54 protein-coding genes and 1 pseudogene (2 of these 55 running past the window's edge) are annotated in these 56524 nt (G+C 69.8%); 39 read left to right on the forward strand and 16 right to left on the reverse strand.

Going from position 1 to position 56524, the window contains the following annotated elements:
• Both AB0J57_RS30175 and AB0J57_RS30180 read left to right on the forward strand, forming a co-directional pair.
• Positions 1-445 carry the 3' end of an MFS transporter gene (locus AB0J57_RS30175; protein ID WP_366131524.1) on the forward strand. 1247 nt of this gene lie to the left of the window's left edge, so 445 of the gene's 1692 nt are visible here — the last part of the coding sequence; its start codon lies off the left edge, out of view; it ends in the stop codon at positions 443-445.
• Between the two features lie 141 nt (positions 446-586).
• A complete protein-coding gene (locus AB0J57_RS30180) occupies positions 587-1789 on the forward strand; it encodes an acyl-CoA dehydrogenase family protein (protein WP_366131525.1) in 1203 nt (400 codons plus the stop codon).
• A gap of 13 nt (positions 1790-1802) precedes the next feature.
• Here AB0J57_RS30180 and AB0J57_RS30185 read toward each other — a convergent pair whose 3' ends face one another.
• On the reverse strand, positions 1803-2237 hold the full coding sequence (locus tag AB0J57_RS30185) for a cell division protein SepF (RefSeq protein WP_366131526.1): 435 nt from the start codon (positions 2235-2237) through the stop codon (positions 1803-1805).
• 289 nt (positions 2238-2526) lie between these two features.
• On the opposite strand from AB0J57_RS30185, the gene AB0J57_RS30190 reads away from it, so the two are divergent.
• The 4 genes from AB0J57_RS30190 to AB0J57_RS30205 all read left to right on the forward strand — a co-directional run bounded on the left by AB0J57_RS30190 (position 2527) and on the right by AB0J57_RS30205 (position 6378).
• A complete protein-coding gene (locus AB0J57_RS30190) occupies positions 2527-3813 on the forward strand; it encodes a DUF5685 family protein (RefSeq protein ID WP_366131527.1) in 1287 nt (428 codons plus the stop codon).
• A gap of 19 nt (positions 3814-3832) precedes the next feature.
• Positions 3833-4621 carry a DUF1684 domain-containing protein gene (locus tag AB0J57_RS30195; RefSeq protein WP_366131528.1) on the forward strand — a complete coding sequence of 263 codons (789 nt, stop codon included), beginning with the start codon at positions 3833-3835 and terminating at the stop codon, positions 4619-4621.
• Positions 4622-4856: 235 nt separating this feature from the next.
• Positions 4857-5759 carry a S1 family peptidase gene (locus tag AB0J57_RS30200; protein WP_366131529.1) on the forward strand — a complete coding sequence of 301 codons (903 nt, stop codon included), beginning with the start codon at positions 4857-4859 and terminating at the stop codon, positions 5757-5759.
• Positions 5760-5886: 127 nt separating this feature from the next.
• Positions 5887-6378: a hypothetical protein gene (locus AB0J57_RS30205; protein WP_366131530.1), complete on the forward strand. Its 492-nt coding sequence runs from the start codon at positions 5887-5889 to the stop codon at positions 6376-6378.
• A gap of 5 nt (positions 6379-6383) precedes the next feature.
• Here the strand turns inward: AB0J57_RS30205 and AB0J57_RS30210 are convergent, their stop codons facing one another.
• Positions 6384-7286 (reverse strand): DUF4231 domain-containing protein, encoded by a 903-nt coding sequence (locus AB0J57_RS30210; protein WP_366131531.1) that lies wholly within the window; start codon positions 7284-7286, stop codon positions 6384-6386.
• Positions 7287-7518: 232 nt separating this feature from the next.
• Between AB0J57_RS30210 and fxsA the strand changes: the two genes are divergently transcribed.
• From fxsA to fxsT, 4 genes are all read left to right on the forward strand, one after another.
• A complete protein-coding gene (fxsA, locus tag AB0J57_RS30215) occupies positions 7519-7683 on the forward strand; it encodes an FxSxx-COOH cyclophane-containing RiPP peptide (RefSeq protein ID WP_366131532.1) in 165 nt (54 codons plus the stop codon).
• A gap of 9 nt (positions 7684-7692) precedes the next feature.
• Positions 7693-9909, forward strand: a complete 2217-nt coding sequence (gene fxsB, locus AB0J57_RS30220; protein ID WP_366131533.1) for a radical SAM/SPASM protein FxsB, inactivated metallohydrolase extension form — start codon at positions 7693-7695, stop codon at positions 9907-9909.
• A 121-nt stretch (positions 9910-10030) separates the two neighbouring features.
• Positions 10031-11365 carry a TIR-like protein FxsC gene (locus AB0J57_RS30225; RefSeq protein ID WP_366131534.1) on the forward strand — a complete coding sequence of 445 codons (1335 nt, stop codon included), beginning with the start codon at positions 10031-10033 and terminating at the stop codon, positions 11363-11365.
• The gene (gene fxsT / locus AB0J57_RS30230) at positions 11349-15281 is read left to right on the forward strand and encodes an FxSxx-COOH system tetratricopeptide repeat protein (protein WP_366131535.1); all 3933 of its coding nucleotides are present in this window, start codon (positions 11349-11351) and stop codon (positions 15279-15281) included. The genes AB0J57_RS30225 and fxsT overlap by 17 nt, the downstream gene beginning before the upstream one ends.
• Positions 15282-15415: 134 nt before the next feature.
• Here fxsT and AB0J57_RS30235 read toward each other — a convergent pair whose 3' ends face one another.
• Positions 15416-16288, reverse strand: coding sequence for an alpha/beta fold hydrolase (locus AB0J57_RS30235; protein WP_366131536.1), 873 nt, complete (start codon positions 16286-16288; stop codon positions 15416-15418).
• Between the two features lie 279 nt (positions 16289-16567).
• Here AB0J57_RS30235 and AB0J57_RS30240 point away from each other — a divergent pair, with 279 nt between their 5' ends.
• Complete coding sequence (locus AB0J57_RS30240; protein ID WP_366131537.1) at positions 16568-17653, forward strand: S1 family peptidase; 1086 nt, start codon at positions 16568-16570, stop codon at positions 17651-17653.
• 92 nt (positions 17654-17745) lie between these two features.
• Here the strand turns inward: AB0J57_RS30240 and AB0J57_RS30245 are convergent, their stop codons facing one another.
• Genes AB0J57_RS30245 through AB0J57_RS30260 form a run of 4 tightly spaced genes read right to left on the reverse strand, consistent with a single transcriptional unit; the run spans position 17746 to position 20642 of the window.
• A complete protein-coding gene (locus AB0J57_RS30245) occupies positions 17746-18777 on the reverse strand; it encodes a methyltransferase (protein WP_366131538.1) in 1032 nt (343 codons plus the stop codon).
• 7 nt (positions 18778-18784) lie between these two features.
• Positions 18785-19477 carry a hypothetical protein gene (locus tag AB0J57_RS30250; RefSeq protein ID WP_366131539.1) on the reverse strand — a complete coding sequence of 231 codons (693 nt, stop codon included), beginning with the start codon at positions 19475-19477 and terminating at the stop codon, positions 18785-18787.
• 12 nt (positions 19478-19489) lie between these two features.
• A complete protein-coding gene (locus tag AB0J57_RS30255; RefSeq protein WP_366131540.1) occupies positions 19490-20149 on the reverse strand; it encodes an iron-containing redox enzyme family protein in 660 nt (219 codons plus the stop codon).
• A gap of 34 nt (positions 20150-20183) precedes the next feature.
• A complete protein-coding gene (locus AB0J57_RS30260; protein ID WP_366131541.1) occupies positions 20184-20642 on the reverse strand; it encodes a PaaI family thioesterase in 459 nt (152 codons plus the stop codon).
• Between the two features lie 402 nt (positions 20643-21044).
• Here AB0J57_RS30260 and AB0J57_RS30265 point away from each other — a divergent pair, with 402 nt between their 5' ends.
• Positions 21045-22151, forward strand: a complete 1107-nt coding sequence (locus AB0J57_RS30265) for a ferritin-like domain-containing protein (protein ID WP_366131667.1) — start codon at positions 21045-21047, stop codon at positions 22149-22151.
• Positions 22152-22161: 10 nt separating this feature from the next.
• Positions 22162-22599, forward strand: coding sequence for a PaaI family thioesterase (locus tag AB0J57_RS30270; RefSeq protein ID WP_366131542.1), 438 nt, complete (start codon positions 22162-22164; stop codon positions 22597-22599).
• On the opposite strand, the gene AB0J57_RS30275 is transcribed toward AB0J57_RS30270, so the two are convergent.
• Positions 22583-23596, reverse strand: a complete 1014-nt coding sequence (locus AB0J57_RS30275; protein ID WP_366131543.1) for a DUF3533 domain-containing protein — start codon at positions 23594-23596, stop codon at positions 22583-22585. The genes AB0J57_RS30270 and AB0J57_RS30275 overlap by 17 nt on opposite strands.
• 153 nt (positions 23597-23749) lie before the next feature.
• Between AB0J57_RS30275 and AB0J57_RS30280 the strand changes: the two genes are divergently transcribed.
• Together AB0J57_RS30280 and AB0J57_RS30285 are read left to right on the forward strand one after the other, a co-directional pair.
• Positions 23750-27256, forward strand: a complete 3507-nt coding sequence (locus tag AB0J57_RS30280) for a DNA polymerase III subunit alpha (RefSeq protein WP_366131544.1) — start codon at positions 23750-23752, stop codon at positions 27254-27256.
• Complete coding sequence (locus AB0J57_RS30285) at positions 27253-28212, forward strand: hypothetical protein (protein ID WP_366131545.1); 960 nt, start codon at positions 27253-27255, stop codon at positions 28210-28212. Before AB0J57_RS30280 ends, AB0J57_RS30285 begins: the two co-directional genes overlap by 4 nt.
• Here AB0J57_RS30285 and AB0J57_RS30290 read toward each other — a convergent pair.
• Complete coding sequence (locus AB0J57_RS30290; protein WP_366131546.1) at positions 28209-29696, reverse strand: FAD-dependent oxidoreductase; 1488 nt, start codon at positions 29694-29696, stop codon at positions 28209-28211. The two genes, AB0J57_RS30285 and AB0J57_RS30290, sit on opposite strands and share 4 nt — an antisense overlap.
• Before the next feature lie 129 nt (positions 29697-29825).
• Here AB0J57_RS30290 and AB0J57_RS30295 point away from each other — a divergent pair, with 129 nt between their 5' ends.
• The 3 genes and pseudogenes from AB0J57_RS30295 to AB0J57_RS30305 all read left to right on the forward strand — a co-directional run bounded on the left by AB0J57_RS30295 (position 29826) and on the right by AB0J57_RS30305 (position 33465).
• A complete protein-coding gene (locus AB0J57_RS30295) occupies positions 29826-31073 on the forward strand; it encodes a cytochrome P450 (RefSeq protein WP_366131547.1) in 1248 nt (415 codons plus the stop codon).
• A gap of 163 nt (positions 31074-31236) precedes the next feature.
• Positions 31237-32112 (forward strand): alpha/beta fold hydrolase, encoded by an 876-nt coding sequence (locus AB0J57_RS30300; RefSeq protein ID WP_366131548.1) that lies wholly within the window; start codon positions 31237-31239, stop codon positions 32110-32112.
• A gap of 39 nt (positions 32113-32151) precedes the next feature.
• Positions 32152-33465, forward strand: a pseudogene (locus AB0J57_RS30305) (transposase).
• A gap of 117 nt (positions 33466-33582) precedes the next feature.
• Here AB0J57_RS30305 and AB0J57_RS30310 read toward each other — a convergent pair.
• Both AB0J57_RS30310 and AB0J57_RS30315 read right to left on the reverse strand, forming a co-directional pair.
• On the reverse strand, positions 33583-34575 hold the full coding sequence (locus tag AB0J57_RS30310; RefSeq protein WP_366131549.1) for a lytic polysaccharide monooxygenase: 993 nt from the start codon (positions 34573-34575) through the stop codon (positions 33583-33585).
• 521 nt (positions 34576-35096) lie between these two features.
• Complete coding sequence (locus AB0J57_RS30315) at positions 35097-36158, reverse strand: HNH endonuclease (protein ID WP_366131550.1); 1062 nt, start codon at positions 36156-36158, stop codon at positions 35097-35099.
• A gap of 176 nt (positions 36159-36334) precedes the next feature.
• Between AB0J57_RS30315 and AB0J57_RS30320 the strand changes: the two genes are divergently transcribed.
• The 3 genes from AB0J57_RS30320 to AB0J57_RS30330 all read left to right on the forward strand — a co-directional run bounded on the left by AB0J57_RS30320 (position 36335) and on the right by AB0J57_RS30330 (position 39035).
• Positions 36335-36928: a hypothetical protein gene (locus AB0J57_RS30320; RefSeq protein WP_366131551.1), complete on the forward strand. Its 594-nt coding sequence runs from the start codon at positions 36335-36337 to the stop codon at positions 36926-36928.
• A 321-nt stretch (positions 36929-37249) separates the two neighbouring features.
• Entirely contained in the window at positions 37250-38128 is an 879-nt protein-coding gene (locus AB0J57_RS30325; protein WP_366131552.1) for a nucleotidyltransferase, read from the forward strand.
• 7 nt (positions 38129-38135) lie between these two features.
• Positions 38136-39035 (forward strand): S-4TM family putative pore-forming effector, encoded by a 900-nt coding sequence (locus AB0J57_RS30330; RefSeq protein WP_366131553.1) that lies wholly within the window; start codon positions 38136-38138, stop codon positions 39033-39035.
• A 72-nt stretch (positions 39036-39107) separates the two neighbouring features.
• Here AB0J57_RS30330 and AB0J57_RS30335 read toward each other — a convergent pair whose 3' ends face one another.
• The gene (locus AB0J57_RS30335) at positions 39108-39689 is read right to left on the reverse strand and encodes a hypothetical protein (RefSeq protein ID WP_366131554.1); all 582 of its coding nucleotides are present in this window, start codon (positions 39687-39689) and stop codon (positions 39108-39110) included.
• Between the two features lie 521 nt (positions 39690-40210).
• Between AB0J57_RS30335 and AB0J57_RS30340 the strand changes: the two genes are divergently transcribed.
• Positions 40211-40672: a GntR family transcriptional regulator gene (locus tag AB0J57_RS30340; protein WP_366131555.1), complete on the forward strand. Its 462-nt coding sequence runs from the start codon at positions 40211-40213 to the stop codon at positions 40670-40672.
• Position 40673: 1 nt separating this feature from the next.
• Positions 40674-41240 (forward strand): HD domain-containing protein, encoded by a 567-nt coding sequence (locus tag AB0J57_RS30345; protein ID WP_366131556.1) that lies wholly within the window; start codon positions 40674-40676, stop codon positions 41238-41240.
• Here AB0J57_RS30345 and AB0J57_RS30350 read toward each other — a convergent pair.
• Together AB0J57_RS30350 and AB0J57_RS30355 are read right to left on the reverse strand one after the other, a co-directional pair.
• Complete coding sequence (locus AB0J57_RS30350; RefSeq protein ID WP_366131557.1) at positions 41228-41701, reverse strand: NUDIX domain-containing protein; 474 nt, start codon at positions 41699-41701, stop codon at positions 41228-41230. The two genes, AB0J57_RS30345 and AB0J57_RS30350, sit on opposite strands and share 13 nt — an antisense overlap.
• A gap of 2 nt (positions 41702-41703) precedes the next feature.
• Positions 41704-42405, reverse strand: coding sequence for an XRE family transcriptional regulator (locus AB0J57_RS30355; RefSeq protein WP_366131558.1), 702 nt, complete (start codon positions 42403-42405; stop codon positions 41704-41706).
• A gap of 710 nt (positions 42406-43115) precedes the next feature.
• Here AB0J57_RS30355 and AB0J57_RS30360 point away from each other — a divergent pair.
• The 4 genes from AB0J57_RS30360 (at position 43116) to AB0J57_RS30375 (ending at position 44897) form a co-directional block, all read left to right on the forward strand.
• Positions 43116-43274 carry a hypothetical protein gene (locus AB0J57_RS30360; protein WP_366131559.1) on the forward strand — a complete coding sequence of 53 codons (159 nt, stop codon included), beginning with the start codon at positions 43116-43118 and terminating at the stop codon, positions 43272-43274.
• Positions 43275-43372: 98 nt separating this feature from the next.
• Positions 43373-43636, forward strand: coding sequence for a DUF6284 family protein (locus AB0J57_RS30365; RefSeq protein ID WP_366131560.1), 264 nt, complete (start codon positions 43373-43375; stop codon positions 43634-43636).
• Positions 43636-43923, forward strand: a complete 288-nt coding sequence (locus AB0J57_RS30370; RefSeq protein WP_366131561.1) for a DUF6303 family protein — start codon at positions 43636-43638, stop codon at positions 43921-43923. The genes AB0J57_RS30365 and AB0J57_RS30370 overlap by 1 nt, the downstream gene beginning before the upstream one ends.
• Entirely contained in the window at positions 43920-44897 is a 978-nt protein-coding gene (locus AB0J57_RS30375) for a DUF2637 domain-containing protein (protein ID WP_366131562.1), read from the forward strand. The genes AB0J57_RS30370 and AB0J57_RS30375 overlap by 4 nt, the downstream gene beginning before the upstream one ends.
• On the opposite strand, the gene AB0J57_RS30380 is transcribed toward AB0J57_RS30375, so the two are convergent.
• Positions 44894-45295: a peptidase inhibitor family I36 protein gene (locus AB0J57_RS30380; protein ID WP_366131563.1), complete on the reverse strand. Its 402-nt coding sequence runs from the start codon at positions 45293-45295 to the stop codon at positions 44894-44896. The two genes, AB0J57_RS30375 and AB0J57_RS30380, sit on opposite strands and share 4 nt — an antisense overlap.
• A 918-nt stretch (positions 45296-46213) precedes the next feature.
• Between AB0J57_RS30380 and AB0J57_RS30385 the strand changes: the two genes are divergently transcribed.
• The 11 genes from AB0J57_RS30385 to AB0J57_RS30435 all read left to right on the forward strand — a co-directional run bounded on the left by AB0J57_RS30385 (position 46214) and on the right by AB0J57_RS30435 (position 55722).
• Positions 46214-47083: a hypothetical protein gene (locus AB0J57_RS30385; RefSeq protein WP_366131564.1), complete on the forward strand. Its 870-nt coding sequence runs from the start codon at positions 46214-46216 to the stop codon at positions 47081-47083.
• A gap of 2 nt (positions 47084-47085) precedes the next feature.
• Positions 47086-49182 (forward strand): hypothetical protein, encoded by a 2097-nt coding sequence (locus AB0J57_RS30390; RefSeq protein WP_366131565.1) that lies wholly within the window; start codon positions 47086-47088, stop codon positions 49180-49182.
• Between the two features lie 248 nt (positions 49183-49430).
• Positions 49431-49733, forward strand: coding sequence for a hypothetical protein (locus AB0J57_RS30395; RefSeq protein ID WP_366131566.1), 303 nt, complete (start codon positions 49431-49433; stop codon positions 49731-49733).
• A 20-nt stretch (positions 49734-49753) separates the two neighbouring features.
• Complete coding sequence (locus tag AB0J57_RS30400; protein ID WP_366131567.1) at positions 49754-50437, forward strand: hypothetical protein; 684 nt, start codon at positions 49754-49756, stop codon at positions 50435-50437.
• Between the two features lie 123 nt (positions 50438-50560).
• Positions 50561-50905, forward strand: a complete 345-nt coding sequence (locus AB0J57_RS30405; protein ID WP_366131668.1) for a single-stranded DNA-binding protein — start codon at positions 50561-50563, stop codon at positions 50903-50905.
• 87 nt (positions 50906-50992) lie between these two features.
• On the forward strand, positions 50993-51904 hold the full coding sequence (locus AB0J57_RS30410; RefSeq protein WP_366131568.1) for a bifunctional DNA primase/polymerase: 912 nt from the start codon (positions 50993-50995) through the stop codon (positions 51902-51904).
• Between the two features lie 343 nt (positions 51905-52247).
• Positions 52248-53498 (forward strand): DUF3631 domain-containing protein, encoded by a 1251-nt coding sequence (locus AB0J57_RS30415; protein ID WP_366131569.1) that lies wholly within the window; start codon positions 52248-52250, stop codon positions 53496-53498.
• A 179-nt stretch (positions 53499-53677) separates the two neighbouring features.
• Positions 53678-53896 (forward strand): helix-turn-helix domain-containing protein, encoded by a 219-nt coding sequence (locus AB0J57_RS30420; protein WP_366131570.1) that lies wholly within the window; start codon positions 53678-53680, stop codon positions 53894-53896.
• 65 nt (positions 53897-53961) lie between these two features.
• The gene (locus tag AB0J57_RS30425) at positions 53962-54306 is read left to right on the forward strand and encodes a hypothetical protein (RefSeq protein ID WP_366131572.1); all 345 of its coding nucleotides are present in this window, start codon (positions 53962-53964) and stop codon (positions 54304-54306) included.
• A gap of 15 nt (positions 54307-54321) precedes the next feature.
• Complete coding sequence (locus AB0J57_RS30430) at positions 54322-55146, forward strand: site-specific integrase (RefSeq protein ID WP_366131573.1); 825 nt, start codon at positions 54322-54324, stop codon at positions 55144-55146.
• Positions 55147-55308: 162 nt separating this feature from the next.
• Entirely contained in the window at positions 55309-55722 is a 414-nt protein-coding gene (locus tag AB0J57_RS30435; protein WP_366131669.1) for a VOC family protein, read from the forward strand.
• Here the strand turns inward: AB0J57_RS30435 and AB0J57_RS30440 are convergent.
• Entirely contained in the window at positions 55707-56372 is a 666-nt protein-coding gene (locus AB0J57_RS30440; RefSeq protein WP_366131574.1) for a response regulator, read from the reverse strand. The two genes, AB0J57_RS30435 and AB0J57_RS30440, sit on opposite strands and share 16 nt — an antisense overlap.
• A 132-nt stretch (positions 56373-56504) precedes the next feature.
• Between AB0J57_RS30440 and AB0J57_RS30445 the strand changes: the two genes are divergently transcribed.
• Positions 56505-56524, forward strand: partial view of a tripartite tricarboxylate transporter substrate binding protein gene (locus AB0J57_RS30445; RefSeq protein ID WP_366131575.1) — the beginning only. It continues 964 nt past the right edge of the window; only the first 20 of its 984 coding nucleotides appear in the window; it begins with the start codon at positions 56505-56507; the stop codon falls past the right edge of the window.

A 56524-nucleotide genomic window follows, 5' to 3' on the forward strand; every position in this document is an offset into this window, starting at 1 on the left:
TGCCGGAATGGGCATCGCCCTGCTCGGCAGCGTCATGAACGCCGCGTACGCGCCCGGCCTCACGCACGTGCCGGGCGTGCCCGCCTCCGCCGGCTCGGCCGCCGCCAACTCGCTGGGCGAGGCGTACCAGGTCGCGGCCGGCCTGGGCGGCCCGGCGGGCGAGGCGCTGCGCACGGCCGCGCGGCACGCGTTCGTGCACGGCCTGCACGTCACGCTGGTCGTCAGTGCGGGGCTGCTGCTGCTCGGCGCGCTCATGGCGGTGCGGCTGCCGCGCGTGATGGACTGCCGGCCGGACCTGGACGCCCGCCTGGGCGCCGCGGACTCCTGGCCGGAGTCGGAGGGCACCGGAACGGGCCCCGGCACGGACGGCGACGCCCCCGTGGTCCATGTGCCCGCGCGGCGCGAGCCGGTGGAGCCGGCAAGGGCGGGGCGTTCGACGCGCTGAGCGCGGGTGCCGCCACGCGGTGGGGCACACTGCGGTGTGGCGCCCGCCGCCGGGTCTGGACGTGCGGCGGAGCCGCGTCGTAACGTCGGCGCCGCAGCGTAACTAACACCGCTAGTTTTAGTGGCCGCCCGGAGGTCCCGCATGTCCGCACCCGAGAAGCAGCCCGCGAAGCTCCCGCCGTTCGACGCCGGTGACCCCCTCGGCATCGACGACCTCCTCGGCCCCGAGGACCTCGCCATCCGCGACACCGTCCGCGCCTGGGCCGCCGACCGGGTCCTGCCCCACATCGCCGACTGGTACGAGAAGGGCGAGCTGCCCGGCATCCGGGAACTGGCCCGCGAACTCGGCTCGATCGGCGCGCTCGGCATGTCCCTGGAGGGCTACGGCTGCGCGGGCGCCACCGCCGTCCAGTACGGGCTGGCCTGCCTGGAGCTGGAGGCCGCCGACTCCGGCATCCGCTCGCTGGTCTCCGTCCAGGGCTCCCTCGCCATGTACGCCATCCACAGGTTCGGCTCCGAGGAGCAGAAGCAGCGCTGGCTGCCGTCCATGGCGGCGGGCGAGACCATCGGCTGCTTCGGCCTGACCGAGCCTGACATCGGCTCCGACCCGGCCGCGATGCGGACGTACGCCAAGAAGGACGGCACCGACTGGGTGCTCAACGGCCGCAAGATGTGGATCACCAACGGCTCGGTGGCCGGGGTCGCCGTCGTATGGGCGCAGACCGACGAGGGCATCCGCGGCTTCGCCGTGCCGACGGACACCGCCGGCTTCTCGGCGCCCGAGATCAAGCACAAGTGGTCGCTGCGCGCCAGCGTCACCAGCGAGCTGGTCATGGACGACGTACGGCTGCCGGCCGACGCCGTGCTGCCGGGCGTCACCGGCCTGAAGGGCCCGCTGAGCTGTCTGAGCCACGCCCGGTACGGAATCGTCTGGGGCGCCATGGGCGCCGCGCGCTCGTCGTTCGAGGCGGCGCTGGAGTACGCGAAGACGCGCGAGCAGTTCGGCAGGCCGATCGGCGGCTTCCAGCTCACCCAGGCCAAGCTCGCCGACATGGCGCTGGAGCTGCACAAGGGCATCCTGCTCGCCCACCACCTCGGGCGGCGGCTCGACGCCGGAAAACTCCGCCCCGAGCAGGTCAGCTTCGGCAAGCTGAACAACGTACGGGAGGCGATCGAGATCTGCCGCACCTCGCGGACGATCCTCGGCGCCAACGGGATCTCGCTCGAATACCCCGTCATGCGGCACGCCACCAACCTGGAGTCGGTGCTCACCTACGAGGGCACCGTCGAGATGCACCAGCTCGTGCTGGGCAAGGCGCTCACCGGCCTCGACGCGTTCCGGTAAGCGGCCTCGCCCGCTAGCTCTGGTTGAAGAAGCCGTCCTGGGTGTGCGGTCCGGGCTCCCCGTTGACGATCTGCGTGTCCGCGGGCGTCAGCAGGAAGACCCGGGTCGCCACGCGCTCGATCGAGCCTCGCAGCCCGAAGGTCAGGCCGGCCGCGAAGTCGACCACGCGCTTGGCGTCGGCGGGCTCCATGGACGTGAGGTTCATGATGACCGGGACCCCGTCCCGGAAGAGCTCGCCGATGCTCCGGGCGTCCCGGAACCCGTCCGGGGACACCGTGGCGATCCGGCGGCCCTCCTCCTGGGCCGCCTCGGAGGCGACGCGCACCCGCGGGTCGGTCACCCAGGCGTCGCTGCTGCGGTCACCCTCGGCGTACTCGTCGTCGTAGTAGCGCTCGTCGTTGTCCTCGACGAGTCCGAGCCATGCACTCGCCTTGCGCACCGATCCCATGGACGCCTCCTTTCACGCGGTCACTTGTGGTTCCGCTATCCCTATGGTCGTCCATCATGCGGATCGCGCGCCAAGTGGACAGTCGCCGCGCGAGCGATTCGTGACGGTACTGGTGCAGAAGATGTGGCGATTCGTCAAGGTTCCACGGGCGTACGGGCCCTGAGAAGGGGCCTGCGTAACTCAAATATGAAATTCGGGCCGTACGGGTGAGCGTGCGGACGTACGGGTGAACGAACCGGCTCGGTACGATGCCCGCCGCGCACTTACGCACCACCCACGGGGGAGCACCATGTTCGGAATCGTCAGGCCCTGCACGCACCGGCTCACGGATGGGCTGAAGACCGAGTGGATGGCCCATCTGTGCGGGCTCTGCCTGGCACTTCGGGCCGACCACGGGCAGTTCGCCAGGGTCGCCACCAACTACGACGGCCTCATCGTCTCGGTCCTGACGGAGGCTCAGACCGAGCGCACCGCCGGGGCGCGGCGCACGGCCGGGCCCTGCCCGCTGCGCGCCATGCGGACGGCACCCGTCGCCCGGGGCGAGGGCGCGCGGCTCGCCGCCGCCGTCTCGCTGGTGCTGGCCTCGGCGAAGGTACGGGACCATGTCGCCGACCGGGACGGGCTGCTGGCCCGCAAGCCGGTGGCCGCCGCCGCGCGCCGGGTCGCCGTCAACTGGGACCGGGCGGGCGCCCGGGTCGGGCGCGACCTGGGCTTCGACACCGCCGTCCTGGTCGACGCGGTGGACCGGCAGACCGGGATCGAGTCGCTGGCCGGGCCCGGCACGCCCCTGCTCACGATCACCGAGCCGACCGAGACGGCCACCGCCGCGGCCTTCGCGCACACCGCCGTCCTGGCCGGCAAGCCGCAGAACGTGGCGCCGCTCGCCGAGGCGGGCCGGCTCTTCGGGCGGCTCGCGCACCTGCTGGACGCCGTGGAGGACCAGGAAACTGACGCCGTGTCGGGCGCCTGGAACCCGCTCACCGTGACCGGTACCCCGCTCGCCGAGGCGCGACGGCTCGCGGACGACGCGCTGCACGGGATACGGCTCGCCCTGCGCGACGCGGAATTCGTGGACGACACGCTGCTGCACATGCTGCTCGCGCACGAGCTGCGCCGGTCGGTGGACCGGGCGTTCGGCACCGCGACGTGCTCGCACCAGGGGTACGGCACACCGCAGCAGCCGTACCAGGGCGGCCAGGGCCCGTACGGCGCGTCGAACCCGTACGGCGGGCAGAACCCGTACGGCGGGCAGCCCGGCGCCCCCGGTGGCGCGTACCCCGGTGGACCGGGCGGGTACGGCGGTGGTCACGGGCATGGCGGTCCCGGCGGTCCCGGTGGCTTCGGTGGCGGGATGCCGCCCGGCCCCGGCGGCCCCGGCGGCGGGTCGTCCCGGCCCAAGCCCCGTGGCTTCTGGGCCGGGTGCGCGGCGTTCACCTGGCTCTTCTGCACCTGCCAGATCTGCTGCGCCAAGGAGTACGAGGGTCCCTGGTCCCGCAAGAAGCGCGAGGGCTGCTGCCGCGACTGCGACTGCAACCCCGGAAGCTGCGACTGCTGCTGCCCCTGTGACGGCTGCTGACGGCCCGTAAGGTTGCCGCATGAGCAGCGAACCCCAAGCGGACTGGCGGCGCTGGCACGACTGGCGCGTCGCCTCCGTATCGGCCCCCTACGGCCCGCTCTCCCTCACCGGCACGTACTGGCTCTCCGACTACCCGGAAGGGCGAATTCCGGCCGTCGCCGGAACCTGGCGGGAAGCCGGCGACCACGTGCTGCTGAGCGCCACCGCGGCCGACGGCATCACCGTCGACGGCACGCCCCTGACCGGCGACGTCCGCCTGACCGCCGACCACACCCCGATCGAGCGGGCACGGGTCGCGGCGGGGGAGCGGCGGCTCGTCGTGCTGCGCCGCGAAGGGCTCTGGGCGGTCCGCGACTTCGACCCGGCCGCCCCGGCGCGGCGCGCGTTCACCGGCATCGAGGCCACCCCGTACGACGAGCGCTGGGTGGTGCCCGGGACCTACCGGCCGTACGCCGCCGAGCGCAGCGTCCGCGTCGAGAACGCCGACGGGCGCGAGCGCGGGCTCGGCCTCTCGGGGGAGGTCGCGTTCACGCTCCAGGGCGCCGAGCACACCCTCAAGGCCGCGGTGGAGGACGACGGCTCGCTGTGGGCCGTCTTCGCCGACGCGACCAGCGGCAAGGACACCTACCGCTTCCGCTTCCTGCGGCCCGCCGCCCCCGGTGCGGACGGGCGGGTGACCGTCGACTTCAACCGGGCGCTGCTGCCGCCGTGCGCCTTCGCCGAGCACTTCATCTGCCCCTTCCCGCCGCCCGGAAACACCCTCCCGGTGCCGGTCCCGGCGGGGGAGCGGAACGTGATGAGCGGCTGACACGTCACAGGGACGGAGCCCGGCGGACGGGCAGGGCCGCCGGGCGCCTTCCCCTGCCCGCCCCCGGCTCGGCCGAAAGACACCCTTGCGTCCACCGGCCGAGCCTGCGAATACTCCCGAAGCAGCGCTTGTCAGGGGCACGGCGTGTCCGAAATCCGGACCCCCGGACCTGACTGCGCCTCACGGGCCCGATCCCCCACGGCGGGCCCCCGATTCCCCTCGGGAGGAACGAGAAGTGAGGAACAAGCGCACCACCCCCCGCAGTGGCATAGCCAGACGATCCCGTCTGCTCGCCGTCGCCACCGGTCTCGCCGCCGCCGCCACCCTCGCGGTCCCCGCCGCGAACGCCGACTCACCGCGGTCCTACAGCGCCGCCGAGCTGTCCGCCGCCGGCTCGGCCGTCCTGGAGGCCGACGTACCGGGCACCGCCTGGCACGTCGACCCGGCGACCAACGCCCTGGTCGTCACCGCCGACTCGACCGTCTCCCAGGCCGAGATCGCCAAGATCAAGCGCCAGGCCGGAGCCAACGCCGGCGCCCTGAGGATCGAGCGCACCCCCGGCAAGTTCACCAAGCTGATCTCCGGCGGTGACGCCATCTACGCCAGCAGTTGGCGCTGCTCGCTCGGCTTCAATGTCCGCGACAGCGCGGGCACCACGTACTTCCTCACCGCCGGTCACTGCACCGACGGCGCGGGCACCTGGTACGCCAACTCCGGCCGGACCACCGTCCTCGGCCCGACCACCGGCTCCAGCTTCCCGAACAACGACTACGGCATCGTGCGCTACTCCAACACCTCCATCGCCAAGCCCGGCACCGTGGGCAACGTCGACATCACCAGCGCCGCCAACGCCACCGTCGGCATGTCCGTCACCCGCCGCGGCTCCACCACCGGCACCCACAGCGGCAGCGTCACCGGCCTGAACGCCACGGTCAACTACGGCGGCGGCGACGTCGTCTACGGCATGATCCGGACGAACGTGTGCGCCGAGCCCGGCGACAGCGGCGGCCCGCTCTACTCCGGCAGCCGCGCCATCGGTCTCACCTCCGGCGGCAGCGGCAACTGCCGTACCGGCGGCACGACCTTCTTCCAGCCGGTCACCGAGGCGCTGAACGCCTACCGCGTGAGCGTGTACTAGCCCTTACGGCGCGACGGGCCCCCGGCCGGATTCCCGGCCGGGGGCTCGACGTCCTGCCCGGGAGCGCCCACATTTGAGAGGATGTGACGGCGCTCGGCCACAGGGCGACGTCGGAGAGCGGGGGCGGATGAAGCGCATCGGAGTGACCGGCCACAGGGACATCCCCGACGAGCTCCACGCCCATGTGCGCGCCGCGATCCACGCCGTGGTCCACGCGGCCACCAGGGGGCACGGGGGCGGGCTGGAGGCGCTGTCCAGCCTGGCCGCCGGGGCGGACCAGCTCTTCGCGGACATCGCCCTCGCGTGCGGGGCCGAGCTGACCGCCGTCATCCCCGCCGGGGACTACGAGGACGGCTTCACCGACCCCGACGAACTGGCCCGTTACCAAGCCTTCCGCAAGCGCGCCACGCGCGAGGTCCGGATGGACTACGCGCACTCCACCGACGAGGCGTACTACGCTGCCGGCACCTACATCGCCGACCACTGCGACCGGCTGCTCGCCGTCTGGGACGGCCGACCGGCCCGCGGCCTCGGCGGCACCGGCGACATCGTCCGCTACGCCCGTGACCTCGGGAAACCGGTGACGGTCATCTGGCGCACGGGCGTCGAACGCGCCTGACGGGTTCACCGACGGTGCTGGACCAGCCAGTCGGTGTGCTGGGGCGAGACGATGCGCTCGGTCTCGTACACGGCCGCCGCCCACCTGTCCTCGCCGATCACCGTCTCCATCGCGGTGTGCATCGCCGCCAGGTCCTCCTCCACCAGCGAGTGCGCCGCTATCAGCGGCTGGTGGCGGCGGATCTCGCTCCAGGCCACGCACGCGGCCGCCGCGGCCGACAGCAGCCCGGCCATCACGGCCGAGTCGCCCACCGAGAAGGTCCGCAACACGCCCAGGAAGAGCGCGAGGCCCGTGAGCACCGAGATGGTGACGGACCACAGCGTGGTGGCCCGGCGCGACACCACGGTCTTCCTGTGGTACCAGTTGCGCTGCTCGATCAGCCGGTCCCTGACGTACGTCTCCTTGCGTATCCGGAAGGGCTTCTCGCGCAGCATCCGCATGGCCGGGGTGATGAGCTCGCTCCGGTCATCGGCCGGCGCCGACGCGCGCGGGTCGACCCAGCCCACTTTCCGCAGCTCGCCGAGCCCCGCCTCCAGCCGGGACAGGAACTCCCCGTCAGGGTCGGGGAAATCGGCGTCGAAGGGCGCGCCGTGGACGGCGTACCGCCAGCACATCGACTTGATGAACTCGGCGGCGGATCGGTTCAGTTGCCAATGCGACTTCGCACGGCGCCTGGAGGCGCGGTACGTGGCCAGGAGTACGCCCGCGTACGCCAACGCGCTGAGCGCGCCCGCCAGTTGGAACGCATCCCCGATGGGCCAGCCGCCGGGTATCGCCGCCAGGCAGGCGCCCGCGACCAGCAGCCAGAGCTGTAAGCGGGTGTCCTGCACCGCGTCGCGCTGGCGGGCGATGGCGATCTCGTCCGCCCGGTGGAACAGCGCAGGCAGATCTGCGTTTCGGAAGACCATGCTCTGCAGTGGGCCCTGAAACCCGGTCATGCGCACCCCCGGTCTGCGGTTTTGTCGTCACTCTTTCGGTGGAATGGCTCGTTCCGGGTCGGTCGGGGAATACTGGCGCAACGCTTTTGTTTCAACCTCTTGCGCTGATTTGCTGTGGGTGGGCATGAGAGTAAAGTCGTGCCGCCGACACTGCAACGGTGCGGTTATCCCCAACCGACCCACTCCCCCTAGGACGGCCGTCGTGAGCTTTCAGACCTCAGTCACCTTCGCTGTCGCGAAGAAGAATCGCGTTCCACTCGCCGAGATCGACGTGCGAGGAGCGGCAGCCGCCAAGAAGCTGAGCCGCGTTCTGCCCTCGGTGACCGACCGTACCGAGCGTGTCTCGACGTTCAACTCGGCGCTCTAAACTGGCGGAATGACTGGACCCCTGGTCCCATTCCGCGAGATCGTCCTGAAGGTCCACAGCAGGTGTGATCTTGCCTGTGACCACTGCTATATCTATGAACACGCTGATCAGAGCTGGCGTACCCGCCCCAAGGCAATCTCTGACCAGGCCATTTCCTGGACAGCTCTGCGACTGGCCGAGCATGCCAAGAAACATGCCCTGCCCTCCGTGTCAGTGATCCTGCACGGAGGGGAGCCTCTGCTGGCAGGACCCGCGCGCCTCAGGCGCGTCTGCGAGGAGCTGACCACCGCCCTCGCCCCGGTCACCGAACTGGACCTCCGTATCCACACCAACGGCCTCCAGCTCAGCCCCCGCTACCTCGATCTCTTCGACGAGTACGGCGTGAAGGTGGGCATCTCCCTCGACGGTGACAAGACGGCCAACGACCGCCACCGCCGCTTCGCCGACGGCCGCAGCAGCCACCCCCTCGTGCTCAAGGCCATCGACCTGCTGCACCAGGAGCGCTACCGCCACCTCGACCTCGGCCTGCTGTGCACCATCGACGTGGCCAACGATCCCGTCGCCGTGTACGACGCGCTCACCGCGCTCGCGCCCCCGCGCATCGACTTCCTGCTGCCGCACGCCACCTGGGAAGAGCCCCCGCCCCGCCCGGACGGCTCGCCCACCGCGTACGCCGAGTGGATCCTCACCGTCTTCGACCGGTGGGACGACCAGGGCAGGCCCGTTCCCGTGCGGCTCTTCGAATCCGTCCTGTCCACCCTGAACGGCGGACCCAGCCTCACCGAGTCCCTGGGCCTGGCGCCCACCGACCTCGTCGTCGTCGAGACCGACGGCACCCTCGAACAGGTCGACTCCCTCAAGAGCGCCTACGAAGGCGCCGCCGCCACCGGGTTCGACGTGTTCCGGCACTCCTTCGACGAGGTCGCCGCCCACCCCGGCGTCCGGGCCCGCCAGCTCGGCCTCGCCGGAGTCAGCGAGACCTGCCGGCAGTGTCCCGTCGTCCGCTCCTGCGGCGGCGGCCTCTACACCCACCGCTACCGGGCCGAGGGCGGCTTCGACAACCCGTCCGTCTACTGCGCCGACCTCGAAGCGCTCGTGCGCGGCATCGAGAACCGCACCGCCGCCGCCACCGCGGCACCCGCCGTGGCCGACCCCGGCGCGCTCGTCGCCGAGCAGCACGAGCTGACCCGCGTCCTCCTCGCCGAACTGCACAGCGAGCTCGACGGGCGCGGCGGCGAGGGGTGGGCCGAGGCATGGGAGCTGGCCGGCGCCGTCGAACAGCGCTCCGACGGGCTCGACGAGGTGCTCGCCCACCCCTACACGCGCGCGTGGCTCCTCGACTGCCTGGACGCGCTGCGCGAAGGGCGCGCCGGGGCGGCCGGCCTCGCGGGGGAGCTCGCGCGGTACGTGGCCGCCGCCGCCGTGCGCGGCCGGGTCGACGTCCCGGTCCGCGTCACCCACCGGGGCGGTGCGCTGCACCTGCCGACGCTCGGGACGGTCGGCCTCGGCGTGGCCGGTCCGGTGGAGCTGCGGGCGACCGGGGACGGCTTCGTGGTGCGCGGAGCCCAGGAACTGCGCGTCGAACGGCTCCAGGAGGAGAGCGGGCACTGGCGGCCGGTACGGCGCGGGGCGCACGGCGTCGCGCTGGACGACCTCGACCCGTACCGGGACGGTTTCGCGGCGCCCGTCACCGGCCGGCTCACGCCCGGCGAGGCGGCCGGGTGGGGCGGGCGGCTGGACCGCGCCTGGGCGCTGCTGCGGGACGCCGTGCCGGACCAGGCAGCCGAGGCCGCCGCGAGCCTGACCACCCTCACGCCGCTCACCGGGACCGAGCCGTGCGTGGGGCGGCGGCATGGGTACGGGGCGCTCGGCCTGCCTCTCCACGAGGAGGCCGGAGCGCTCGCGCGGGCCCTGCTGCGCGGCTTCCGGCGGGCCAAACTGCGGGCGCTGCTGGACGTCACGGACCTCTACGCGCTGGACGGTGCCTGGAGCCACCCGGCGCCCTGGCAGGAGGCGCCGGTGCCGGTCTCCGCGCTGCTGGCCGGGGCGTACGAGCGGGCGGGGCTCGCCGCGTACGAACACGGCCATGCCGAACAAGCCGAAAGGGCGCTCGATCTGCTGGAAAACGCCGCCGAACTCACCGTGAGCGGCAAGCTCCTGGTGGCCGGGGTGCGCAAGGAACTGTGCCGATCAAGGGAACCGGCCGTCATGCTGTCGCATGGATGACCGAAAAGCAGCGTTGAATGACTGAACGTCGTGGGGGTGCAGCAAAGTCTGGTCCGGAATGATTAATCAGCTCGTATCCTTCACATCCCGGATGCGAGTGATCACATAGGACGGGGGTCGTGTGCAGGCGTCACCGCAAGCGCGAGCGGCGGACCATCGGCCGTACTTCTTCTTGAGTTATGCGCATACGCCGAGGTACGGAGCCGGCGGCCCCGATCCCGACATGTGGGTCGAGCGGCTCTTCCGCGATCTGTGCGGCCATGTGATGGCCATGACCGATCTCCCGGCCGGAGCCCCCGCCGGGTTCATGGACCGGGAGATCCGCTCCGGCGAAGGGTGGTCGGAACGGCTGGGAGAAGTCCTGGCCACCTGCCGGGTCTTCGTCCCCCTGTTCTCCCCCCGTTACTTCGCCAGCGAAATGTGCGGCAAGGAGTGGTACGCCTTCGCCACCCGGGCGATCTACCACCACGCCAAGCACAACAGGCCCGCCGACGCCATCGTGCCCGCGCTGTGGGTCCCGGTGCCGCCCGAGCAACTCCCCGGCCCCGCCGAGCGGTTGCAGTTCAACCACCGCGACTTCGGCGACCGCTACGTCACCGACGGGCTCTACGGCCTGATCAAACTCCGGATATTCGCCGAGGAGTACGAACGGGCCGTCTACGAACTGGCCAAACGCATCGTCTCCGTCGCCGACACCGCGGGCATCAGCCCCGGCAGACCCGTCGACTACCGCTCCGCGCCCAGCGCCTTCGGCACCCCCGGCCGCGGCCCCAGACCCCTCCAGGTCACCGTCGCCGCCCCCACCCGCCACGACCTGCCCGAAGGCCGCGACCCCGAGTACTACGGCGACATGCCGCAGGACTGGAACCCGTACCACCCCGACGCCGCCCGGCCGCTCGCCTACGTCACCGAGGACCTGGTCCGCTCGCTCAACTACCAGGCCACCGTCACCTCCTTCGACCACGACGCCGGCCCGCCCGACGCCAAGCAGCCCCCCAGCCGCCCCGAGATCCTGCTCCTGGACCGCTGGGCCCTGAAGGACGACGAACGCCGCGAACGGCTCGCCGCCTTCGACGCCGAACACCGCCCCTGGGTCAGCGTCGTCGTCCCCCGCAACCAACTGGACCACCAGAGCAGGGCGGAGGACGCCGAGCTCAACGAGAGGCTCGAACAGACCATGCCCATCAAAATGGGCCAGGGCCGCGCCGCCAGCCGCGCCGCCGCCAGAGGCGTACCGAGCATGGAGGCGTTCGGCCAGATCCTGCCCCAAGTGGTGGAGGCGGCCGCCCAGCAGTACCTGCGGCACGCCGCCGTCTACCCGCCCGCGGGCGGCCGGCACACCGAGCGGCCACGGCTGCGCGGCCCGATGGCGGGCGAACTGGGCACCACCCACTACATACCCGAGACGCACGAGATCGCGCCCGATGCGGAGGATCTGGATGACAGCCAGTCGTGATGGACGCATCGTCACCTTCTACTCCTACAAGGGTGGTACGGGACGGACGATGGCCCTGGCCAACACGGCCTGGATTCTCGCCGCGAACGGCAAGCGGGTCCTGGCCGTCGACTGGGACCTGGAGGCCCCCGGCCTGCACCGCTTCTTCCACCCCTTCCTCGACCCGTCCACCCTCGGCGCCACCACCGGCGTCATCGACCTGATCACCGAATACGCCTGGGCCGCCACCAGCCCCGTACAGCGCTCCGAGGACTGGCACCGCGACTACGCGCGCATCCAGCCGCACGCCGTCTCCCTCACCCCCGAGGCGCTCGGCTGGGAGTTCCCCGACGGCGGCACCCTCGACTTCGTCTCAGCCGGCAAGCAGAACCGCGAGTACTCCGCCACCGTCTCCACCTTCGACTGGGACAACTTCTACGACCGGCTCGGCGGCGGGCACTTCTTCGACGCGCTGCGCGACGACATGAAGGCCAACTACGACTACGTCCTCATCGACAGCCGCACCGGCCTCAGCGACATCGCCGACATCTGCACCGTCCACCTGCCCGACGCGCTCGTCGACTGCTTCACCCTCAGCGACCAGTCCATGGACGGCGCCGCCGCCGTCGCCCGCCAGATCGACGAACGCTACGGCGGCCGGGGCATCCGCATCTTCCCCGTACCGATGCGGATCGACGAGGGCGAGAAGGAGAAGGCCGACGCGGGCCGGGCGCTGGCCCGGCTGAAGTTCGACGGTTTCCCCAGCGGGCTGACGGGGGAGGAACTCGCCTCCTACTGGGGGGCCGTGGAGATCCCGTACCGGCCCTACTACGCCTACGAGGAGACCCTCGCGACCTTCGGTGACGACGCCGGGATCGCCAACTCGCTGCTGTCCGCCTTCGAGCGGCTCACCGCCGTCGTCACCGACGGCGAGGTCACCGCCATGCCGGCGGTCAACGAGGAGGTACGGCTGCGGATCCGCGACGCCTTCACCCGGCGCCGCCCCGCCCTGCCCGCCGACCTCTTCCTGTCGTACGTCGCCGAGAACCGCATGTGGGCCGACTGGATCGAGTCCGTCCTCACCCGGGCCGGATTCCGCGTCGTCCCGCGCGACGTCTCCGCCGACCCCGCGACCACCGGCAGCGACGTGCTCCACGCCGCCGAGAACGCCGCCCGCACGGTCGTCCTGCTGTCCAGCGCGTACCTCAAGTCGGCCCGCGCGGTCGAGGTGTGGGAGCGGGCCGCCGCCGAGGACCCCGGCGGGGGGCGGCGCCACCTGCTGCCGCTGCGCGTCGGCGACGTCCGGCTCACCACCCCCTACATCGACCGCAACCCCGTCGACCTGTTCCGGCTCGACGAGGTGCACGCCACCGCCGCGCTGCTGCGCGCCCTGGACCGGCCCGTCAAGCTCAACGAAGGCGTGCCGCCCGGGCCCCGCTTCCCCGGCACCGTGCCGAAGATCTGGAACGCGCCGCCCCGCAACCCCGGCTTCACCGGCCGGTCCGTCGTCCTGGAGCGGATGCGCGACCAGCTCGGCGGCGGGATGGCCGTCGTCCTGCCCCAGCCGCAGACGCTGTACGGGCTCGGCGGCGTCGGCAAGACGCAGGTGGCGCTGGAGTACGTGCACCGCTTCATGGCCGACTACGACCTGGTGTGGTGGATGTCCGCCGAGCAGACCGACGACGTGATCGCCGGCCTCGCCGAGCTGGCCGTCCGCCTCGGCGCCCAGGGAGGCGACGACATGGCCGCCGCCTCCCAGGAGGCCATCGACCTGCTGCGGCGCGGCGTGCCGTCCAACCGCTGGCTGCTCGTCTTCGACAACGCCGACGACCCCGACGCGCTCAAGCGGTTCTTCCCCACCGGCGGGCACATCCTGGTCACCTCCAGGAACCAGACCTGGTCGCAGTACGGCGACGCGCTGCCCGTCGACGTGTTCCTGCGCGAGGAGTCCATCGAGCACCTCCAGCGCCGCGCCAAGGGGCTGAGCGCCGAGGACGCCGACAAGGTCGCCGAAGCGGTCGGCGACCTGCCGCTCGCCGTCGAACAGGCCGCGGCCTGGATCGCGGAGACGGCCACCCCCGTCGCCGCCTACCTGGAGCAGCTCCAGGACGCCGCCGCGCGCACCCTGGCCCTCAACCAGCCGGCCGGCTACCCCGAACCGGTCGCCGCCACCTGGAACGTCTCCATCGAACGGCTCAAGGAACGCTCACCGGCCGCCGTGCGGCTGCTCCAGCTCTGCGCGTTCTTCGCCCCCGAGCCCATCCACGCCAACCTGCTGTACAGCAAGGAGATGATCGAGGCGCTCAAGCCGTACGACGCCTCACTCCAGGAGAAGCTGGTGCTGGGCCGGGTGATCCGCGAGATCGGCCGGTTCGCCCTGGCCAAGGTCGACCAGGTGTCGAACTCCATCCAGGTGCACCGGCTCGTGCAGGCCGTCATCCGGGCACAGCTCTCCGAGGAGGAGCAGCGCGACGCCCGCCACGCCGTCCACCGCATCCTGGCCGGCGCCCGGCCGGACGACGACGAGCCGATCGACAACCCCGAGACCTGGCCCCGGTTCGCCACCATCTGGCCGCACCTGGGCACCTCCGAGGCCCGGTACTGCAAGGAGCCCGAGACCCGCCGGCTGCTCATCGACCGGGTCCGCTACCTCTGGAAGCGCGGCGACTGGCAGACCGCCGGCGGCCTCGCCGAGGACCTCCGCGACGCCTGGCGCGAGATGCTCGGCAACGACGACCTCCAGTACCTCTACCTGCGCTTCCACCTTTCCAACATCCTCCGCTCCCAGGGCCGTTACGTCGAGGCGCGGGAACTGGACGAGGTCACCCTGGAGCGGCAGCGCGCCGTCCTCGGCCGCTCCCACCCGCACACGTACATGACCACCTCCAGCCTCGCCATGGACCTCGGCGCGCTCGGCCACTACGGCAGGGCGATGGAACTGGCCACCGAGGCGCACGAGGGTTTCAGCCAGATCTTCCACGACTCCCACCCGCGCACCCTGGCCGCCGCGAACAACCTGGCGCTCAACCTGCGCATGGTCGGGCAGTACGCCCGGGCCCGCGAGATCGACCAGGAGGTCTTCGACCGGCGCACCGAGGTCCTCGGCCCCGAGCACCCCTACACCCTCTCCTCGGCCACCTCCCTCGCCCGCGACCTGCGGGAGGTCGGCCGGTACGAGGACTCCGTGGCGCTGCTGTCACGCACGTACGACAGCTACAAGGAGACCCTCGGCCGGGCCTTCCCCGGCACCCTCGCCGCGGGGAAGAGCCTCGCCGTGTCACTGCGCCGGGCGGGCAGACTGGAGGACGCGCGGCGGCTGACCACGGCCACGCGCAACCGGTACCGCGCCAAGTACACCTACGCGCACCCGGACTCGCTGGCCTGCGACCTGAACCTGGCGGCCGACCTGTTCGCGGCCGGGGAGCCGGTGGCGGCCCGGGACCTGGCGCAGGAGGTCCTCGACCAGTACCGGGAGGTGCCCGGCGAGCGGCACCCGTACACCCTGGCCGCCCTCAACAACCTGGGCATCTACCAGTGGGGCTGCGGGGCCCCGGAGGAGGCGGAGCAGCTCCTCCAGGCCGCCCTGCGGGTCATGCGCGAGGTCCTGGGCGAGCGGCATCCGCACGCCCTGTTCTGCACGGTGAACATCGCCAACGCCAAGGCCGACCTGGGCGAACTGGACGAAGCCCTGGCGATCGAGCAGCGCACCGTGCGCGCGCTGCGCGAGGTCCTGGGCGCCCACCACCCGGAGGTGCTGGGCGTCGCCTCCAACCTGGCGGTCACGCTGGGCGCGCTGGGCCGCAAGGACGAGGCCGACCGGTTGCGGGCGGAGACCGCCGACGAACTGGCCCGGCAGTTGGGCGACGAGCACGCGCTCACCCGCCTGGCCCGGGACGAGCGCCGGGTGCACCGGGACCTGGAGCCCTTGGCCGTGTGACGCGCCCTCTTGATGCGGGCTCAGTTCTCCTCCGGGGGGCCTGCGCCTGTGTCGACGGTCGATCGTGCTCGGGTCGCTCGTTCCTCACGACCCTCCGCGCGTTCTCCCTTTCGACACAGTCGCCCCCCTTCGGCTCACTCGCCCGCGTCGAGCAGCCAGGTGAGGACGCGGGGCAGGGCGTGCAGGGCGTCGAAGTGCGCGGCGGCCGGTTCCAGGACGGCCGTCGCGCCCGGGATGCGCCGGGCGAGCCAGCGTGAATGGCCGACCGGCGAGAAGACGTCCTGCTCGCCGTGCCAGAGCAGCACCTCGCCCGGGATGTCGGCCGGGTCGAACCCCCAGGGGCTGCAGAAGGCCACCGCGTCGTCGATCCAGCCGTACGCGGAGGTCCGCAGCGCCTCCTGGTAGTTGCGCAGCAGCATGGACCGCACGCCCGCGTCCGAGACGACCATCCGGTCCGAGGCGGTCAGCTCCCGGCGCAGGTCGTCCAGGAGCCGGACCGGGTCCTTGCGTATCGCGTCCGCGCGGGGCGTGAGGCGGGCGGCGACACCGTCGGGGTCGAGGGTCGCGTGGGTGTACTCCGTGACGTTCGAGGCGGCCATGCCCTCGAACCAGTCCAGCCCGTCCGCGTCCCTGGGCGCCAGCGTCACCAGCGCCGCCGTACGGGTCACCCGGTGCGGCAGCAGGGCGGCGCAGGCCAGCGCGTGCGGGGCGCCGCCGGAGCGGCCCACCACCGCGAACCGCTCCAGGCCGAGCGCGTCGGCGATGTCCGCCACGTCCGAGGCCACATCGGCGACGCTGCGCCCGGCCAGGCGGTCCGAACCGCCGTAGCCGGGGCGGTCGTACGCGATCAGTTGCATGCCACGCTGGTAGAGCACCATGCCACGGGGGGCCGGCCCCAGTCTGCTGCCGGGCGTGCCGTGCAGCAGGAAGACCGGACGGCCCTGCGGGTCCCCCAGGCGTTCCACCATCAGATGCCGGCCGTCCCTCGCGCGCACCCGACGTCGCAAGCCCCCCGCCTCCTTCACGTGTCCGTCGATGACTACCCATCAGGGTGCCTGTACGGGGTCGCTTTGTCGCCTGCCGCGACGTGGCCGGAATTCGCAAACGTCAACCGGCACGGACGGCGGGAGTGGTGGGTGTGCCGGGGGCGCGAAGTGAAGGTCGCGTGCGCGTCCTGAAGTCGACCTTGTGTGCTACCGGTTGGTATCGGGATAGTGGACTGCCCATCCTCCGTGTCAGGGCACCCCACGTACCCGGACACGGCCCCCCACAGGAGAGGTCGAGTTGTGAAGCACCGACGCATACCCAAAAGGCGTGCGGCGATCGCGGGCGGAGCCGCTGTCGCTCTGCTGGGAGCCGGCATCACCTTCCAGACTGCGAACGCCAGTGAGGAAGCGCCCCGGTTCACCGTGAAGACGCTGTCGGCGCCCGCGGCGGGCACCCTCGCCGCGACGCTCGACAAGACACTCGGCGGCGACGCCGCCGGCGCGTACTACGACGCCACCTCCAGGACCCTGGTGGTCAACGTGGTCGACGAGGCCGCGGCCGAGTCCGTGCGCGAGGCGGGCGGCAAGGCGAGACTGGTCGAGCACACGCTGGCCGAGCTGACCGGCGCCCGGCAGACGCTGAAGAGCCGGGCGACCATACCCGGGACGTCCTGGGCGGTCGACCCGGTGAGCAACAAGGTCGTCGTCACGGCCGACCGTACGGTCAAGGGCGCGGCCCTGGACAAGCTCACCCAGGTCGTGAAGGGGCTCGGCTCCAAGGCGGAACTGAAGCGCTCGGCGGGCGAGTTCAAGCCGCTCATCGCGGGCGGTGACGCCATCCACTCCGGCAACGGACGCTGCTCCCTCGGGTTCAACGTGGTCAAGGACGGCCAGCCGCACTTCATCACGGCCGGCCACTGCGGTGAGTCGGGCAGCGAGTGGTCGGACTCCCAGGGCGGGGCGGCGATCGGCTCCATGGTCGACTCGCAGTTCCCCGGCAACGACTTCGCGCTGGTCAAGTACAACGGCGACACCGCGCACCCGAGCGAGGTCAACCTCTACGACGGAGGCAAGCAGACCATCGCCAAGGCGGCCGAGGCGACCGTCGGGATGAAGGTGACCCGCAGCGGCTCGACCACCCAGGTGCACGAGGGCGAGGTCACTGGCCTGAACGCCACCGTGAACTACGGCAACGGGCAGGTCGTCGAGGGGCTCATCCAGACGAACGTCTGCGCCGAGCCGGGCGACAGCGGCGGCTCGCTCTTCTCGGGCGACGCGGCGGTCGGTCTGACCTCGGGCGGCAGCGGCGACTGCTCCTCGGGCGGTGAGACGTTCTTCCAGCCGGTCACGGAGGCGCTGACCACCTTCGGCGCGCAGATCGGCTGACGCCACTGGCATGACGAGGCCCCGGGCCGCCGCGACCGGCGATCCGGGGCTTTGTCATGAACATTTTTGACCGTCCTCGGGCCGGGGGCGCCTCAGGCCGGGGTCGCCTCCAGGACCCGGTAGCCGAAGGGCAGCGGCCCGGTCGCCCGGGCGGGTACGAATCCGGCGGCCTCGAACAGGGCGTGGAACTCCCGCTCGGTGCGTTCCCTGCCACCGGTGACGGTGAGCATCAGCAGGTCGCGCAGGTACAGGTGGGCCGCGGCCGGCCCCGGGGACGCCCGCTCGGGCAGCACCCGTTCGACGACGAGGAGCCGGCCGTCCGGTGGGGCCGCCGCCCTGATGGTGCGCAGGATGGCGATGGCCTCGTCGTCCTCCCAGTCGTGGAGGATCTCCTTCAGCAGGTACGCGTCCGCGCCCTCGGGCACCGACGTGAAGAAGTCCCCGCTGATCACCCGGCACCTGTCCGCGACGCCGGCCGAGGCGAGCCGGCCGGCCGCGGCGGCGAGCCCGGTCGGCACGTCGAACACCACTCCCTGGAGCTGAGGGTGGGAGGAGAGGACGTGCGCCATGAGAGTCCCGTCGCCACCGCCGACGTCCACCACCGTGTGGAAGCGGGAGAAGTCGGTGGCGGCCAGGACGGCGGGCATGGTGTCGCGGGTGTGCTCGGCCTGGGAGGCGTTGAACACGGCGGCCCGTTCCGGGTTGTCGGCGTAGAAGTCCAGCCAGTTCACGCCGTGCGCCAGCTCCCAGGCCGGCTGCCCGGTGCGGATACTGGGCAGCAGGTGTTCCCAGGCCCGCCAGACCTCCGGCCCGCAACCGAGTCTCACCAGCGCGAGAACCGAGTCGGGGGCGTCGCGCCGCAGGGGCTGACCGAGGCCGGCCAGCTCGAAGCGGTCGTCGTCCGTCTGGGTTACGACGCCCAGACCGGCCAGCGCCAGCAGCAGCCGGCGCAGCGACGCGGGGTGCGTACCGGTCTTCTCCGCCAGCTCGGTGCTGCTGTAGGGCCGCTCGGCCAGCAGGTCGGCGAGGCCCAGTTCGGCCGCGGCGTGCACGGACTTCGCCGCCATCATCTGGAGCACCGGCATCAGGAGGCGGGTGTTCGGGGGCGGTGCCGTTTCGTCCATGGTCCCCTCACCGCCCCGCGCGTTCGCGTGAACGCCGTACGTCCGCGTCGATCGCGTTCATCGTGACCTTGCGGTGGAAATAGTGGTATCCGCGGGCACAGGCGTAGTCGATGTGCTCCCGCCTGTGGGTCATGAAGTAGGTGACGTAGTCGCAGATGTTCTCGTCCCCCAGTATGTGGAGGGGGTCGTGCCGCACCGGGATGGTGCCGAAGTCGACGAACAGGGGCAGGATTTCATGCCGAACCACCCCGGCGACGAAGTCGTAGCCCTTCTCGTGGGCGAGCAGCGCGCAATCCCGCAGGATCACTCCCAGCAGGAGATCTCCCCGGAAGCTCTCCTCGACCGCCACGTTGTTCACTTCGAGGATCTTTTTCCCGGCCGCTCCGGGGATGACCTGGTGGAACACTGAACCGGGGTCCGTGGGCGTGAGCCGGAAGATGGCCGTCGTCTCACCGTCGAAGGTGATCCGGTAACAGTGGGACGACTGGCTCGGAAGGAATTCCTCCCGGAACAGGCCGAGGGGTGTGAGGGCCTTCTTCAGGAAGTCCCGGTAGTCCTCCTCCTCCCATGTCTCGGTGATCTCGGAGATCTGGTACTTGTGTAACTCCCGGAGCACGTCGGGATCGTGCGGGGCGGCCGTGTACGTGATGAATGATTCGCGTTCCTGGTTCTCCAGTACCGGGCTCGGGTTCGGTGGCACGTCATCTCCCTGTCAGGCGCTCGCCAGCACGTCCCGGAACATCTGGCCGTAGTAGTGGATGGTCATCCGCCTGCCCTGGATGACCTCGTCGAGGTCGGAGTCCTTGACCAGGAGTTCGTTGACCGCCCTCTTCACGTCCTCGATGTGCCGGGCGTCGAATCCGGCGTGGCTCTTGATGAAGGAGATCTGGTTCTTCTCCAGGCCGTACTCGCTCCTGAGGAGGTCGGCCATCGACTTGCCGAGGTCCGCGCCGAGCCCCTCGGTGAGGCTCGCCACGCCGAGGATGCCGAGCGGGCTGCCGTAGGTCGCCATGTAGTAGTTCTGGGCGACCAGCCCCCACGAGCCGGGCTTGGGCGGCACCGCGAGGACCTCCTCCGCGTTCTCGCCGAGGTTCTGGAGGTCCTTGATGCAGAACAGGTCGTGGTTGTTCTCCTCCTGGACCTGCTCGAAGAACCAGTCGCGCAGCCCGCGGTAGTCGTCACCGAGCCTGGCGCCGGCGAGGGACAGCATGCGGGAGGTGTGCCGGACCATGTGGTACGTCTCGCGCAGGTAGCTGATGTAGTGCTCGCGCTTCATCCGCCCGCCGGCGACCACCTCGATCAGCGGGTTCCGTTCGATCTCGCTCGTGAACTCGTCTTCCGTGGCAGCCAGCAGCTTTTCGAAGTTGCTCATGTTCCGCTTCCTTCCGGAGATCGGTTCGGGACAGTCAGCTGCGCTTGGGCCTGGGCTTGAGGTGCTCCGGCCACGGCAGCAGGCGGTAGGCGGCCACCGACCGGGCCAGCGTCGCCCCCTCCGCGTCCGTGAGCTTGCCCTCCAGGAAGGCCGACTTGCCGCCCATGGAGGTGATCCGGCCCTCGCCGAACACCTCTCCGACGAAGACCGGCCTGATGAAATCGGTGGTCATGGAGATGGTGGACGGCAGGAATTCCGCTTCGGTGAGACCGACCACCGCGGAACCCATGCATTCATCCAGCATGGCGGTGATGAATCCGCCGTGAACGGTTCCGCCGGGATTGGTGAACTCCTTGGCGGCGGTGAATGAAAGATGGATGGAATTCGCCGCCCGGTCCAGCCCGAGCAGCTTCCAGGAGATCATTTCCGCGACCGGCGGAAGATCGCCCAGGCGATCGTAAACGGTTTCCTGCTCGAGGTGTGTTTCGGACACGTCGAGGCTTCCCTTCTTGCCTGTGGGGAGGGACCGGGAGCCGAACCGTACGCACGGCATGATCAGACATGCCGGATTTCGGGACATCAAGCGCCACCGATTCTTGGCAGTGGCCTGACGCCTTGTCAAGGCGCATAGTCCGGAGAATATCGATCATGGGTGGACCGCATGGTTTCGGCCAACTCCGCCCGGTCCGCTCGTAATCCCCTCACGGCCTTGACCCATGGTGACGGGGAGTCTAATTTACCCGACGGTAGATCCGACAGTAGGTCCATGGGCACGAAGCCGAGCACGCATTTTGTTTTTTCGCTCTCTCGCTCTCGCTCTCGGAAGGTCTGGACACCAGTGAGCTTCTTCGACTTCTACGTCCCGGGCGCCCCCAAGGAGATCTGGAACGTTCCCATGGCGGGGGCCACCCGCTTCAATTGGGACTACGGCGACGGCCGCGACCGGCTGCTGAGCCTGTATCAGAAGGGCAAGGACAAGCAGTGGGACGCCCAGAAACGCATCGACTGGGACCTGGAGGTCGACCCGGACAACGCGGCGGGCCTGCCCGATGAGTTCAACCCGCTGCTCGGGTCGCGGATCTGGGACCGGATGACCGAACGGGAGCGCGTCGAGTTCACCCGGCACCAGGGATCGTGGCTGTTCAGTCAGTTCCTCCACGGGGAACAGGGCGCCCTGAACGTGTCGGCCCGTATCGTCGAGTCCGCGCCCGACCTGGACTCCAAGTTCTACGCCGCCACGCAGACCATGGACGAGGCGCGTCACGTGGAGCTGTACACCCGGTTCCTGCGCGAGAAGGTCGGGATGTACTACCCGATCAACCAGGACCTGGCCAAGCTGCTGGCCGAGTCACTGGAGGACTCCCGCTGGGACCTCCCCTACCTGGGCATGCAGGTCCTCATCGAGGGCCTGGCCCTCGCCGCCTTCGGCCTCTTCCGGGACGTGTCCACCAACCCCCTGGTCAAGCAACTGCTCGCCTATGTGATGCAGGACGAGGCCCGTCACGTGGCCTTCGGGCGCCTGGCGCTGAAGGACTACTACGCCCAGCTCACCACGGCCGAGCGGGCCGAGCGCGAGGAGTTCGTCGTGGAGGGCTGCTACCTGCTGCGCGACCGCTTCAAGGGCCGGGAGGTGTACGAGCAGCTCGGCCTGCCGGTCGACGAGTGCATGGAGCACGTCGACAACTCCGAGATGTACCGCCTCTACCAGTCACTGCTGTTCAGCCGGGTCGTGCCCTGCGTCAAGGACGTCGGCCTGTGGGGCGAGCGGGTCCAGGCCGCGTACACCGACATGGGCATCCTCGACAACGCCAAGGGTGACCTGGAAGCGCTCATGCGGCAGGACGAGGACATCGCCGAGGCCGTGGACCGGGAGCGCTACGAAGCCGAACTCGGCGCGCGGCGGCGGGAAGTCGACGAGGCGATATCCCTCGGCGCGGAAGCCGGTGGCGGTTCCGGCGCCTCCGGTGCCGACCGCACGCCGGACCGGCCCGGGAACCCGTAGGGTCGGTCTCATGACCATGGAAGAGCAGCGCGAAGGGTTCTTTTGGGACGTGCAGGCCGGGCGGATCCCGCCGCCGGCCGCGGCCACCACGCTGGGCTGGGAGCTCGTCGCGGTCGACCCCGGGGCGGCGACGATCGAGGTCGCCTTCCACGCGGGGGAGCAGTTCCTGAACCCCGCCGGCACCGTGCAGGGCGGCTTCCTGGCCGCCATGCTCGACGACACCCTGGGCCCCGCCCTGGTCGCGACGCTGCCGCCCGGGCAGTTCGCCCCGACGCTGGACCTCCACGTCCAGTTCCTCCGGCCCGCCCGGCCGGGGCGGCTCGTGGGGCGGGGCCGAGTGGTGCAGCGCGGCAAGGAGGTGTGCTTCCTGGCGGGGGAGCTCGTCGACCCCGAGGGCAGGACGGTCGCCGTGGCGACCGCGACCGCGTGCATCAAGACGGTGTCGTGAGCTGACCCCGCTTCCGTACCGCGGACATCACCAGGGTGAGTACGGTGCCGACGACCGCCCAGATGGCGAGGACCTGCATCGCGCCGGAGAGCGCGTCGCCCCTGAAGTACGCGATCGAGCGCGCCGCCCAGGTGCCCGCGCCCGGCGGCAGGGCCGGGCCGATCGCCCGCCAGAAGTCCGGCAGCATCGGGGCCGGGAAGGCGCCGCCCGCGCTCGGGTTGCCCGCGATCACGATCAGCAGGACCGCCAGGCCGATGCCGACGATCCCGGTCAGCGCCTGGAGCGCGAGCGTGACCGCGCCGACCGAGAAGACCACCAGGGCGCCCAGTCCCCACAACGCGGCCACGCTGCCGGGCAGGGCGCCCAGGACCGGGCCGACGATGACCGCGCCGCCGAGGCCGCCGAGGAGCGCGGAGAGCGCCAGGACGACGAGCCGGATGATCGCGCGCTGCGGGTTGGCGGGGCGGGAGCCCGCGCTGATCGCCAGGATCGAGGCGAGCAGGTAGCCGCCCACGCACCAGCCCACCACCAGGTAGAACGCGGACAGGCCGTCGAAGTCCTGAGGTGAGGCGGGGGCCACGTCCACCGTCCGTACCGTGCGCTGCTGCGGCCGTTCGACCTCCGTGATGATCCTGTTCAGGGCGTTGGCGAGCACGGTGCCGCCGCCGGAGGCGACCAGCAGGGTGTCGGTGGTGCCCCTGGGGTCGATGATCAGGGCGCCGTCGATCTCCCGTTCCATGATCTGTCGCCGGGCCTCCTCCCGGTCGCCGAGCACGCGGGGGTCGAGCGGGTCACCGGGCAGTCGCGCCAGCCGGTCGGCGGCCTGGGCGCCCGCCGGTCCCGGCGCCACCACGCCGAAGGGCACGTCCTTGGGTTTCGGGTTGTGCAGCGCGCCCACATAGGAGGCGATGAACAGCAACTGGAGGGCGAGCACGCCGATGACCAGCAGCGCGGCCCGGGGCGTGACGGCGTTCTTGACTTCGGCGGCGAGCTTCATGCCCCCACGCTCCGGGGCGGGCCGCGTTCCCGCAGGTGGGACGGGCCGAATGGCGGACCCGGTAGGTGGTCGCACGCGTGGTCGTACAGACGTTCGAACTTGGTCTATGGTGGTAGTGGGGGAGGTGAGACCGGATTGATCCAGGAGGTGCGGGTGCCAGGGTTCACGCATCTGCACACCGTTTCGGGCTTCTCCCTGCGGTACGGGGCCTCCCACCCGGAGCGGCTGGCGGCGCGCGCCGCCGAGCTCGGCATGGACGCCGTCGCCCTGACCGACCGCGACACCGTCGCGGGCGCGGTCCGGTTCGCCGCGGCCTGCGCCAAGGAAGGCGTACGGCCGCTGTTCGGGGTCGACCTCGCGATCGACAAGCCGGTACGGGGAGAGGACTCCCGTACCGAGCGGCGCCGCACCCCCGTGCGCGGCGGCGCCTTCGTGGACGAGTCCGCGCCCCGCGCGCTCTTCCTCGCCCGCTCCCGGGAGGGCTGGGCCGACCTGTGCCGGCTGATCACCGCAGCGCACGCGGAGGAGGATGGCGCGCACGCCGCCGGTGCCGGCGCCGGACACGGTGCCGGGCGTGCCGCCGCGCGCGGCCCCCGGAACGGCGGCAGCCCGCTGCTTCCCTGGGCGGAGAACCACGGCGACGGCGTGACCGTCCTCCTCGGGCCCGACTCCGAGATCGGCCGCGCCCTCGCCGCCGGCCGCCCCGACCGCGCCGCCCGGCTGCTCGCCCCCTGGCGCGAGGTGTACGGCGACGCCCTGCGCCTGGAGGTCGTCCACCACGGCCGCACCGGCACCGGGCCCGGCTCCCTCCGGCACGCCGCCCGCACCCTCGGCCTCGCCGCCGAGCAGGGCGTGCGCGCCGTGCTCACCAACGCCGTGCGGTACGCCGAACCCGGCCTCGGCCCGGTCGCCGACGTCCTCGACGCGGCCCGCCGCCTGGTGCCCATCGACCCCCGCAAGGGGCTCGACAGCGGTGAGCGCTGGCTCAAGGACCCGGCCGCGATGGCGGCCACCGCCGAGCGGGTCGCCGAGGCCGCCGGGTTCCGCCGCGACACCGCGCACCGGCTCCTGGCCATGACCGAGGAGACCGCCGCCGCGTGCCTGGTCGACCCCGAGGACGACCTGGGCATCGGCACCGTCCACTTCCCCGAGGCGCACCTGGTCGGCGCCGGCCGGCGCACCGCCGAGCGGGTGCTGCGCTCGCGCTGCGCCGCCGGGATGGTGCTGCGCGGCCACGACCGGAAGCGGGCGTACTGGTCCCGGCTGGAGGACGAGCTGCGCACCATCGAGCGGCTCGGCTTCGCCTCGTACTTCCTCACCGTCGCCCAGGTCGTCGACGACACCCGCGAGATGGGCATCCGGGTCGCCGCCCGTGGCTCCGGCGCCGGGTCCCTGGTCAACCACCTCCTCGGCATCGCCCACGCCGACCCGGTCGAACAGGGCCTGCTGATGGAGCGCTTCCTGTCGGTGCGGCGGCCCGTGCTGCCCGACATCGACATCGACGTGGAGTCCGCCCGCCGCCTGGAGGTCTACCGCGCCATCCTGGGCCGCTTCGGCCCCGAGCGCGTGGCCGCCGTCGCCATGCCGGAGACGTACCGGGTGCGCCACGCCGTACGGGACGTGGGCGCCGCCCTGTCCATGGACCCGGCCGACATCGACCGGATCGCCAAGTCCTTCCCGCACATCCGCGCCCGGGACGCCCGCGCCGCCCTCGACGAACTGCCCGAGCTGCGCGAACTCGCGGGCGAGCGGGAGCGGTACGGGAAGCTGTGGGAGCTGGTCGAGGCGCTGGACGCGCTGCCGCGCGGCGTCGCCATGCACCCGTGCGGGGTGCTGCTCTCGGACGCCTCGCTGCTACGCCGTACGCCGGTGGTGCCGACCAGCGGTGAGAGCTTCCCCATGTCCCAGTTCGACAAGGACGACGTGGAGGAGCTCGGGCTGCTCAAGCTCGACGTGCTCGGCGTGCGGATGCAGTCGGCGATGGCGCACGCGGTCGCCGAGATCGAGCGGGCGAGCGGCGAGGTGGTCGACATCGACGACCCCGGTCAGGTGCGGCCCGGCGACCCGGCCACGTACGGCCTCATCCGCTCCACCGAGACGCTCGGCTGCTTCCAGATCGAGTCGCCGGGCCAGCGCGACCTGGTCGGGCGGCTCCAGCCGGCCACCTTCCACGACCTGGTGGTCGACATCTCGCTCTTCCGTCCGGGGCCGGTCGCGGCCGACATGGTGCGGCCGTTCATCGAGGCCCGGCACGGCCGGGCACCGGTGCGCTACCCGCACCCCCACCTGGAGGAGGCGCTGAGGGAGACGTACGGGGTCGTCGTCTTCCACGAGCAGATCATCAAGATCCTCGACATCATGACCGGCTGCGGCCGCGAGGAGGCCGACGCCGTACGGCGCGGGCTGTCCGACCCGGAGTCACAGGGCCGCATCAAGGTCTGGTTCGAGCGGCATGCGAAGGCCAAGGGGTACGCGGACGACGTGGTCGCGCGCACGTGGGAGATCGTCGAGGCCTTCGGGTCGTACGGCTTCTGCAAGGCGCACGCGGTGGCCTTCGCCGTGCCGACGTACCAGTCGGCGTGGCTGAAGGCGCATTACCCGGCCGCCTTCTACGCCGGGTTGCTCACGCACGATCCCGGTATGTACCCCAAGCGGCTGCTGCTGGCGGACGCGCGGCGGCGCGGGGTGCCCGTGCTGCCGGTGGACGTGAACCGGTCGGCGGTCGCACACCGGATCGAACTGGTGTCCGGTTCGCTGGGGAAGTGGGGCCTGCGACTGGCGCTGTCCGACGTCCACGGCATGAGCGAGGCGGAGGCGGCGCGGATCGAGGCCGGGCAGCCGTACGCCTCCCTGCTGGACTTCTGGGAGCGGGCCCGGCCCAGCCGGCCCGTCGCCGAACGCCTCGCCCAGGTGGGGGCGTTGGACGAGTTCGGCGGCAACCGGCGCGACCTGCTGCTGCACCTCGCCGAACTCCACCGCCTCCAGCGGGGATCCGGCTCCTACGGCGACCAGCTCCCGCTCGCGGGCGGCCGCAAGTCCGCGCCCATCGGCCTGCCGGACCTCGACGACGCCGAACGGCTCAGCGCCGAGCTGGGCGTGCTGTCCATGGACGCCTCACGCAACCTGATGAGCGATCACCACGCCTTCCTCGCCGAGCTCGGCGTGGTCTCCGCGCAAGCGTTGCGGGCGGCCCCGCACGGGCGGACGGTGCTGGTCGCGGGCGCCAAGGCGGCCACCCAGACCCCGCCGATCCGGTCCGGCAAACGCGTCATCTTCACCACCCTCGACGACGGCACGGGCCTGGTCGACCTGGCCTTCTTCGACGACAGCCACGAGGCGTGCGCGCACACCGTCTTCCACTCCTGGCTGCTGCTGGTACGCGGCGTGGTGCAGCGGCGCGGGCCGCGCAGCCTCAGCATCGTCGGCTCGGCCGCCTGGAACCTCGCCGAACTGGTGGAACTGCGGAACGAAGGCGGCCTGGACGCGGTCGCGGCACGGCTGGCCGAACCCATGGCCGCTTCGTCCTCCGACAGCGGGCGGCGGATCACGATGCCCACCGGATACGAGATGAACCCCTGGGCGGACCTGCGCCCGGCGGGCGACGGGACGACGGGGGTTCCGAAGAAGCTGTGGCACCAGAGCCAGGGGAGCGCGGGATGATTCTCCACGTACGATTCCGGCTGGAGCCGACGCGTGAGGCCATGCTGCCCCAACTGGTCGCCATGCTCGGCGAGTTCACGCCCGTCGTCGAGGCCGCCCCGCCCGACGCCGCGCTCGCCGACGTGCGGGGCGCCGTACGGTACTTCGGGCGCGGCCCCGCCGAGCTGGCCGCCGTGATCCGGGTCCGGGCGCTCGCCCTGCACGGCGTGGACTGCGTCATCGGGGCCGGACCCAACCCGATGCTGGCCCGCATGGCGGCATGGGACGCGGCACCCGGCACGACCCTGGTGGTCGACGACCCGGAGGCGTTCCTGCGCGACAAGCCGGTCGCCGCGCTCCACGGAGTGGGCCCGGCCACCGCCCGGACGCTCTGCTCCTACGGGCTCGACTCCATCGGGCGCGCCGCCGCCGCGCCGCTCGCCGTCCTCCAGCGGATCGTGGGCGCACGGGCGGGGCGCGAGCTGTGGGAGCGGGCGCAGGGCATCGACCGTACGGCGGTCGTCCCCAACGCCGCGTCCCGGTCGGTCGCCGCCGAACGGGCCTTCGACCGCGACGAGCTGGACCAGGACCGGCACCGGCGCGCCCTGCTGTCGCTCGCCGGGGAGCTGGGCGCGCGGATGCGGGCCGAGGAGCAGGTGTGCCGCGCGCTGACGCTGACCGTGCGGTACGCCGACCGGTCGGCGACCACCCGGACCCGCACCCTGCGCGAGCCGACCGCCCACACGGCGGACCTGGCCGGCACCGCGTACGCGATGCACGAGGCGCTCGGCCTCCAGCGCGCCCGCGTGCGGGGCATCGGGCTGCGCGCCGAGGGCCTGATGCCCGCCGGGAAGGCCGCGCACCAGCTCTCCCTCGACCCGGCCGACGACAAGGCGCGGCGGATCGAGGAAGTGGCGGACAAGGCGCGCGCGAGGTTCGGCCCGGGAGCGATCGTGCCGGGGTCGCTGGCCGCCTAACGGGGCGCGAGGCCGACCTTCGCCAGATAGTGGTCGAGGTGCGCCTGGTCGTGGGTGGCCAGCCCGATGTGACCGTCCGGGCGGACCAGGAACAGCCCCGCGCCGAGCTCCTCCGCCAGCGTGCCGCCGGTCACCCGGTGCGTGACGATGTCCGACGGCACCCGGGGCGGTGTCCGGTCCACCGCGAGCAGCGTGAAGTGCGGGCCCCGCAGCAGCTCGTGGAGCCGCCGCGAGCCGCCGTTCTCCGTGACGCACGGCAGGTCGGGGGCGCGGTCACCGGCCTGGACGGCCGTGGGGGCGAGCCGTTCCCGGGTCTCGGTGCTCAGGGCGCTGTCGCGGTAGTGGGCCGACAGCAGGTGGGTGAGCCGGCCGCGCTGACGTGCCTTCTCGCTGCCGCCCTCCGGGCTGCGGCCCGTCCGGTAGAGCCGGGAGCTGAGTTCCAGGACGTGGGCGGCGGCGGGGCGGCGCTCGGCCTCGTAGCTGTCCAGCAGCGCCTCGGGGGCGTGGTGGCGCAGCACCTGGCCCAGCTTCCAGCCCAGGTTGTAGGCGTCCTGGACGCTGATGTTCAGGCCCTGCCCGCCGCCGGGCGGGTGGGCGTGCGCGGCGTCGCCGGCGAGGAAGACCCGGCCGTCGCGGAACCGCTCGGCCAGCGCCGTGCGGGGCTGGTAGTACGAGTGCCACAGCACGTCCGTGACGGCGTCGGCGGGCAGGTGGGTACGGGCGGCGACCAACTGCCGCACCGCGTCCGGTGTGAGGTCGCGCCCCTCGTCGTCGGCCCGGGCGTTGAGCTGGAACTGGTCGGTGCCCGGCAGTGGGCACAGCAGCAGGCTGCCCACGCCCCGGCGCTCCGGGTCGGCCGGCCAGATGTGCCAGTGGTCGCGGTCCAGGTCCCGGACGCGTACGTCCGCCACCACGGCCGGGTGCAGATCGCCCTCCTCGCCCTTCATGGCGATCCTCAGCGCGTCGCGCACCGTACTGTGCCCGCCGTCGCAGCCGACGAGATACGGCACGGTCAGCGTCCGGCGGCTCCCGTCGGCGTGCGTCAGCTCGGCCAGCACGTGCCGGTCCGTCTGGTGCAGGGTCGTGAGCCGGGTCCCGTACTCCACGGTCCCGCCCAGCGCCAGGAACCGGTCGAGAAGGACCTCCTGCGTACGCCACTGGGGGAGCAGCCACGGCTCCGGGTACCGCGACGCCGGGGCGTCCGGGTCCTGTTCCAGCAGCCGCCAGGTGCCGTCCCGCCGGCCCTCCCGCCAGGTCTGCATGGGCGGGAACGGTCCGCCCTCGGCCCGGAGCGCCGCCATGACGCCGAGGTCGTCGAGGGCCTCCTGGGTGCGTGGCTGGAGGCTCTTGCCGCGCGAGCCGCCGAAGAGCTGATCGGCCGCCTCGACGACGTGGGTACGCACCCCACGGCGGGCCAGGTCGCAGGCGAGGGCGAGCCCGGTCGGGCCGGCACCGACGACCAGGACGTCCACGGCACCGTGCACCGGTGCTCTGCCATGAGGGCTTCCATGAGGGTCGGCGGGCATCTCTCACCGCTTTCTGCCGTCGGTCACGGCTCTGGAGTGCACGGGACAGCCATCTACCGCAAGATGCGGCATATGCGGAATATGCCCATGAACCGATCGGCCTCGTCGCGTGACCGTCAACATCCGCCCACATGGCCGGACACCGTCACCTGCCCCTTCGACTTCCACGAGGGCCTGGATTTCGATCCGCTGCTCGCCGACCTCATGGCGCGCGGCCCGGTGACCCGGATCCAACTGCCCTACGGCGACTCGGAGGCCTGGCTGGTCACCAGCTTCGACGGCGTACGGCAGGTGACCACCGACCCGAGGTTCAGCCGCGCGGCCATCGTGGGCCGGGACTATCCGCGGCTGACACCGGAACCCATCGTCTCCCCGGAGTCGGTCAACGTGCTGGACCCGCCGCACAGCGGCCGGCTGCGCCGCGCCGCCGCGCGGGCGTTCACCAAGAGGCGCGTGGAGCGCATGACGCCGGCCATCGAGCGGGTGGCCGGCCGCCTGCTGGACGAGATGGCCGAGCACGGCCCGCCGGCCGACCTGGCCCACCACCTCTCCAACCCACTGCCGCACCACACCATCTGCGAACTGCTGGACGTGCCCGAGGCCGACCGGCCCGTACTGCTGCGCCGTACGCACCAGATGCTGGCCACGGCACCGGAGGCGCGGCAGACGGCGGCGGACGCCAAGCGGTTCCTGCGCGACTACTTCGCCGACGTGGTCGCGCGGCGGCGCCGGACGCCGGGCGAGGACCTGATCAGCGCCATGGCGGCCCCCGGCGCGGACGACGGCGACCGGCCGCTGACGGACGAGGAGTTGGCGGTCCTGGCGGTCACGCTCATCCTGAGCGGCAACGACACGGCCACCTGCCAGATCAGCAACATCGTCTACGTCCTGCTCACCCGCCCGGACCAGTGGGCCGCGCTGGTACGCCGTCCGGAGCGGCTGCCCGTGGTGCTGGACGAACTGCTGCGGTACATCCCGTTCCGCAAGGGCGTCGGCATCCCGCGCGTCGCGCTGGAGGACGTGGAGGTGGCGGGCGTCCCCATCCGGGCGGGTGACTTCGTCCATGTGTCGTACCTGGCGGCCAACCGGGACCCCGAGGTGTTCCGCGACCCCCATGTGCTCGACCCGGACCGGCCGGTCCACCCCCATATGACGTTCGGCTGGGGCGGGCACCACTGCGTCGCCGCGCCCCTGGCGCTCGCGGAGCTGCGGGTGGCCGTCGGCACCCTGCTCGCGCGCTTCCCCGGGCTGCGTCTCGCGGTGCCCGCGCGGGAGGTGCGGTGGGACACGGCCACGATCCGGCGCTTTCCGCTGCGGCTGCCGGTGAGGTGGTAGGGCGTCAGTTTTTACCGACGCGTAACTTCCCAGTTGCCGCTACCCGTGCGTAGTTTGGCATGAGCACGGCATACCCGGCCGTGCTTCCCCATCAGTGGTCCGGGCCACAGGGCGTACCGCCATCGCCCCATCCCCATTCCTTGAGCCGCAAGGAGACCACTCGATGCTGCCCTCACGTCTCCCGTCGCGTATACGGCGTGCCCTCAGAGCCTGCGCCGTCCTGCTGCTGGCCGTCGCCGCGACCCTCGCCCCCGCCTCCGCCGCCCAGGCCTCCGGCCCCAGCAGCGGCTGGAACGACTACACCTGCAAGCCGTCGCCCGCCCACCCCCGCCCGGTCGTCCTCGTCCACGGCACCTTCGGCAACTCCGTCGACAACTGGCTCGCCCTCGCCCCCTACCTGGTCAAGCGCGGCTACTGCGTCTTCTCGCTCGACTACGGCCAACTGCCCGGCGTGCCGTTCTTCCACGGCCTCGGCCCCATCGAGAAGTCCGCCGAACAGCTCGACGCGTACGTCGACAAGGTCCTCGCCGCCACCGGCGCCGCCGAGGCCGACCTCGTCGGCCACTCCCAGGGCGGCATGATGCCCCGCCACTACCTCAAGTTCCTCGGTGGCGCCGACAAGGTGAACGCCCTCATCGGCCTCGCCCCCGACAACCACGGCACCACGCTGCTCGGCCTCACCAACCTGCTGCCGTACTTCCCGGGCGCCGCCGAGTGGCTGAACGAGAAGACCCCGGGCCTCGCCGACCAGGTCGCCGGCTCCCCGTTCCTCCAGAAGCTCAACGAGGGCGGCGACACCGTCCCCGGCGTCCACTACACCGTCATCGCCACCAAGTACGACGAGGTCGTCACCCCGTACCGCTCCCAGTTCCTCGACGGGCCGAACGTCCGGAACGTGCTCCTCCAGGATCTGTGCCCCCTGGACTTCTCCGAGCACGTGGCGATAGGGCTGTTCGACCGGATCGCGTTCCACGAGGTCGTGAACGCGCTCGATCCGGCGCACGCGACGCCCACCACGTGCGCGTCGGTCGTCGACTGAGGAGTGGTCACTCCACGGAGTGGCGATTGCTGCGTTCGAATGCCGGTGCGGACGTACCGCTGTAGCGTCCCCGCTGTGAAGCTCGTGGTGCAGGTCAAGTTGCTGCCGACGCCCGGACAGGCGGCAGCTCTTGAGGCGACCCTGCGGGCCTGTAACGAGGCAGCCCAAGGGTCAGCGGGGTCGCTTTCGAGCGGAAGGACTTCAAGAACTTCTCGCTGCGAAGGCACACCTACGAGCAGGTCAAGTCACGATGGTTCATGGGGGCGCAGGCTGCCCAGCAAATCATCAAAAAGGCCTGCGACGCATATACGACGCTGAACGCGAACCTGAAGGCCGGAAACCTCGGCAAGCCCGGATCGCGCCAGCACCGCGAGGCGGTCGAAAGGCCCATCGCCTTCCGAGCTCATGGCGCGCAGTCATACGACAACCGGATGCTGTCCTGGCAGATTCCTGAGCGCACTGTGTCGATCTGGACCACCAGCGGTCGGGTCAAGGGCTTGGTGTTCACCGCCTCCGTCGAGCAGCTCGCCATGCTGTCACTGCATCGCAAGGGCGAGTCCGACCTTCTCTGCCGGGACGGCATGTGGTTCCTGAATGCCACCTGCGAAGTCCCCGAAGCCGAGCTGAACACCGACCCGGTGGACTTTCTCGGCGTGGACCTCGGCATCGTCAACATCGCCACGACCTCCGACGGCGAAATCATGGCCGGTCGCCAGTTGAACCGGGTTCGTGCCCGGGAGCGCGGTCTGCGTGCAAAGCTGCAGCGGAAGAACACTCCATCGGCCAAGCGGCGGCTGAGGAAGCGCAAGCGCAAGGAGGCCCGGCGCGCAAGGGACATCAACCACAAGATCGCGAAACATCTGGTGGCCGAGGCGGAACGCACCGGTCGTGGCATCGCCCTGGAAGATTTGACGGGCATCCGCGGACGGGTACGGCTTCGCAAGCCTGGGGGCACCTCCCACGCCCTTAAGGCAGTGGGGGAGGGCCACCCTCCACTCCTGGGCCTTCGCCCAGCTCGGAGAGTTCATCGCGTACAAAGCCCGCCGCGCAGGCGTACCGGTGGTGCATGTCGACCCGGCATACACTTCCCGCACCTGCGCCGAATGCGGGCACATCGATAGAGCGAACAGGGTCTCTCAGGCCCGATTCGCGTGCCGGTCCTGCCGATTCGTTGATCACGCAGACCGCAACGGCTCCCGCAATATCCGTGCGCGCGCACGGGAGTTGTGGCGACGCGGGGCCCAGTCAACGGCCCCTGACCTCCCCCAACGGGGAAGGGCTGGACGCAAACGACGCATCGCAGCCAGTGATGCCCGTTGTGCAAGCCTGGGACTTTCACGCCCGGGCATTTGACCTACGTCTTGCTCCACGAACCGCCGCTCCAGGAGCCCTCGCACGACCCCCAGTGGGCCAGTCATGAGAAAGCCTGGGCCCGCCCGGTGAAGGCGGGCCCAGGCCACGTCCCGTTCGTTACCGCGTGGACTTGCGGCGCGTGGTGGCGAACAGCACCGCGGCGCCGATCGCCAGGACGGCCGCGCCGCCGATGGCGAGGTACGTGGTGCTGCCGTCGCCGCCGGTCTCGGCGAGGTTCTCGCCGCTCGCCGCGGCGGCGGGCGCGGGCGACGGGGTGCCGGCGCCGTTGGCCTGGAGCGTGTTGGCCTCCTCCGTGGCGGCCGTGGGGCTAGCGGGTGCGGACGGCTCCGCCGGGTGCGTGTCGCCGTGCTCGTCACCACCGTGCCCGCCGTGGTCGACCGTCGACTTGTCCGCGCCGTCCTCGATCTGCTGGTCGGAGGGCGCCGACGCGGTCGGGGCGGGGGTGTCCTGCTTGCCGCCGAACACCACGTCGGAGCAGGTGTAGAACGCCTCGGGAGAGTCGGAACGCTGCCAGACCGAGTAGATCAGGTGGCGGCCGGACTTCGCCGGGACGGTGCCGTCGAAGACGTACGCGCCGTTCTCCAGCTTCGGATTGGTGACCTTGGCGAACGGCTTCGCCTCCAGGTCCGACCACTTCAGCGGCTTGGACGGGTCGTAGCCGTCCTTTGTGATGTACAGCTCGAAGGAGCCCTTGTGCGGGGCGGTCGCCTTGTAGTGGAAGGTGTGCTTCCCGGCGGCCAGTTGGGACGACGGCCAGTCACCACGGGGCAGGTCGAGCCCCTTGTACTTGTCGCGATTGGCGCTGCACAGCTTGCCGTCCGGGATCAACCGCTTGTGGTTGCCGGCCGCGTTGGCGATGTTGACCTCGTTCCAGTCGTAGAACGCCTGCGGCCCGCTCGCCGCCAGCGCCGCCTTGCACGCCGCCGAATCGGGGCTCTCCGGCCCCTCGGCGTAACAGGCGGACACCCGGCTGACCGGATCGGTCATCGTGCCGTGCGCCGAGGCCGGCGACGCGGCCAGTCCGGCGAGCGCGAGCGGCACGACACCCAGTGCGACGGCGGCGGCAGCCGTGCGGCGGCGATCGGTCATGGTGGCGTTCTCCTTCGACGGGGACGAACAGGTGTGGGGGGTTACGGGACCGGCTCCGGACGGGCGGCGCAGCCCCCCGGCTTCGGCACCGACGGTCCGGACCAGCCCCGGTGATCAGCAAGCTAGCCCCTCGGAACGCCGAAATCGGCCGCGAGCAGCGGCGGATGAGGATTCTTATGCTCCGCTTAAGGCGACGCTAAGAAGACGCTCAGGTAGGCGCTCCTCATGCGGCCATCCGCCCTTGACAGCACGGTGTGCACCGTCCGCCGTAGTCCGTCGACGTCCGCCTGATGCCGGGGTTGGTGGCTCCCCGTCTGACCCCCAAGGGAGCCACCGACCGACTGTGCCCGCATCGCTAGAATTACCTGGTATGCCTGTAACATCCGCATGCGGCCGACATCTGCTTTGTAAGTTCGCCCTATGGCGGCTGAGTACCCTGGCGGCCCCGGCGACGGCTGCCGCCCACGGCCCTCCGGAGCTGCCTCTGTGCGCCGACATTGATGTCAGCACTGGATGTCAGATCACGAAGACGGCATCTGCTCGTCAGCCGCCCTGCGTGGTCGGGCAATGGCTTCCGCGGCACGCCTGTCATCTGCATGCTTTCGCTCGATGGATGCCCGCAGTTCCTCAGGGGTCGGCCATGGCGCACGCCGGTGGATCATGCGGTGACAGTTGGCACATATGAGGGCGAGATCGCTGAGCTTGGTCCGCCCCTCGCCTGCTTCGTGCAGCGGCACGACGTGATGGCACTCGATGTACCCGGCCCCGCGGTCGCCGTAGACCTGCTCGAAGTCGAACCCGCACGCTTCGCATGCCAGCCGCCCACCGTGCTGAATCACAGAAGCGATCTTCTTCTTCCGCAGGCTCTTGTTCCGCTCGCGGGCCTGGTGCCGACGCATGAGGAGCCGTCCCTCAGGAGCGCTGTAGTCGTCGAACTCCTCGTCGTCGGTCGGCGCAAGGCTCTGCAGCTCGCCGGCCGCGATGCCCTGCCGAATGAGCCGCGCGACCTCGGTCATCTCGTCAGGCCGGGCAAGGAACTCCATCAGCACCGCAACGTCGAGGGCGCCGCCATTGGTGGGCTTGCCCTGGTACTCCGGATGGCGCGTGGCGATGTCGAACGTCTTGCGCGCCACTCCATTTGGGTTGCGGAACTTCTCGTTGCGCTCCGCCTCGGCATGGATGGGAAGCATCTGGAGCAGGTCTGACAGCTCGACCACCCTGGCGTCCTGAGCGTCCAGCCCCTTCCAACCGTTCTCCATGACGAGCTGACAGGCAAGGATGATCTCGTCCCGGGCCCAGTCAGGATTCTTGACGGCCTTGATCTGGAAGCCTGCCCGCTTCAGCCACGCCGCGGCGTGCTCCTGGCCTCCGCTGAACTCATCAGGTCTGAGGGCTCGTCCCTGATCCCACTGGTGCGCCACGCCGGCTATGGCTTTGGAGTCGTACTCCCGCCCGTCGTGCACCACCACGTACGAGCGGGCCTCGCCGAAGCCGTACTTCGCCAGGAACGCAGCTTGTCCCAACTGGTCAAATTCCGCGATGGCCTTGAGCACGGACACCTTTGTGATCGCTCCTTTGCGCATGGCGGCAGCGTACGGCCCACCACTGACGGCCACCTGCCACCCGACGCAACAAATGCTGAGCACTGTGCGCCTGGCCGTGCGCCGGATGCCCTCTTGCGCGGCTCACACCCAGCCTGCACGGTTTCGTTGAATGCTGCTCGGCACTCAGGTGCCACAAGGGGGAAGGGCGGTAGACCATGGCAACCGTGACAGGGTGGGCCGAGAAGGCCTTCGGCGACGCCGCCGGCCAGTTGGCCGACCTGATCTCTGCAAGCTTGGTTCGAGCCCATGCCCGAGCCCGTAACGGCCACGAGGGAGTGCAGACCCAGACCCTGGAGGCATACGGACACGGCCTCTACGCCGCGCAATACGAGGAACTGGAAGTGGGCCTCGCCTCGCTCCCCGCGGCCACGCCTGTGCGCTTGCAGGGACGCACGCTCGTGATCCTTGGCGACCATGTGATCTATCCGCTCCGTTACGCGAAGAAAGACGTCCCCGTCACGGCGGCACGACTGCGACGCGCCACGGGCCTCCGAGCCGACCTGATACGCCGGCACGGCCCCGAGCCCATGCAACAAGCCTTCGACCTCGGCCTCGACGAGCTCGACGAGCCAGAACCCCACCCCGACCTCGCCTTGCTGTCCGAGGACACCAAGCTCGTCCTCGTCGCCTACGCCTGCTCCATGGCCCAGGGCGTCATGCGCATCGAGTGGGGCTCGGCGGAACTGCGTCGCGAGGACCGCTACCTCATCTGGCACCACCACGAGCAACTTCATGTGCCGGCACGGTAAGAAACACTCCATCTTGCCTGAACGCCACCCCCGGGGAGCGAACCAGTAGGCGAGAGACCCGCTGACCTGCGACTTCCGGGGTCGCCACTCGTAGCGGACCTGTCACTGTTGGTCGCCATCGATCACCCCTGAGCCCCTCGCACGGTCCACAGACGGCCCAGGCTGCCCCTCGCCACTAGTCGACGGAGCACGACACAGGTCGCTGCTGGCCACTCCAGAAGGCTGCCGATGTGATCTTTCCAAGCTCGCCCCTAAAGCCTCCTCGCGCTGCATACTGTCCCCCACAGCGCAAGGGGCGTGAAGCGTGAAGGGGTGGGGAGAATGTCTCTTTTCACTGAAACCATCTCGGAGGCATTTTCCGAGTACCTAAAAGCAAAAACCCCTAAAAAATGGGAGCGCGACGAGGTCACCAAATATCGTGCGCGCATCCACGAGGTCCTGAGCGACGAGTACGGGGTCCTCAACTTCTTCCAGAGCGGGTCATTCTCCAACGGCACCGGGATCACCCAGAAAAGCGACGTCGACTACTTCACTCGTATCCCGATAGGCAGAAAGACCGTTCTTCCCTCATCCTTTCTAAGTGCAATGAGGGCAGTTCTCAAGCGAGAGCTTTGGGAGGCGTTCGACGTTTGGGTCTCACGCCCGACTGTGAGCATCGACTTCCGGCAGTTGGTGACACAGTACGAAGTCACCCCGGCTTTCTATTGCCGCACGGGCGCCAACGGACATGACGTCTTCCTCATCCCGGGCCCCGGCAACACCTGGCGAGAGTCAGCACCCAAGGCACATCTGGAGTATGTTCGTGCCGCCGATGGCGATCACGGCGGCAAGGTGAAAGGTCTAGCCCGCCTCCTAAAGGCATGGAAGTACGAGAACTCGGTGCCGATCTCATCGTTCTACCTAGAGATGCGAGCCGCCCAGTACGGAAGCTCAATTGACAACTTCACCTATCCTTCCGCACTTCCATCAATGGTTCGAACGATGATCAGCAATGAATTGCGATCAATGAACGATCCCGCTGGCCTCGTCAATCGAATCACTCCGTGCGGATCAGAAACAGATCGACTAAGCGCCCTCCGATCCCTGAAGGTAAGCCTTCCTCATCTTCTCACTGCCTACGACAAGTGGACCGTTGACGATTGGGAGGCATCTCAGGAGTATCAGAAGGTCTTCGGCAGCTCCTTCCCGACGGTGCTGTAGGCCGGCGATGACTGGCTCCACTACGCCTCCGATCTGGGAAGCCCAGAATTCCGATGCATCAATACGCCTGCTAGCAGCTCAGCGACAAACCTACTCGGACGCAAAGGCCCTCCACTTCGCGCGAGTTTCGATCGTTGCGACAGCCGGATCGCTCATCACTATTTCGACATTCTTCCTGCACCCGTTTCGCCCGGTAGTGGGCGCGGTAGCCGGCTTCACTCTGCTCATTCTGAGCATCACTTCCTCCTCGCGAGAGAAGCGAAAGATCGAGTCAGCCGCCGCGATGCAGGAGCAGTTCGATACCAGCATCTTCCGAATCCCTTGGCCGGGAACTGTAAGGCTGAACAAGCCGAGCGCCGCCGATGTGGCGAGAGCTTCCCTTAGGCACCGAGGGAGTAATCTCGAAAATTGGTACAGCCTCAACGCATCGATTGCACGCCCCCTCGACATATTGATCTGCCAGAGGGCAAATCTCGGCTGGGGCATCGCCACCCATCGATCGTGGGCCGCGCTAAACCTCTGGATTGGAATCACCCTCTTCACGGCCATCACCTGTGCGGCAATACTGTTTCGACTTTCACTCTTGGAAGCAACCGTTGGCGTGTACGCCCCTCTCACCCCGACCTTTAAGGAGCTCATCGACGCATGGCTCAAGAATTCACAAAGCGCAAAACTTAAAGAAGAGGTAGATTCAGAGGCAGCCAGACTATGGAACTCGGCGATTAAGTCCAAGAGGCCGCCGAGCGACAGCCAATGCAGAAGGCTTCAAGATCGAATCTTGGAGAGCCGCCTGACTGGCGCCCTGATTCCAGACTGGTTCAATGCCCTTCTCCGGCAGCGGGAGGAGTCTGTAATGCGCATGGGGACGGATGACTACGTGAGTCAATCCCTGGAAGCGGGTTTCTGACCAGCACTTGGTGCAGTCGACTTATCGGCGAAGGACGTGCGTTGCGTGCCCCCGGAGGGCTTGCAGCGGAATTCAGTGGCTGAGCACCCTGGCGTGCGGTGATAGCCGATTAGCCAGGCGCCACAGTCCGTAGAGAAGGCCACCGCCTGTCACGATCAGCAGTATTGACGCGCCAATCCTGTCTCCCCAGGCATTCCGCTCGTCGAGGAGGAGACCTGGAGTCACGCTGAACACGATGACTACAACTAGGTAGAACAGCAGTCGCAACAACGACCCTGTCACGGAGCGGAGCGGATACAGCAGCAGGAGCCTCCTGAACTGGGTCCAGAGCGGAGTGCGCTGTGGGATCCGGGCCACGGTGAACGACGCATGAATGTCAAGCAGTTGCTGATCTAGGACTCTTGCCGCCTGCGCCTGGGCAGAGACGATACTGATGCCTGGCGCGATCACTGCATGGGCGTCAACCCACTCCGTTAGAAATCCGAGATACGCCCGGGATTCGTCAAGGAGTCGCCGACGCCTGGCCTCCTCATTCCGTCGTGCCCGCCACTCCTGGAACCATAGGTTTGCCACACCGACTACCGAGGCAATGACAGCCGATAGCACTGAAACGATCAAGCCTTCGGGGATGGTCGCCTCGTTGTCTGCAGCCATGCCGTCACCTCGTGCAGCGCGTCAGAGAAGCAGAGTTCCACGTCGTCGAGTCGAGCATCACTCCGAGTGCAGGGCCAGCGCCTTGGGCGCTCGGCCATCTGGCCTACACGACTGTCGTGTCGGTGCCGCGGCTAGCAGAGGCGCGGATTGTGCCGATTGCGCATCACAACCTACTTGACCTGCGGCGGAGCAGATCAGGTGGCGGTGCTAACACAGGGTGTGTCGGAGGTGTGTCGGACGCGCCCCCGCACAGCGCGGCGGAGCACTCCTGACCCACGCATCCGACACACTCCCTCGTCCATGCGCCTGGGCGCTAGTCCACGGGGAGCGGTCTTCGAGTACACCGGCGCGGGCAAGTCCGGCGACCAGACCTTCGAAGGGACCGCCGCACAGGGAACCGCGCGATCCTTCAGCACGCGGAGGAGGGGCGGGTGCTGCGAGTCTTCCCGAGTCAGAGGTCCGATGGCCAATGGAACACCATGGCAAGCTTGAGCCAGTGAGGCGTGAAGAGGGGAGACGACGTGTCGCAGCAGGCCAGCCCTCGGGGGACATACCTGAAGATTGCCGATGCCGTGAAGGCTCGGGTCGAGGCGAACCCCGACATGACGGAGCTTCCTTCTGCTGCTGACCTCATGCGCGACTACAAGGTCTCTCGCGGTGTCGCCCTCCGTGCATTCAGCGTTCTGCAGAGGGACGGTGTCGCGGAGCCCGTGCCTGGTGGACGGTGGCGCGTCGTGCGGCCCGGCGAGCGAGCCGACCGGCGCCCGCTGGACGCCCGGATCGCCGCCATCATCGCGGAAGAAGGTCTCACGGTTGGGGCACCGTTTCCCAGCGCTTCCGTTCTCGCAGCGCGGTTCAGAGTCTCACGCCCCACCGTGACCAAGGCGTTGGACAAGTTGGAGGCCGCCGGCGTGCTGGCGAGCGGCGGGCAGGGCAAGGCGCGGACAGTCCGTGCCGTGCCGATTCGAGAGGAGCGTTCGTAGCTTGTCGGAGCTGACGGAGTGGGCCTATCCCCTGGCGGAGTCGCTGCTTGCTGAGCCGTTGCCACGTCGCTGGAAGCACTGCTTGGGGGTCGCTGAGCGGGCGCGCAGCATCGCGCCCATCCTCGGGGAGGATGCCGAGCTGCTGGAAGCCGCGGCCGTCCTCCATGACATCGGGTACTCGCCCGACCTTGCCAAGACAGGGTTTCACCCGCTGGACGGCGCCCGCTATCTCCGGGACGTGGCACACGCTGACGAGCGGGTCGTGAACCTGGTGGCCCACCACTCGTGTGCGTGGATGGAGGCAGATGGGCGGGGACTGCGCGAGGAGCTGGAAGGCGAGTTCCCCCGCGACAGCGCGCACCTGAACGACGCCCTCTGCTACTGCGACATGAACACCACGCCGGACGGCACGCCCACGAACCCGATCGACCGAGTCAACGAGATCGCCGGCCGGTACGGGCCCGACAGCCTCATCGGCACGTTCATCCGCCGGGCCGAACCGGAGATTCTCGCGAGCACGTCACGCGTCCTCGAACGGGTCGCTAGCGCCAAGCGTCAGCCGATGTAGGGGGTCGTCCGCGCGCGATCCATGGCGTGCTCGATCCGGAGCCGCATGGTGGGGTGGACGTCCAACTTCGACAAGTCCGCTGGGTTGACCCAGCGGACTTGTGTCGTCTCATTGCTCGTGCGCAGCTCGCCGCCCACGGGGCGCGCGCGAAAGCAGATGCTGAACTGCTGGCGAACCTCTCCGTCGTCGTACTGCATCACGTGACCCGGGTCGGTGTAGATGCCGGACATGCTGACGACTTCGGCCTTGATGCCGGTCTCTTCCCAGACTTCGCGCACCACGGTGTCACTGATCGATTCGCCCGCGTCGTGGCCACCACCGGGCAACGCCCAGCGCCCATTGTCGGACCGCTGGATCATCAGCACCTGTCCCGCATCGTTCTGCACGAAGGCCACGACTGACGGGACGACCGAGTTGGCCGGCGGGGCGTCAGGGTCGTGCAAGTAGTCGATACGTCCCATGCTCAAGCTCCCATGATGTCGCGGTCCGTGATCTGGCGTGCACCTCCCCAGGTCTGTTCGATGCTATTCGTGTAGGTGTCGAACAGGCCGCCACCTGGCATTCGCCGCAGGTGGAAGACCGGCGCCATGTAGGCACCGATGCCATACACGTGGGGGTTGACGAGCATCTCGTCATCGGACCGGTAGATGGAGTTGTAGAGCGTAGTCGCGTGCAGCCGGAAGCGGATCTCCGGGTGGCTCTCAAAGAGAGGCCTATAGTTCACCAACGCATTCCGGATCTTGCCGTCCATGATCCGGTGACCCTCGTCTATGCCGCGCTGCTGGACCGCTTCGCAGTCGGGATCCCCCAGCAGGATGCGCACCTGCGTGGTCTCCTCAGCCTTCTTCTTCAGGAGATCCAGGAACACAGGATCCTCGGACAGGAAGAGCCCCGAGTAGACGAGCACGTCAAGGTTCCTCTCGGCCCTCGCGTACAGCTCACGCCAGAGGCTGGGCGGCACGGTGTGCCGATGCGGGTAGACAGCGACGATCTCCGCTTTGGCCAAGTCCGTCGCGGTGTCGACCGCGCGGCTGTCGTCCCACAGCGTCGTGACGTCGACGTTGAGCGCTGCGGCCGTTGCGTACTGGTGCCGCCGGTACGGCACTTTGCCCTGCGTGATCCAGCGCTCAATGGTTTTCGGGTTGACTCCGATCTCGTCAGCCAATCCCGGAACGGTCATGCCACGGGCTAACAGAGCCGACGCAGGCGTTCGTTGGACATCTGCACCCCCGATGGGACGTCTAGGGACTTCTTGACGGTAGCCAGAACTCCCTGAGCTGTCCACGTGTGGGGTAACCAACTCCCCTCACCTGCACCGATGCTGATTGTGCGCCAGGAACTTCCGGCGCAAAGCCAAGTGATCCCGTCGCTGTACTTGACGGCGCCCTGTGCAGTACCTGTAAAACAGGTACTGCATCAACGGGCGGCATCGCTCGGCTGGATGGCGGCTGATGCCGCACGTGCAGGGGGCGGGGACGCTGCAATCCCGCTAAAGGCCAGGTGGAACAGGGTTTCGGCCCGTACTGGCGAGGTGGCCCGGTGACCGCGAGCAACGGCCGGAGGGTGGGGACGAAGTCCCCCTTGCAGTGCTTCATCCCATTCACCGGCACAGAAAGGAGCGTCTGATGGGTCAGCGAAGTACCTGGGCGTCCTCCGTGCTGGACCGGCACGACGGCCATGCCCACCGTGTCTCCCTGATCCGCCGCTTCGGAGCACCGGGTTAGCCGGTGACTCGCGGAGTCAGGTCACGTGCGCAGCAGTGCTGCGGCCGGTTGCCTCCTCCGCCCGTCCGGGCCCCTCGCGGGTGCCGTACGGGCGGGGCTGAGGGGAGCCGGGCCGGATCGGCCGGCCGGTGCCCGCATCGAAGGAGTTCTCATGTTCGGCAAGAAGTCGCCGCAGCAGTCCTCCGATCTGACCACGCCTGCTGCGGTCAAGCGCAGTCAGAAGGTCTACGACCGGATCACGTCCGGTAAGGCCAAGAACGCCGCCGCTGAGCTGGACGACGCGCACGGGCGGGGCGGCAAGCGGAAGTAGCCCACCGATCACCTTCGCCTCATACGGCGCGCGCCCCCGGAGCTGCAATCTCCGGGGGCGCTGTCGAGCCGTAGAACCTGCTAGGGAGACCACGACCCATGAAACACATCGTTGCACTTCAGGTGGCTGTTACCGCCACCGCGTTCGACGGGGAACCTTCGGCCGCGGAGCTGGAGGCGATCGACCGCGAGATGCCCGTCATTCAGGCGGAGGTCGAGCTGTTGGACGCGCAGATCGCGGTTCTGGATCGCGCGCCGTCGCCGCTGGACGTGCGCCGGGTCCGGCGGGCGCGCCGTCGGGTGCTGGCCGCGCGGCGGGAGCTGACGAACCGGGCCGGTGCGGGTTCGCCGGAGGTGGCCTAATGGCGGCCGGCACCTACACGACGCAGATGTCCGTGAGCCGGTGGACGGGCCGGTGGCGCCTGTACGTGGCGCTGCTCGGTGAGCCGTCGTCGCAGTGGCCGGAGTACGAGTTCGTCGGCTCTGTGGTGCCGACTGTGGCGGCGCGTTCACGGGCGCTGAACACGCTCGGCTACGTGTTTACGGACGGCGCTGAATGGACCTGGACCGAGGACAGCGTGGTTCATGGCGACGCCGCCTCACCGGTCCTGCTGATCGCCTCCGCGACCGTCCGGGAGGCAGGCCCGTGAACGCTGTTCAGATCCGTTCAGCCGAGCGCGCGCTGTCGGCCGGCACGTGGCTGATCGTCTGCGGAGCGATGCTCTATTCGATCCTGACCGTGACCCCGCTCATGGCGAAGCACACGCCCGCCGCGTGGGACTGGACGGCGCCGATTCTGCCCCTGGTGGTGGATGCCGCTGTCGTCATCGTCGTCCGTCTCGATGCCGTCCTGGCCCGTCTGGGCGGGCACGGCGGGCGGTGGCCGATCGCGCTGCGGTGGATGACCGGCGGCATGACCCTGGCCCTGAACATCGCCGACTCCGCCCTGAAAAAGGACCTGGTCGGCGTGGCTGTGCACGCGGTGGCGCCGCTGCTGCTGATCGTCACCGCTGAGACCAGCCTGGCCTACCGGCGCGCCATCTCCGCTGCCCTGACCGCCTTGGATGCCCGGCAGTGCGCCGAGCAGATGGAGCGGGAACAGGCAGCAGAGCGGGCGCGGGAGGCGGCCGAGCGTCGGGCGCGTGAGGAGCGCGAGCACGCCGCCACGCTGGCGCGTGAACAGCGTGAACACGAGGCTCGCTTGGCTCGTGAGCAGGCCGAGCGGGAGGCTGTCGCACGGCGCGAGGAAGCCGACCGTGCCGAGGCTCGTGAGCGGGCGGAGCGGGAGGCTCGTGAACGCCGTGAACGCGAGCGTGAACAGCAGCAGCGGGATCGTGAACGCCTTGAACGCGAAGCCGCCCAACGCCGCGAAACCGAGCGCCGGCAGCGGGAGGAACGCGAGGCGCGTGAACGCGCCGTGCTCCTGTCCGGTGGTCCCGTGAACGAGAAGGTTGGCGAGGATCACGCCCGCCGGATCGTACGTGCCGCGTTCGCCGAGGGCCTGCCCGTTCGGGCGGCCGCGGACCTGTGCGGCTGGTCCATCGGCTGGGTGTCCTCCCGCTACCAGGAACTCCGCGACCCCTCGCACGCGGCGCCGCGTGAGCTGGAAGGCGCGGCGAGCTAGCCGGGCGGTGTGCCACAGCTCGGGCCGCCCGGTCCGTCGAACTGTACCGAGCTGAAGAAGTCCTGATAGGCGGGGAAGAAGTTGCCCTTGCCTGTCGGGCCAGCAGACGTGACCTGTGTGCACCCGGTGTAGTTTGCATCGGCCCACAGGTAGATGGTCGAAGCAGTCCGGTTCCAGTCGGATTTGACCCGGTCGTCCATACCGAGTGCCGCGAGGTCCGGTGTGTTCGACCTCAGCTTGATCATGTCTCCGGTGCCATCGAGACCCGAGAACATGCAGTAGTAGCCGTCAGGGCATCGGTCGTACCCGTCAGCCGCGTGGGCTGTCGAGATCGGCGCAATGCTCAGGGCTGCCACTGTGCCAACCAGCCCGGCAAGGACCTGCTTGAAGTGGTTCATGCCTGCCCAACGATCACTCCCTCTTCAGGTCATTGCCTAGATCGCCCCTGGCACGAACTTCCTGGGCTCTTTATGGCCCGCGAGGAACAGCGCGCTGCCTGAACACACGCGTAAGGCCCGGACGCTGCCGGCCAAAGCACTGCGTCCGGGCCCCTGACCTCCCGAAGGGAGAAGCCCAGCATGACGGACACCACCATCACTCCGGTAGCGGGCCCCGAATCCCCGCCGGATACCGCGCCCCCTCCGCAGCCGGAGCCCACACCCGCTCCGGCACCGGCGGCTGAGCTGGAGCACACGCCCGGCGGCTGGCCGGTCGTTCCCCTCGCGGTGACCGGCACGAACACCACCGCATCCCTGCTGGCCACCGCGTCCCTGGTCGGCGGCCCGGTCGCCCTGGCCTTGGCCGCGACCGGCGCGGTCGTCCTGGGCACCGCCGCCGCCACCCGCAAGCACCGCCAGCAGACCAAGCCCAGCAGCACGCGCCGTACCCTTCGGGCCACCGCGCCGCGAGGGGGGTCCACGCGGGGCGGGGCGCGCCCAGGGTCGGCCGGGCCGGTGGTACGGCAGTCTCGTAACGGGAACGTTGGCACCACTAAGGCCGCTGGTCGCAGTCGAGGCAAGGCGGGCGGCAAGTCCGGTGGTTCGGGTATGTCCGGCCATCGAGCAGCCTCACCTTCCAGCCTGGGAAGGTCCTCGTCTTTCCGGGGTGGAAGGAGCGGTCTGGCCCGCGCAGGTGGCCTGTCTCCAGTCGGAACCGCGGGTCGCGGTGGTCGCCTCGGGCAGGTCAAGGCGCTGCGGGATGCTCAGCGTAAGGCGTCGCCCTCGCGGGCTGTCCGCCGTGCTGAGACCACGAGCGCCCGCCGAGCGGTCGCCGACTCACGGCGCGACGCCAAGCAGCAGGCCCGCACCGCCGGGGCCGTGAAGAAGGGGCCCGTCGGCCGGGCGGTCGCTGCGGGGCTGAGCAAGGCCGGTGCCATGCGTCGTGCGGCGGTGGACCGCGCCCGTAAGGCGCGCGACCAGCAGGCCGGTGGCACGGTCGCCCAGCAGCGTTCAGCGGTCCGTAAAGCCCCCGCCCGTAAGCGGGCCCGCAAGGCCCTGTGGCGGTCCGCCGCACGGTTCCAGGGCCGTCGGGTGCTGGCCGCGCTGCTGGCCGGTGCGCTCGGTCTGGTCGGCATGGTCATCACGCCGCTCGGGCGAAAGCTGCGGTGGGCGTGGCTGCAAAACCCCGGCCGCCGCCTGTACCGGTGCCTGATGAAGGCCGCCCAAGACCAGCGCACCGCCCGGGATCAGGCTATTCGCGACGCCCAGCAGGACGAGGAAGCCGCCGCTGACGCGGAAGCCGAGGACGACGGCACCGAGCACATCGGGGACATCGCCGAGCGCCCCGTCGGCCTGGTTCCCGCCGCACCCACCACATCCACGCCCGCGAGTGAGGGAGAGAGCGTGTCTGGTTTCCGGTTCGAGGACTACGCGGCGGAGATGGAAGCCGCTGCCAGCAACTACGACCCCGACGGCTGCATGGAAATCCTGTCCATGGTCGAGGGATTGCCGGCCGCGCTCACGTCCGTGGCGAACGTGATGAAGATCCTCGCTGAGCGGTCCGACTCGGAGTTCCCGCTGGAGAAGGAAGTGGCGGGCTCGTTCAACGACGCCTTCGGGGCGGTCATGGCCGCCGTCGCGGTGGCGGAGGACATGGCCCCGCTGTTCCGCAACGTGCACGCCCAGGACATCGCACGGCACGAGGACCCCCGCAACGGCCACCAGGCAGAGAAGGGCTGGAACGTCTGACCATGACCACCAACACACAGGCCAAAGGTGGGCCGGTGTGGGACTACAGCGCCGGTCACGGACCCGTGACCGGCGCTTTGTCCGCCACCACCGGCTGCCTCGCCGTTGCCACCACCGGAGCCGCGACCGGCATGCCGCCCGGCTGGGCCCTGGCCATCGGCGCGGCCGGCGCCATCGGCCACACGATCACCAGCCTCCGCGACCGCCTTTCGGCCCGCACCGTCTCCATGCGGGCCGCGTCTTGGCTCGTCGGGGCGGGCTGGACGACGTGGGCCACGACCACCGGTCCGCTGTCCTGGGCCGCGCTCGGGTCGCTCGCCACCGTCGGGGTCGGCATGGGGGCCGCTGCCCGCGCCACCCTCCTGCATGAGGAGGCGCGCGAGCTGGAGGCCATCGCCGCCGCCGAACGGCAGGTCGCTCGGGAGCTCTCCGCTGAGCGGCGGGCGATCGCGGCTGAGTGGGTGGACCGTATCCAGCGGGTGTGTGGGATCGCGGTGCGGGTGGTGGCGGTGGAGATGTGGCCCACCGGAACCGGGTTCACCATCGACGCCGAACTCCCCGCGGGCGGCACCACCTACGACCGCATCGCACGGGAGTCGGCCCGCCTGGCGGCCGACGCGCGTCTGCCGCATGGCTGCACCGCCACCGCCTCCCAGGGCATCGACCAGGGCCGTGTCCTGATCGACGTGACCACGGTCAACGTCCTGGAAGCCGAGATCACCTACCCCACCGACTATGCGCCGCTGTCGGTCTACACCGGCATCCCGTGGGGGCTTCGGACGAACGCGGATGAGATTCGCGCCTACCTCCGCGAGCAGTGCGCCCTGGTTGTCGGGCCGACGGGTTCGGGCAAGACGAACATGGTTCATACGATCCTGGCCGGGTTCGCCCGCGCCACCGACGTCCTCACCTGGGTGATCGACCTGAACGCCGGGTCGGCCGGCCTGCCGTGGGTTCGGCCCGCACTCGACAGCCAGGGGCAGACCACCGAGGGCATGCGGCCGGGCATTGACTGGCTGGCTGCCTCCCACGAGGAAGCGATGCTGATGCTGGATGCGGCAGTGCGCATCGCCAAGCACCGCAAGATGGCCTACCAAGACCTGCTGTCCCGCGCGAACACCGACCTGCTACCCATCAGCGACCACATCCCGCAGATCATGCTCGTGATCGATGAGGGTGCCGAGATCCTCGCCGCTCCGGACAAGCCCTCACGGGCCCTGGCCGCCAAGATCCTGGAAGTCATCCGGATCGCCCGCGCCATGGGCATCCGCACCGTCCTCACCGCACTCGGCGCGACCGGATCGGTCCTGGGCAACCTGATGATCCGCCGGGAGGCCAAGGTCCGGGTTGCTCTGACTGGTGGCGAGACCGAAGGCATGGACCTGAGCAAGCAGTTCCCCGGCTCACGCAGCCTGCGCGTCGACCAAGCCCCCTACAAGGGCTCGGGGTTCATGGGGACACCAGAGTCACCGGCGGGGCTGTTCAAGTCCTGGCGGATCCTGCCCAACCAGATCCGCGACATCGTCGCCGCCACCTCCGACCGCCACCCCACCCTCGACGCCGTCTCCACTAAGGCCGCCGGACCGGACTACGCACGCCGCTGGGACCTGGCCCGCACCGCATGGATGCGTGACGACACCCCCAGCACCACGCCGGCCGGTCCTCAGACCCCCTCGTCCGGCTCCCCGGCGGGCGGGCTGAACCTGTCCGCCCTGCGTGACGAGCCCACGCCCGCCGCGGAGACCGACGAAGAGGCACTTGCGCGGAAGTTCCGGGAGCAGATCGACGCCCAGTTCGCCACCGCACCCGAACCCGGCGGTGACGCCCCGGCGCCCGACAAGCCGCCCGCGCCGGGGCTGAACCTGTCCGCCCTCCGCAACGAGGACAACGCCGCCAAGGACGCCGCACTCGCCCTGCTGCTGGCCGCTGGGCCGGAAGGAACGGGGGCGTCCGCGATCGCCCGCGCACTCGCGGACGAGCACGGCACCACCCGGCAGACGGTCGTCGGCTGGCTCAAGTCCTGGACGGACGAGGGGATCGCGGTGCGGGTCGGTGAGGGGACCAAGACCCGCTACGTCCACCACCGCCACGCCCCCTAGAGCCCCGCTGAGGGGTTACCGCCTGTCGCTTGTCGGGTCGCCCGCGAGGAGGGCCCTGGGCGGCTCTGTAGGAGCCGAAAGCGGGCTTTGACCTGCAAGGCGACAAGCGACAAGACAAGACAAGCGACAAGCCGCACGACAAGTCAGACGACAAGCGACACGACAAGCCGATGACGGGCAGCACCCCACACCCTGGGGCGCTGCCCGTCGGCTTCCACCCACCACGCGAACGCCAAGGAGGAACCGTCATGCGCCGCCGTGAACCTCCCGGAACCGTCCCCGGCTTAGCCGCCCCGCACATCCCCGCCGAGGTCTACCGCCAGGCCGAACGTGAAGGACGGCCCATCGTCATCGTCACCACCGCGACTGGACGGCCGCGGCGCCCGGCCCGGGACTACCTCATGCCGATCGCCGTCGTCTTCGCCGGCGCCATCGGAGTCCTGGGTCTGATCGCCGCCGCCATGGCCCTGTACGAACTCGCCCTGAGCCTTGCCTCTGGCCCGATTGGGCTCGGGATCACCTACAAGCTCGCCCGCTCCAGCAAGCACTGATCAGCATCAAGGAGACAGTCATGACCACCACACGTGTGTGGTTCGAATCGCTCACCGACAGCGTGTTTGCTTTGGGAGCCGCAGCCCGCGAGGCGCAGCGCGCCGCTCGCGCTGCTGAGATCGCCCGTGACGCCTACGACCTTGACCGGCTGCGGCCCGTTGACGGGGAACTGCGCATCGACGGCCGCGCCCCCGGTGGGGTGCCATTCCGGCCCCACGACGACGCCCTTTTCCGCATCGGGGATATCCACCGCGAGCAGGCCAACAAGCTGCGCAACCTCTACGTCCAGGCCGCACTCGGGTACGCCTGCGGCACCTCGTGGGCCACCTTGCGCGTCCTGGATGGCGACCAGCCCGACGCCGTACGCCTGGGCCGGACCCAGGAAGGTTCCTACGCCATCTCCGGTGAGCTGTGCCCGGTCCCGCCGCTCATGCCGGGCCTTAAGCGCTGGAGCGGCTACACCAAGTTCATCCAGGCCCACTCCCGCTGGGCCCTGTGCGAGGAAGCAGGCTTGTACGCCGAATACCTCGACGAACAGCCCCAGCTCACCGACCACGAGACCGGTGAACTCCACGAGGCCATCGACGCCGCGACTGGCCTGCCGGACGCCGCCTACGCCTACGGCGTACTCGCCGAAGCCGCCCTCCACTTCGCCCTGCTCGAACCCCGAGCCCAGCAAGCCCGCAACCGCTCCCACACCTGACCCACCCGAGACAGGAGAGACCAGCATGTCGTTCGGAGAGACCCCGATCACGCTCATCGGCAACCTGACCCACGATCCGGAGCTGAAGTTCACCGAATCCGGCGCGCGCTGGCGAAGTTCACCATCGCCGTCACCCCGCGCACCTTCGACCGTACATCGAACCAGTGGAAGGACGGCGTCACCGCGTTCTACCGCTGCGCCGCCTGGCGCACGCTCGCCGAGCACGTCGCGGACAGCCTCAGCAAGGGCTCCCGCGTGGTCGCCAATGGGCGGATGCGGCAGCACGACTGGACGACCGACCAGGGAGAGAAGCGCTCGATGCTCGCCGTGGAGATCGACGACATCGGCGCGTCGGTCCGCTTCGCCACGGTGACCATCAATGCCAAGCGCATCGCCCCCGGCGGTCCCGCCGGTGACGACGCCTGGGCCAGCACCGGCGGGGCGGAGAGCACCGAACCGCCCTTCTAGCGACGCCAAGGGCGGCCCCCCTCACGCCAATGAAGTCGGGGCCGCCCTTGTCTGCCAGTACTCATCACAGAACTGGAGACATTCAGCATGACCCATGACCCCCGTTTAGCGCTGCAGTCCGCAGCGCTGGACGCAGCCGAACGCGGCTGGCACGCCTTCCCCCTCCGCCCCGGCGACAAGCCCCCCGCCCTCCACGGCGAGCGGCAGTGCCCCCGGCTCGGGGCCTGCACCGGCGGGCACCGCAAGTGGCAGGAGCGGGCCACCACCAACCCCACCCGCATCCGGGCGGCGTGGTCGGCCGGCCCGTTCAACGTCGGGATCGCCACCGGCCCCTCAGGGCTCTTGGTCGTCGACCTCGACATGCCCAAGGCCAAGAGCAGTTCGGACGCGCCTTGCGGCGCGACGACCTTCAAGGCGCTCTGCGAGCGCGCCGGACAGCCCCTCCCCACCACCTACCAGGTGCGGACCCCCAGCGGCGGGCAGCACCTGTACTTCACCGTCCCGGCCGACGTCCGGCTCTCCAACACCGCAAGCACGCTGGGGCCCCTGGTGGACACCCGAGCCTGGGGCGGTTACGTCGTCGCCCCCGGCAGCCTGACCCGGCAAGGGACGTACACAGTCCTGGACGACCATCCGCCTGCCGCGCTGCCCGACTGGCTCTACGAGGCCCTCAAGCCCCAGGCACGGCCCACGCAGAATGCCGCCGTGTCGGTCACGACCCGCGCAAGCAGGTACGCGGCGGCGGCTCTACGGGGTGAGGTGAACAACGTCGCCACTGCCGCGGACGGCGCCCGCAACGCCGTCCTGCTGAGGGCCGCGCGAGCACTCGGGCGGCTGGTCGCATCCGGCGACCTCGACCGCGTGGAGGTCGAGGAGGCTCTTAGCAGGGCGGCGTCGGCGAACGCCACACAGTCCCAGCGCTACTACGACGACGTCATCCGACGGGGCCTGGACTGGTCCATTGCCCACAACCCGACGGCCGGCAGGCGGCCCGCATGACCAACCCCCCGCCCACTAAGAGCCTCCCCGCCAGGACCCCCCGGCCGCACGCCGCTCTACAGCCTGTCGATGCTACGGCCGTAGGCGCCCGAAGGGTCGCCGCCGAAGGCGTCCTTTCTGCTGTGCGTTCTGACCGGCTACGGGGAGACGGCCGCTACCCCATTGCGTGGCTGCACATCGTCGCGCCACGCGGTGCCGTGCCCACCGCCACCTCGAAGTGCGAGTGCGGCTGGGACCGCAGCGCCGTCGGCAACCGCCGCGTGCTCGCTCTGATCACCGACCACGAAGCCCACCGCGGGATCTGCCCGCTCCGCACCACTTCCCAGGAAGGGAGGGCCGCCGCATGACCCCCACGACCATTGACGGGGCCGCGCTGCTCGACGAGGTGGAAGCCTTCCACCGCCGCTTCAACGTCTTTCCCACCGAGCATGCTTACACCGCCGTAACCCTGTGGGACGCCCACGCCCACCTCATCGACGCACTCGACGGCACCGCCCGCATCGCCTTCCTGAGTCCCGAACCGGGATCGGGCAAGTCACGGGCCCTGGAGATCATCGAGACTCTCACCCCGCGCGCGGCGACCACCGTCAACGCCTCCGCCAACGCCCTGTTCCGGCTGGTAGCGGCCGATGCAGGAACTCCGACGCTGTTGTTCGACGAGATCGACACCGTCTTCGGGCCCAAGGCCGGCGGGAACGAAGAGGTCCGCGGCTTCCTCAATTCCGGCTACCGGCGCGGCGCCAAGTCCCTGCGCTGCGTCGGAGAGGGCTCCGACCAGAAAGCCGGCTGGTTCGACTCGTTCTGCGCGGTCGCCATGGCCGGTCTCGGCTCGCTGCCCGACACGATCCTGACCCGCTCGGTCATCATCCGCATGCGCAAGAAGGCCCCCAACGAGAAGTGCGAGCCCTACCGGCGCCGCGTCCACGAGAAGCAAGGCCACATCCTCAGGGACCGGCTCGCGGAGTGGACCGCCACCATTCACGACCAGATCGCCAACGCGTGGCCGGAGATGCCCGAGGGCGTCACGGACCGCCCGGCCGACGTGTGGGAGCCGCTGCTGGCGGTGGCGGACGCGGCCGGCGGGCACTGGCCCGAGCGAGCCCGTGCCGCCTGCGTCGCGCTCATCAAGGCCGCCTCGCAGGGCGATGAGGCATCCCTGGGAGTGCGCCTGCTGACGGACCTCCGCGACAAGGTGTTCTGCGGCTCCGACCGCATGCCGACCGCCGCCATCCTCGAAGTCCTCCTGGGGCTCGATGACGCCCCATGGGCCGACATGAGCGACGACGGACACAGCATCAAGCCGCTTACCGCGCGCGGCCTGTCCAAGCTCCTGAACCAGTACGTGCGCCCCGACAACACTCCGATCAAGCCCCGTGGTATCCGGGTGGGCAGCGGCACCCCGAAGGGCTACTACGCGGAAGACCTCAGCGACGCCTGGACCCGCTACTGCCCCCCGCCCCCTGAGAAATCCGCAACATCCGCAACGCCCGCAACACCGCAGGTCAACGGGGGTGAAGCTGTGGCGGAAGACGGTTCCGAGAGCCGCCACATGTTCGCGGAAGGCGACACACGCCAACTCCGCATCGCTGGCTGACCGATCACGCCGATAGGTGCCGCCACCGCCCCGCCGTAGCGGCACCTATCCGCCACACAACCGCCATCCGCCACAAGCTCAAGCCGCTGACCAGCAATGTTGCGGCGTGGCGGATGTTGCGGATTCCCCGGGAGGGAGCTCACCCCCTGATGGGACAGCACCGAAGGAGCTTTGGACAGATGGAAAGGACCTCTGTCGCCTCCACGGTCGAGCGTCGGCTTCACCGCGTGGAGGCCGCAGCCGAGCTGCTCGGAGTGAAGCGCACGGTCATCTACGAACAGATCCGTCTTGGACGGCTGCGCACCGTCCGACTTGGGCGTCGTCGGCTGGTGCCAGCGGAGTACATCGACGAGTACGTCGAACTGCTCAAGCGTGAGGCCGAAATGGCCGCATCCTGACCAACTCCCATTGTGGGGCCGGACCGATATTTGGTTCGGCCCCACAGTTACTCGCAAGGAATTCCATGAGTGAATCCACCAGCCGCCCCCGAAAGGCGGCTAATGGTGAGGACTCGATCTACTGGGACGCGTCCAAGAATCGGTACGTAGGTGCTATTTCGTTGGGGTTCACCCCCACCGGAAAGCGGAAGCGCCCCAAGGTCTCAGGCAAGACCAAGACTGAGGTACGCGCGAAACTGCGTGAACTGCGGGCCGAACTGAAGCAGACGGGCGTCAAGTCCTCCGCCAGCTACACGGTGGAGCAGGCGGTAAACGATTGGCTGGCGAAGGGGCTGAAGGGGCGGGACCCGGCCAGCGTCAGTACCTATCGGAGTCTCGCTGCAAACCATGTCATTCCGGACCTGGGTTGAGCCAAGCTGCGTGACTTGTCGGCCGATGCAGTGGAGTGCTGGCTTGACGAGAAGGCGCAGGTGCTTGCTACCAGTTCACTTGAAATGGTCCATTCGATTCTGCGGCGGACCATTACTCATGCGCAACGTCACGACAAGGTAGGAAGGAACGTAGCTGCGTTGGTAGAGACTCCGGAAGGGCAAATCGGCCGCCCGAGCAAGTCGCTGACGCTACAGCAGGCCAAGGCCGTCCTGTCCGGTGGTGCCTCGCAAGGCAGTTGGATCCACGCGTACGTAGTGGTGTCGCTGCTCGTGGGAATTCGTACGGAGGAGGTGAGGCCGCTCAGATGGAACCACGTACACCTGAAACCCGCCGGCGGAGTGGTGCCGCACATTGAGGTGTGGCGATCAGTGCGGCGGCGGGGCGAAATGAAGACGCGTAAGAGTCGGCGCACCCTGGCGGTTCCCCGACAGGTCGTCGCCGTGCTGGAACAGCACCGGGCAGAGCAACAGCGGAAGAGAGAGGCCCTGGGCCTGGTGTGGGACGCGGAGGGATACGTCTTCGGGACGGACAGCGGCGAGCAGCGTACTGCCGACCAGGTCCGGCGGAACTTCCGAGCGCTGCTGCGGCGGGCCGGAATCGACCAGCCCGAGAAGTGGACACCGCGAGAACTGCGGCACAGCTTCGTCTCACTGCTCTCCGACCATGGAATCCCGATCGAGGTCATTGCCCGGGTCGTCGGGCACAGCACCACGGTCGTCACCGAGTCGGTCTACCGTAAGCAGTTGCGGCCCGTCATCACGGAGGGAGCCGAAGCTATGGACGACATCTTCGATGACGGGGGAGTAGCCGGCCCCTAGCGGTCAGAGGGGTGCTTAGCGGGGGCCGTGGCTCCCTCTTTGGCTCTCGGTGTGTGCACCCCACAATCTCCGTCGCTGGCCGTGCACCGCCCGACCTGCAAGAACGACGGCTTGAGCGTGCCGCGCGTCGCTTAAGGCGACGCTAAGAAGACGCTCAGGAAGCTGAACCGCGCTCCCAACCAGCCGCCGCTCACCTCCGTCGAGCTGAACCACGCCATCGTCTACGCCCGGGACCCGCAACGGTCGGCGGAGTTCACCGCCACGATCCTGGGACTGAAGGTCGGCGCTCCCTTCGGGCCGTTCCTGCCCGTCGACCTCGGGAATGGCGTCACACTCGACTACTACGAGATGACCGACGAGCCGATCCGGTCGCAGCACTACGCGTTCCTCGTGCCCGACGAGCAGTTCGACGCCATGATCGCCCGCCCGGAGGCCGCCGGAGTCACGTACTACGCCGATCCCAGCCACAGCGAACCGGGCAGCACCAACACCCTCTTCGGCGGCCGAGGGGCCTCCTTCGACGACCCGGACGGCCACAACATGGAGATCATGACCCGCCCCTACACCCGCCGGTAGCGCCGTTCCGGGCGGCCCGTGCCGCCGTAGCGGAGGGTGACCTCGGCGCGGCCCGTCTCGGCGAAGTACTCCAGGTAGCGGCGGGCGCTCACGCGGGAGAGGGAGCCGGCCTCCGCGCACTCGGTGGCGGACAGGCCCGCGGGGTGGTCGCGGAGGATGCGGTCCACCAGGTCGGCGGTGTGGGCGGCCAGGCCTTTGGGGAGCTCGCGGGAGCCGGGCGGGCGGGTGCCGAAGATCTGGTCGACGTCCTCCTGGCGCGCCTCGTCCAGCTCGTCCAGGCGGGTGCGCAGCGACGCCACGTGCAGGAGCTGCTCCCGCAGCGCGGCCTGGCTGAAGGGCTTGATCAGGTAGTGCAGGGCCCCGGCTCGCAGCGCCGAGCGGATCGTGCCCGCGTCCCGGGCCGCCGTGATGAACAGCGCGTCCGCGCCGTGGCCCGCCGCCCGCAGCGCGCGCAGCACACCGATCCCGTCCATGTCGGGCAGGTAGATGTCCAGCAGGACGATGTCGGGGCGCAGCGCCTCGGCCGCGCGCAGCGCCTCGGCGCCGCTGTGCGCCACCCCGGCGACCGTGAAGCCGTCCACCGCGGACACATAGCGGCTGTGCAGCTTGGCGACCATGAAGTCGTCGTCGACCACCAGCACCTTCGTCACCGGCGACACGCTAGGTCGCGGACACAACGACCACAACGTCCGTTGATTGCGGAAGGGAGACAGGTTCTTAACGCGCGGGCAACATGTGGGCCACTTCACGTCCGAAAAGACACGGTCCGAAAGGCGGCACACGTGCGCGTCCGCACTCCCCT

The organism is Streptomyces sp. NPDC049837 (assembly GCF_040674455.1).
In the GTDB taxonomy this organism is placed as follows: Bacteria; Actinomycetota; Actinomycetes; order Streptomycetales; family Streptomycetaceae; genus Streptomyces.

Bases quoted from the DNA above. Each gene is read 5' to 3' on its own strand.
- AB0J57_RS30180 (WP_366131525.1), top strand. From the start codon at position 587: ATGTCCGCACCCGAGAAGCAGCCCGCGAAGCTCCCGCCGTTCGACGCC.
- AB0J57_RS30185 (WP_366131526.1), bottom strand. From the start codon at position 2,237: ATGGGATCGGTGCGCAAGGCGAGTGCATGGCTCGGACTCGTCGAGGAC.
- AB0J57_RS30190 (WP_366131527.1), top strand. From the start codon at position 2,527: ATGTTCGGAATCGTCAGGCCCTGCACGCACCGGCTCACGGATGGGCTG.
- AB0J57_RS30195 (WP_366131528.1), top strand. From the start codon at position 3,833: ATGAGCAGCGAACCCCAAGCGGACTGGCGGCGCTGGCACGACTGGCGC.
- AB0J57_RS30205 (WP_366131530.1), top strand. From the start codon at position 5,887: ATGAAGCGCATCGGAGTGACCGGCCACAGGGACATCCCCGACGAGCTC.
- AB0J57_RS30210 (WP_366131531.1), bottom strand. From the start codon at position 7,286: ATGGTCTTCCGAAACGCAGATCTGCCTGCGCTGTTCCACCGGGCGGAC.
- fxsB (WP_366131533.1), top strand. From the start codon at position 7,693: ATGACTGGACCCCTGGTCCCATTCCGCGAGATCGTCCTGAAGGTCCAC.
- fxsT (WP_366131535.1), top strand. From the start codon at position 11,349: ATGACAGCCAGTCGTGATGGACGCATCGTCACCTTCTACTCCTACAAG.
- AB0J57_RS30245 (WP_366131538.1), bottom strand. From the start codon at position 18,777: ATGGACGAAACGGCACCGCCCCCGAACACCCGCCTCCTGATGCCGGTG.
- AB0J57_RS30255 (WP_366131540.1), bottom strand. From the start codon at position 20,149: ATGAGCAACTTCGAAAAGCTGCTGGCTGCCACGGAAGACGAGTTCACG.
- AB0J57_RS30265 (WP_366131667.1), top strand. From the start codon at position 21,045: ATGGCGGGGGCCACCCGCTTCAATTGGGACTACGGCGACGGCCGCGAC.
- AB0J57_RS30270 (WP_366131542.1), top strand. From the start codon at position 22,162: ATGACCATGGAAGAGCAGCGCGAAGGGTTCTTTTGGGACGTGCAGGCC.
- AB0J57_RS30275 (WP_366131543.1), bottom strand. From the start codon at position 23,596: ATGAAGCTCGCCGCCGAAGTCAAGAACGCCGTCACGCCCCGGGCCGCG.
- AB0J57_RS30285 (WP_366131545.1), top strand. From the start codon at position 27,253: ATGATTCTCCACGTACGATTCCGGCTGGAGCCGACGCGTGAGGCCATG.
- AB0J57_RS30295 (WP_366131547.1), top strand. From the start codon at position 29,826: ATGAACCGATCGGCCTCGTCGCGTGACCGTCAACATCCGCCCACATGG.
- AB0J57_RS30300 (WP_366131548.1), top strand. From the start codon at position 31,237: ATGCTGCCCTCACGTCTCCCGTCGCGTATACGGCGTGCCCTCAGAGCC.
- AB0J57_RS30310 (WP_366131549.1), bottom strand. From the start codon at position 34,575: ATGACCGATCGCCGCCGCACGGCTGCCGCCGCCGTCGCACTGGGTGTC.
- AB0J57_RS30315 (WP_366131550.1), bottom strand. From the start codon at position 36,158: ATGCGCAAAGGAGCGATCACAAAGGTGTCCGTGCTCAAGGCCATCGCG.
- AB0J57_RS30320 (WP_366131551.1), top strand. From the start codon at position 36,335: ATGGCAACCGTGACAGGGTGGGCCGAGAAGGCCTTCGGCGACGCCGCC.
- AB0J57_RS30325 (WP_366131552.1), top strand. From the start codon at position 37,250: ATGTCTCTTTTCACTGAAACCATCTCGGAGGCATTTTCCGAGTACCTA.
- AB0J57_RS30330 (WP_366131553.1), top strand. From the start codon at position 38,136: ATGACTGGCTCCACTACGCCTCCGATCTGGGAAGCCCAGAATTCCGAT.
- AB0J57_RS30335 (WP_366131554.1), bottom strand. From the start codon at position 39,689: ATGGCTGCAGACAACGAGGCGACCATCCCCGAAGGCTTGATCGTTTCA.
- AB0J57_RS30350 (WP_366131557.1), bottom strand. From the start codon at position 41,701: ATGGGACGTATCGACTACTTGCACGACCCTGACGCCCCGCCGGCCAAC.
- AB0J57_RS30360 (WP_366131559.1), top strand. From the start codon at position 43,116: ATGTTCGGCAAGAAGTCGCCGCAGCAGTCCTCCGATCTGACCACGCCT.
- AB0J57_RS30365 (WP_366131560.1), top strand. From the start codon at position 43,373: ATGAAACACATCGTTGCACTTCAGGTGGCTGTTACCGCCACCGCGTTC.
- AB0J57_RS30370 (WP_366131561.1), top strand. From the start codon at position 43,636: ATGGCGGCCGGCACCTACACGACGCAGATGTCCGTGAGCCGGTGGACG.
- AB0J57_RS30380 (WP_366131563.1), bottom strand. From the start codon at position 45,295: ATGAACCACTTCAAGCAGGTCCTTGCCGGGCTGGTTGGCACAGTGGCA.
- AB0J57_RS30390 (WP_366131565.1), top strand. From the start codon at position 47,086: ATGACCACCAACACACAGGCCAAAGGTGGGCCGGTGTGGGACTACAGC.
- AB0J57_RS30395 (WP_366131566.1), top strand. From the start codon at position 49,431: ATGCGCCGCCGTGAACCTCCCGGAACCGTCCCCGGCTTAGCCGCCCCG.
- AB0J57_RS30400 (WP_366131567.1), top strand. From the start codon at position 49,754: ATGACCACCACACGTGTGTGGTTCGAATCGCTCACCGACAGCGTGTTT.
- AB0J57_RS30410 (WP_366131568.1), top strand. From the start codon at position 50,993: ATGACCCATGACCCCCGTTTAGCGCTGCAGTCCGCAGCGCTGGACGCA.
- AB0J57_RS30415 (WP_366131569.1), top strand. From the start codon at position 52,248: ATGACCCCCACGACCATTGACGGGGCCGCGCTGCTCGACGAGGTGGAA.
- AB0J57_RS30420 (WP_366131570.1), top strand. From the start codon at position 53,678: ATGGAAAGGACCTCTGTCGCCTCCACGGTCGAGCGTCGGCTTCACCGC.
- AB0J57_RS30425 (WP_366131572.1), top strand. From the start codon at position 53,962: ATGAGTGAATCCACCAGCCGCCCCCGAAAGGCGGCTAATGGTGAGGAC.